The organism is Candidatus Hydrogenedentota bacterium, from assembly GCA_013359265.1.
Taxonomy (GTDB): domain Bacteria; phylum Hydrogenedentota; class Hydrogenedentia; order Hydrogenedentales; family SLHB01; genus JABWCD01.
This window is the reverse complement of the sequence record JABWCD010000007.1, coordinates 1-57,671: the sequence shown is the minus strand read 5'-3', so window position 1 is coordinate 57,671 and position 57,671 is coordinate 1. Positions and strand designations below refer to the sequence as shown.

The window sequence follows — 57,671 nt, the reverse complement described above, 5'->3', positions numbered from 1 at the left end:
TTTTGTGGATTAAGGGAATTTATTGACATTACCCACAATATATTGTGTGGGCTATGGACAATCGCTCCTACTTGTGGTATTGTGTGGACATGGCTACCGCATGACGGTAACCCGCCAAAGTTGACGACGCCCCCAACCACGAGTCGAAGGATTCGCCGCATAGACCGGATGCGTCATACCGCCCCAATTCCGAAACGGCATCGGCATCAGGGCGCCACTCCGCCACCCCCGGGCTGCTCGGAGACACTCGCTTGACCGCACCCAATCCTGGTGAAGCATTGACCCTTTCCGCTGAGATCGAAGCATCGATCCATGATTCGGAGCATCGCGCGCGACGCCGTCCGGCGTCGCGCGTTTCGTTTGAGGCTGAACCCCGTAAGGAGGAACCCCGCGGCGCCAGCAGTACGCCCCCCAGTCAATCGTGCCCCAATTCCGATCGCGACTCTTCCGGGAGCAGTACCATGAAAAAGAGTTACATTCTCGATACGAACGCGTTGCTCGAAGACCCGAACTGCATTCGCGTGCTGCGCAACGGCAAGGAAAACGCCGTTGGCATCCCGTTCCACGTCATTCTCGAACTGGACAAGCTGAAGAAGGAACCGCGCGTCAAACACCTCGTATCGAAAGCCATCGATTCGATTCGCGAGAACCTCGAGGTCGTTCACATCATCAAGGACGACGGATCGGCGCCGCTCATTCCGAGCGTGGATTTGCAGATACTGAAAGAGATCAAGAGCGCGGGGCTCGACGACCCGATTCTCGTCACGAACGATCGCATTCTGCAGCTCATGGCCGAATTCAGCGGCGTGCAGAGCCAGGAATACAAGCTGTCGAAGCCGTACGAATCCGAATCGCAGCAGTACACCGGGTTCGTTTCGGACGACGAAGAAAAGTCGATGAACTGCTTCTCGTGGCACGAGGGGCGCCCGATGTTTCACGGCGCGGACGGCGCGCGCGTGATCGAATACGAACACGAAGTATGGAAGGTGCGCCCGCGCAACGTGTACCAAAACCTCGCGTTCGAATTGCTGTTGCACGAACACATCGACCTGGTTTCGCTGCAGAGCGAGGCGGGATACGGCAAGACGTTTCTCGCGCTCGCCGCGGCGCTGTACATGACGCTCGAGCAGAAGCGCTTCGACAAAATCTACGTGTTGAAGCCGCTCATCGAGATCGGCACGAAGATGGGCTACCTGCCCGGCGACGTGAACGACAAGATGGAGCCGTACATTCGCTACCTGTACGGCCTCGTCACGAAACTTCACTCCTCGCGGCCGGCAAACAAAATATTCGACACGCCGAAGGAAGGACCGACGCGGTTCGATCCGTCCAAGTTCGAGATTCTGCCGCTTGCGTTCATCCGCGGCATGACGATCGAAGACGCGGTGGTCATCATCGACGAAACGCAAAACCTTTCGCGCACGGAGATTCGCGCATTGCTCACGCGCATGGGCGAAAACGTCAAGTGCATCTGTCTGGGCGACACGCGACAGGTGGACAACCCCTACCTGAACGAATCCAACAACGCGCTGAACTGGATCGTCCGCATGATGCGTGGCCTGCCGAACTACGCGCACCTCGTGCTGAAGGGCCACCGTTCCCGCGGACCGATCTGCGACGCGGTGATCAAGTCGGGGTTGTAGTTTCGGGTCACAGGTCGATCTTTTGCGCCGTGGCGCATCACGCACATTTATGCTAAAATGTGTTTATGCGAACTACAATTGATATTCGCGACGACCTGTATCGAAACCTCAAAGCGCGGGCAGCCTTGAGCGGTGTTTCCATGCGCGAACTCGTAGGCCAGATGATCGAGAATGGCTTGCGGACCGGAACGGCTGCATCTGCACTACAATCGAAACGTCGCTCACCACCGCCCGTCGTCATTCCGGCTGGCGGAGGATCAATCCCGGCCATATCACTTGCGAATCTTCGCCGCCTGGACGAAGAAGACGACGAGGCCAGACTTGCCCGATCTTCTTGACGCGAACGTGTGGATCGCGCTGAGCGTCGCGGACCATCTACATCACGCGACGGCCCGCCGGTATTGGACTGAACAGGCGGACAAGACGAGATAGCGTTTTGTCGCGTGACGGCCTTGGCGTTTTTACGGGTCCTGACGAACAAGCACATCTTCGGCGACGCGGCGTTGACGGCGGACGCAGCGTGGCAGGCATTGCGCAGGTGGTTGAAGCTTCCAGGGGTCCGGTTCGCCGAGGAGCCGGTTGGGCTCGACGATTGGCTTGCGAATTGGTCGCACGGAATCCGCATCGCCGGCGGCGAGTGGACGGGCGCGTATCTTGCCGCGTTTGCCGCCGCGGGCCAATTCCGGCTCGTGACCTTTGATGCGGATTTTTATCGATACGGTGGAGTTTCGCTCCTCCGTCTGCGCGCTTGCGATTGATTCGCATTGTGTAGCGTCCGATTCCGGTCGGTTTATCAGTTGACAGACGCGAACCGGCTTTGTTCCAATACCGGGGGCGCGGGCATCAGCAGGCCCGCGTCCTTGTTCTTCCAGACGCGCAAGGTTGCCGGGATTCGCGAGGGCGATTGCGCGGGAGTGGTGCGTTGGATTATCCGAAAGCGCGTTGGTCTTTTTGGACGCTGCCCACCTACGTGCTGTGGCTGGTGTTTTTTTTGATTGGGTTCGATCCCGAGTTGGCGTACGAATTCGCGCGAGAGATCGGGTTTGTGGTGTCGCAAAACGCGATGGTGAATTCGCCGCACGTGGTGACGCTCGCGCTGGCGGGCTACTTCGGTTTTTTCACGTACCAGCGGTGCATCGACGCGGGCCTGCCAAAGCCGGAATCGCAGACGCAGGGTCTTCAGTTCGGTATTCTCGGGCTGATCGCGTTCCTGGCATTTTCGCCGTTTCAGTTGGTGAGCTACGCGGAGATACCCGTTGCGAAGCTCCGCTTTATCGTACTGCTCGTTGGCGGGACGAAACTCTTTATGTGGTTTCTGTTGCTGGGTATCATTGCGCGATATTACTTGCTCGGCCATGTAAACGTGTTCGCGAGCACGGTGTCGGTGTTTCCCAGCGCGCACAGCGGGGAGGACAAGGAAAAGCTGGGTGAGGCGAGTTCAGTCGCGTGGATCGATTCGCGCCCAAAGGCCGAGCGGGCTTCGTCCCAGACCCGGCCCGAGGCGGGAAGCGAGTAGCCGGGCTGGGTCTGCAAGAATCAGTATTGGGGTGTAACGCGGGCGCGATCGGCGCGTACCATTAGCGGACAGGCAAAAGGAGAGGAACAACCATGACCAACTTGGACGAATGGCTGCTTCGTATCGCAAACGGCCCCCTGGGGCCGCTGCTGTACCCGTTGTATTTGCTTCTGGTGTTTATCACGACGTATTACATCGCGCTCGTCCCGTAAGGCCAAGCCGAAACGGTTGAGGCGATGGGGGCTCGGGAAGGGGCCTCGCCCTCGTCGAAGCGTAATCGTAGCGCCCGGTGTCTGTACCGGGCGCTATCCATGTCAGGGCTGCGGCACTAAGGTCAGTGACATCGTCACGTCGTCCGCCGGGAGGGCGCTCGCGTCGGCAACCATGCGCAAGGGGGCGTACTTGCCCGATGCCCAGAGCGGCATGAGGTCCGCGTAGTGGGGGCTGTCCTCGCTCTCGCTTTGCCCGCCGGGATATGTGCCCACGCTTGCCGTCGTGTCGGCAAAATCGACGATCATGCGCCAACTTGCGCCGCCGCCCACGGCGCCGCCGTCGCCGCCGGGATTGACGGTGAACGAGTCGCCGGGAACGGGGCCGCCCTCGCGCGCGAGATTGTCATCACCCATTAGCGCGCGTACGCGAAGGATATTGAAATTACGCCACGCGTACTTGGCGAGGTCTTCGCCGATGTCTTTCTTCAACCGCTCGACCGCCCCGGCAAACGCTTTGCGCACGATGTCGTCGCGGGTTTCGCGTTCGGGCGTTGCGCGGTCGTCGAACCAGACTGAATTCGGGTTCTCGCGGGTCATGAATTCGAGGACTTCGAGCATCGGCTCGCGCTCGTTGTCGCCGGAGAAACCCCAGGACCCGCCGCGCGGCTCGATGCCGCGCGCGGCCCATTCGTCGTTCCACGTCGCGTCTCGGTACTCTTCCATCCAGCGAAGCCAGATAATCGTGCCGATCGAGTCGGCATCGGCGGCGTAGTCCCACTGGCTGAGGGCCGCGAGCAACTTGGCCGCGAAGGGATCGGTCACATCGGTCTGCGTCATAACGCGGAGAAAGACGGGCAGAAACGTTTCCGCGAACTTGTCGTGCGCGTCGTTTTGAATTCTACCCATTGACTCGATGGTGAGATCGTTTGCGACGCTCAACATGTCCACGATGCGGCGGGAGCGGCAACTTGGGTCCCATTGAAACCCGAGATAGAAGGGATAGCCAATCGAAGCGGGGCGGCCGTTCGCGGACATAATGAATCCCTCGGGCGGATTGATTGCGAGCGGCATTTTGTCTTTCGGGATCATGCCGACCCAGTCGTTGTCGCCGGACGCGCCGTCCATCGGCACGCGGCCTTGGCCGTGCTGGCGGACGGGCAGGGAGCCGGCGCAGTAGAGCGCGATGTTGCCTTCGACGTCGGCATACATGAGATTGATGCACGGCGCGACAAGCTGGCGCGCGGCCGCGAGCCATTCATCGAAGTTTGTGGCGCGGTTCATGCCGAAGATGGCGAGGGCGTCGGTCGAGACGCCGAGATCGGTCCATTGCATCGAAATGACTTTGCCTTCGCGGCTGATGACGGGGCCATGGATGGTGTAGTCGATGTCGAGTTTGTGCGGCGCTTCGCCCATCAAGGGCACCTCTTCCGTGATGCGCTCCATCGCTTTCCATTCGCCGCGGTGCTTGTATTTGAGGGGATCGGTTTCATCGACGGTCTCAACGAAGTAGTCGACGGCATCCGTTTGAAGATTCGTGATACCCCAGCCGAGGCGGTCGTTGTGTCCAATCACGATTGACGGACTGCCGGCGAAGGTTACGCCGGCGATGTTGCGGCCTTCGGCGCTGAGATGGGCAGCGTACCAAATTGACGGCAGGCTGAAACCGAGGTGCGGGTCGCTGCACAGCATCGGTTTGCCGCTGCGCGTCTTGCTGCCGGAAACCGCCCAATTGTTCGAGCCGAAGGCGCCTTCGCGGCCGGGCCATTGATCGGGAAATTGGCGTAGCGCGGCCATGTACGCGGAGGACGCACCCGAAATGGACGCAAGGCCCGCCTTAGCTACCTTCGTCTCGTCCGCTTGGTGGGTCACGGCGGGCACTTCATATGGCCGGTCAAGCGGCCACAATTCCTCGAACGCTTGTGGCCCGAGCTTATCGAGCATCATGCCAAACCAGAGATCGTCGTTCGTTCCCGATTGGTCCCACGCCATGTACTTGCCGAATACGATGCAATCGACGGGGGTCCACGGCGCAAGATCCTGGTCGGCGCCAAGTTCTTTCATCTTGGCGTTGACGCCCTGGCAATACGCTTCAAGGTCATCGCGCAGGGCGTCGGGGTAGTTGCCTTCCCTCCAGAATTGTTCGCAGGTGCGGCGCAGGCCAAGCTGGCGCACGAGGATGTCTTCCGCGAGCGCGTCCTTCCCCACCACTTCGGCGAGCGTACCGGAAGCGCGGCGGCGCGTGACTTCCATCTGCATCATGCGGTCCGTCGCGTGGATGTATCCCAGCGCGCGCACCGCGTCGGTCCATTTGGTTGCGAAGATATGCGGGATGCCGTATTCGTCGAACTTGACCTCGACGTTGCCACTGAGACCTTCGAGTTTGGTTTGGGCGCTTGCAGCGAAGGCGAATGCGCACAGCGCCGCACATACGAGAATGTTCTTCATTGGTAGGCTCCCCTCGTGGCCGCAGATTCTCGGGAAGAGCATAGCAAAGATGCGTGGGTGGGGCGAGGCTCCTTGGGTGGGGCGAGGATCCTTGGGTGGGGCGAGGCTACTTGGGTGGGGCGAGGCTCCGTCCGAGCCGACTTGGACTTGTCGATAGACGCGGCTCGGGCGGAGCCTCGCCCCACCCCGAGTAGCCCCTTCCTCGCGCCCTACTTTCTCGCGCGCTGCAACAAATGCTTCTGCAAGCGCCGAAGATCGTCCGCATTGATGAGGTCTACGCCGGCATCGAGCAGCGCGTCCCAGAATTCCTCGCGATGGGGGATGGCCCAGAAGCGGACGACTGCACCGCCCGCGTGTGCTTTATTCACAACGGCTTTGACTTTGTCGCGGATGTCCTGCGGCATTTCGCCATCGCGGTTCCATTTGAACGTGCCGGCCCAACTGTCGCTGATGAGTGGCGTGAGACTGGGGTCGATCGGCGCATCGAGATCGCGGAGGCGCCCGTCGATAGCGGCGAGTCTGCGCGGTTCGGCTTTGAGTACGTCGCGCGGGGCATCGCCGGAAATGATGACGGTAACGGCGCGTTCTTCGATTTTGCCGTTTTCGAATACCGTTAACATTTGTTCGTATTTTTTGAGGACGTCTCGCAAAGCAGCGTAGGTTGTCGCGCCTTCGGATTTGAAGTCGATCAGCAACCGCAGAGATGGGCCATTTGGGAAGACGCGGCCGTTGTTGGCGACGACGCGGTCGCGCAACGGATCGAGGTACAGCGCCTGCAACGTGCGCTCGGGTTTCACATCGTCGCGGTCGTGCGCGACAAGTAGCGCGCCATCGACGAGATAGATGTCCGCTTCGACGCTGCAGAAGCCGTGATCGAGCGCATCGAGCAATGGACGCGCGTGCTCGTAGTCGTTGTGGGCGTGGGCGTTGGGAAGGGGCGTTTGCGCGGCGGCGACGCCGACCGAGAAGAGCGCTGCGATGAGGAAGCGGATAGTGGTGCTCATGCGTGGCGGCAAGGTCCTGGGTGGTTGGTTACGGGTCGATGGACGATATGGACAGGATGGACGCGGAAAGCATTGTGTGCGTTGTGGGCAGAATGGACATTGTGGACTCGGTGGACGTTTTGCACGCTGCCATCCCCCCACACTTTGAAACTCCCGCATTTTTACGCCCCAACTCTCTCGCTTCCCAACTACTCGCTACTCACTTCATCCTGGGCCATCCAGTGGTGCATGAGCGGGCCGTGGCCTGCGCCCAGGGGCAGGGCGTGGCGAATCGCTTTAGTGAGATACGCTTTCGCGCCTTCGACGGACGCGACTACATCGAAGCCCTTTGCGAGGAGGCCCGCGATCGCGGCGGAGAAGGTGCAGCCCGTACCGTGGGTATTCTTCGTGTCGAAGCGCGCGGAGGAGAACGTCTGGAATGTGTCGCCGTCGAACAGGAGGTCCACCGCCTCGGGACCTGCCAAGTGGCCGCCCTTAACGACGACGTAGCGCGGGCCCTTTCCATGCAGAACGCGCGCGGCCTCCTGCATGGATTCCGTGTCGGTGATGCGCAGTCCCGTGAGCACTTCGGCTTCGGGGACATTTGGCGTGAGTACATGTGCGATTGGCAGCATCTCGCGGACAAGCGCGTCGCGCGCGGCGTCCTGCAGCAATGTGTGTCCGCTCTTCGCGACCATAACGGGGTCTACAACGAGCTTATCGATGCGGTTGCGCTTTACCGCTTCAGCGACTGCATGGATGATGTCCGCGTTGGACAGCATGCCCGTTTTCGCCGCGTCGACACCGATATCCTGCGCGACCATGTCGATCTGTTTGGCGACGAACTCCGCGGGCACGTCGTGCACGCCATCCACGCCAACGGTGTTCTGCGCGGTGACGGACGTGATCGCGGACATGCCGTACACGCGCAGGGCCGCGAACGTTTTGAGATCGGCCTGAATGCCCGCGCCTCCGCCGGAATCGCTGCCGGCGATCGTCAGCGCCCGCGGGACCAATGCGTCATTCATAGAGAATCATCCCTGCAATGCATGCGGTCATGAGACTCGCGAGCGCGCCGCCGACGAACGCTTTCAGACTGAGCCGCGCGACGTCCGTACGGCGTTCGGGCGCTAGCGCGTCAAGCCCGGCAATCGTGATTCCTACGCTGCCGGGATTTGCGAAGCTGCACAATGCATACGTCGATATCATTATGCCGCGCGGGGTCATGGTGCCGTTCGCGATCGCATCTTTCAAATCGAGATAGCTCAAGAACTCGTTGAATACCGTTTTCTTGCCGAGCAGTTGCGCAACGGCGGAAACGTCCTGCGACGGAACGCCGAGCAGCCACGCAACCGGGCGAAACGCAACGCCGAGAATCTGTACGAAGGTAAACCCCGTGGCTTTTGTCAGGCACAAATCAACCAAGTACACGAGACCGAGAAAAACGATCAACGTGGCGCCGACGTGCAGCGCCATATTAAGTCCCTGGGCCGTGCCCTGCGCCGCGGCATCAATTACGTTGTGCGATTCGACGGGTACCGAAATACGTTCGTCGCCCGAGGTTTCGGGTTTCCCGGTCTCGGGCACGAGCATCTTCGACAACAGGATCGCCGCGGGCGCGGTCATGAACGACGCCGTGAGAAGATGGCCCGCTTCCGCGCCGAAGGTCGAGTACACAACCATGACGCTGCCCGCGATAGTGCCCATGTAGGTCGTCATGATCACGCAGAGTTCCGATCGTGTCATGTTCTTGATGTAGGTGCGGACCGCAGCGGCGGCCTCGATGCCAAGGAAGATTTGCAGCGCGGCGCAAAACGTCTCCGCGCCGGACGTCTTCAGGGTGCGCCGCATGACGCACGCAATCGCCCCGACGACAAGCTGGATCACGCGCAGATGGTGCAGCACCGCCGATAGCGCAGACACAAAAATGATGACAGGCAGCACCTGGAACGCGAAGATGGCGCCGATGTTCTGGTCTTCCGGCAATTTGCCGAATACAAACCGGGCGCCGGCCAGCGTGGCGGCGGTCAGTACGTTTACTCCGGCGGACGCGGCGGGAAATATCGAATCGCGGAGGCCGGTCTTGAGCACGAGAACCGCAATGACGAACTGCAAGCCGAGCCCCCACGCGACGAGCCGCCACGAAATGGCCTTACGATTCTCGGAGAGCGCATACGCAATCGCCAGCATGACCAGCAGACCGAGAGCGCTGATGAGACGAAGCTCCACGTTGTACCCCACCCACGTCCAAAAGGATTGGGTGACATCATACTGACTTCACCGCGGAGTGGAAAGTCCGGGCCCGGGCGGGCCCGTTCGCTACTTGCTCAGATGGACGTGGAACGCTTCCTTGCTCTCTTCTTCGCGGATGGCGCGGAGCACGTCCTCGGCCGTCCGTGCGGCGCGGATGGCTTCGCGTAACTTGGGATTGCTGAGCAGGTGGGCGATGCCGGCCATGGTTTGAATGTTGCCCTGAAAGCTGCGGCGCGGGAACAGAATGAGCACAACGATTCGGGCGGCGATGCCGTCGATGGAATCGAACGGAATGCCGGTATTGCAGACGCCGAGCGCGACGATAATGTCGTCAATGCGGTCCGAGAGGCCGTGGGGCGCGGCTACGCCGTATTCGAGGCCGGTGCTGGCTTCTTTCTCGCGTTCCTTGACGATTTCGAGCGCGTGCGCGCGCATGGACAGGGGGATTTCGTGCGCGTCGATGAGCGCGTCCACCAATTCCTCGATGACCGCCTGCTTGTCGCCGGCGACGAGATTGAGCTTGATGGTCTTTTCGTGGAGCAGATCGCCGAGGCGCATTAGGCCGCACCTCCCTCGGCTTCGGCGGCTTTCGCGTCGGCCTTCTTCTTCTTGATGCGCTTGAGGCGGAAGGTCTCCTCGCGCTCGCGCTCGTCGAGCACGCGCGCGATGGTGCGCATTTCGCCGCGCAGTTTCGGCAACAGGTATTCGTTCAGCGCGTTGATGCGGCGGCTGACCTTGCGGACTTCCTCGCCGATAATCAGCAGGTTCGATTCCTTCGGCGCACAGACGAGTAATTGCTCGACCATGCGCTCGGAGGAGTCCGACGCTTCCACGACTTGCGAGCTCACGTCCAGCAGGCCGGTGCCGCGCTGGCTTTGGGTCCGCACGATGTTGTGCCGGTCAATCGCGCCGAGGCTCAGGCCCCACACCTTTTCGGTGCGAACGTCGAGCTGAAGTTCGCGGCGCGCAGCGACGCCCGCGCTGCGCACGTCGGCCGTGCCGCGCACGGCGCGCGCGATGGCCAACGTCGCGACGGCGGAGCGGCCCATCTTGTGCAACTGATTGCGCAAATTGCGGAGTTCCTTCGCGCGCTCGATCAACTCCTTCAGCAGCGCTTCACGCTTGCCTTCGAGGAGTTGCACGCCGTCCGCGGCAAACTTGATCTGGGCCTTGTGGGCCAGAAGCTGCATGCGCGTCGGCGCTACGTTGTCCATGCTCATAGTGCTATGACGCTTTCACCGGTAGTAGCATCGGCCGCGTTTTCAAAATCGTGCGCGTGCTCCTGCTCGTCATCGTAATCGATCGCTCGAAATGGCTCGGACGGAGCCTCGCCCCACCCGATTATTCAACATCGTCTACTCCGTCCATTCCTTGTAATGCTTCTGCACTTGTTCGCGCGAGACGCGGGTGAGTTCCGCCGACGGCAGAATGCCGAGGAGGCGCCAACCCAGGTCGAGCGTTTCTTCGATGGTGCGCCGGACCGCCTGGCCGATCATCTGCTTTTCGAATTCGACGGCAAATTTGAGGTACTTCTTGTCCAGTTCACCCAACGCGTCTTCGCCGACAATGGCCATCAGCTTACGCACGTTGCGGCCGCGCGCGTACGAAGCGTAGAGCTGGTTCGCGACGGCGCGGTGATCGGCGCGCGTGCGGCCCTCGCCGATGCCGTTGTTCATCAGGCGCGACAGGCACGGCAGCAGGTCCACCGGCGGGAACACGCCCTGACGGTGCAGCGGACGCGACAACACGATCTGCCCTTCGGTGATGTAACCCGTCAAGTCCGGAATCGGGTGCGTAATGTCGTCGTCCGGCATCGTGAGCATCGGCACCTGGGTGACCGATCCCTTCTTGCCGTGGATGCGTCCCGCGCGCTCGTAAATTGTCGACAAGTCGGTGTACATGTAACCGGGATAGCCGCGTCGGCCGGGAATCTCTTCGCGCGCGGACGAAATCTGGCGCAGCGCCTCGCAGTAGCTCGTCATGTCCGTGAGGATGACGAGCACCTGGTAGTCGTGCTCGAATGCCAGGTACTCGGCGACGGTAAGCGCGCAGCGCGGCGTAAAAATACGCTCGATGGCGGGGTCGCCTGCTTTGTTGATGAAAGACACCACGCGCGACTTCTGGCCGCCTTCTTCGAACGACCGCATGAAGTACGCGGCTTCGCGCTCGGTGAGACCCATCGCGCCGAACACGACAACGAAATCTTCGGCCTCGCCCTTCACCTGGGCGTTCTGCACGATGAAGTTGGCGACTTCGTTCGCGGGGAGACCGGACCCGAAGAAGATCGGCAACTTCTGTCCGCGGACGAGCGTGTTGAAGCCGTCAATGGTCGAGAGGCCGGTTTCAATGAAATCGTTCGGCTTGTTGCGCGATACGGGGTTGATGGCCGTACCGATAATGTCGATTTCCTTGTCTGCCACGACAGGGGGCATGCCGTCGATGGGATCGCCGGTGCCGTTAAATGTGCGGCCGATCAGTTCCTTCGAGGCGCCGATGCGCGCGGCCTCTTTCTTCAGCGAGACCGACACACGCTTGATGTCCACGCCCTGCGTCCCCTGGAGCACCTGGACGATCGCGTACTTCTTGTTCGCTTCGAGCACCTGCCCCTGACGAACGAGGCCCGTCTCGGAGACGAGATCGAGGATCGCGCCCGTCGGGAAGCGGTCGCCGTTGCCGAGGAAGACCAGCGGCCCCGACACGTAGTTGAGGTCCCAATACTCCTTGTGGAGCAGGTTGGGTTCAGTCGATGTTGCCATGATGGTTTACCCTTTTCTCGATGAGAGATCGGCCAGAACGCGGCGCATCTCTTCGAGCACGACTTTCTGGCGTTCGGCAATGGTTGCGTTCGATTCTTCGCGCAGACGCGAAATGTTTTCGCGGACCGGCAGTTCCATGATGCGCACGAGTGTGACGCCCTGGTCGAGCACCTTCTTCGAGGTCTCGAAGAACTCGAGCACGGCATCGAGCAGCGCGCAGCCCTTCTCTAACGAGCAGTACGCGTCGTTGTCCGAGAAAGCGTTCTGCTGCAGGAACACTTCGCGGATCATGCGCGACACCTCGAGTATGAGGCGCTCCTGGTCCTGCAATGCGTCGGGACCGACGAGCTGCACGACTTCCTGCAATTCCGCGTCGCGCTGTAGCAGCGTCTGCATCGCCTGCCGGTTCTGCATCCAGGTCTTCGGCGCGTTTGCCTCGAACCAGGGATCGAGTTCCTTGAAGTAGAGTGTGTAGCTGCGGTTCCAGTTCAACGACGGATAGTGGCGGCTGTACGCGAGCGCCGCGTCGAGCGACCACAATGCGCCGGCGACGCGCTGCGAATTCTGCGTTACCGGTTCGGACATGTCTCCGCCGGGGGGCGACACCGCGCCGACGATCGTGAGCGAACCCGTGCGTTCCTTGTCCGTGCCCGCGTCGCTGCCCGCGCAGACCACGCGGCCGCTTCGCTCGTAGAACTCGGAAATACGGGACGCGAGGTAGGTCGGGTACCCTTCTTCGCCGGGCATTTCTTCGAGGCGTGACGAGATTTCGCGGAGCGCCTCGGCCCAACGACTGGTCGAGTCTGCCATGATGGCGACATCGTAGCCTTGATCGCGGTAGTACTCGGCGAGCGTGATGCCCGTGTAGACCGATGCGTCGCGCGCGGCCACGGGCATATTCGAGGTATTCACGACGAGCACGGTGCGGTTCATCAGCGAATCGCCCGTCTTCGGGTCTTTGAGGTGCGGGAATTCGTCGAGCACGTCCGCCATTTCGTTGCCGCGCTCGCCACAACCGACGTAGATGATGATGTCGGCATTGCAGTATTTTGACAGCGTCTGTTCCACGACCGTCTTACCCGTACCGAAACCGCCGGGCACGATGGCCGAACCGCCGAGCGCGATCGGGAACAGGCAATCGAGCACGCGCTGGCCCGTGAGGAACGGGCGATCCGAACGCAGCTTACGCGCGGTCGGACGCGGCTGCTTCACCGGCCAGTAGTGGGTCATGGTCAGTTTTTCGCCGTTGTCGAGGGTGGCGATGACTTCCGTGTTTGTGTATTCGCCCGAGCCGACAATGCTCGCAATCGCGCCGCCCTTGCCGGGGGGCACGAGGACCTTGTGCGTGATGCTCTTCGTTTCCGGCACGGTGCCGAGAATGTCGCCCGCGACCACTTTGTCGCCCACCTTTGCCGTCGGCGTGAACGACCACTTCTTCTCGCGTTGCAGCGCGTCGGCGGTGAGGCCGCGCCCGATGAAGTCTCCGGACTGCTGTTTCAACGTGATAAGCGGGCGCTGGATACCGTCGTAGGTCGACCCGAGGAGGCCCGGCCCGAGTTCCACCGCGAGGGGTTTGCCGAGCGGCACGACGGGTTCGCCGAGGTACATGCCCGAGGTGTCTTCAAACACCTGCGCGAATACCGTGTCGCCATCGATGCGGATGACTTCCCCCATCAGCCCGAGCTTGCCGACGCGCAGGATTTCGCCCATGGCGACGCCGAGCATGCCGCTGGCCGAGATCATCGGCCCGGAGATGCGGGTCAGTGTTCCGACTTGTTGGGTCGAGGACATTGTTGGTCACTCCAATCTGATTTCATAGCCGATTGCGGGCTTCAGCACCGCGGTAAGATACGCATCCACATTCGAGTCTTCTTCCTCGAACGCGGGACAATACACAATCAAGGGCAGCCCCTTGTGCCGCCGCACCCGTTCCACAAACCATTCCGAAAACTCCGTTCGATATTCTTCCTGAACGATAATCACGCGCGCTTCGCGCGTTTCGAGCAATTCCCCGAGGCGCTTTTCCGCCTCGTCGACGGTCTGCGTCTCTTCGACGAACACGCCCGCGAGCGAAAGCTGCAGCGACGTCTGGCCGCGCGTGAGCGCAATGACGTTAGGCATGCATCGTCTCCTCGCGCACCTTGCCGAGCGGCAGTTTCGCGGCCGCGCCCCGCGCAATGAGCCGCAGGTTGACGACTTCATTGTACTTGGCCCAGGCGAAGTGCATGACGACGGCAAAACTCATCGTGTGCACGTGCATTTCGTGGCGCAGGTGTTTGATGATCAATTTGTCGAAATGCCGGTCCATCGGCGAGAACCGCGCCGCCTGCACGAATGCAATCAGGTCCTCGGCCAACTCCTTATACGGCGTCGGCGCGAGGAACTCCATCGCGTGGATCGCGTCGCGCGCGCCGGCCATCTCCTTCAACAACTTTTCGTTCAGCCATCCCGAGGGGAGCAACCGCGCGGCGAGTTGATCGGCGCCGCCGTGGCCGTCGCGCAGTTGCAGGAGCATACGCAGGTTGATGCGGTCGATCTCCATGCGCAGCACTTTGCGGAGAACCCGGCTGTCGTCGTCTTCGCGCGAGCGTAGCGTGCCGACGTTGCGCACAAAGTAGCCGCGGTCGAGCGCGTCTTCGAGTATCGAGAGGTCGTTCTGTTGTTGCCGATAGTCGCCGATCGAAGCGGCAAGCGGGCCGCACAGATCGGGTTTCCACGCAACAAGCGCGGAAACGAGCTCTTCCATGGAAGACCGTTCCGCAAACGACTTCATCAGCGTTACGGTCAGGTTCGGGCCGGGCGACAAGATCGCCAATCCGGTCTGCGCATCGAGGCCGTGATGGCGCAACCGGAGCAGCGCCTTGACCGCGGCGAGGTCCCACCGCATGAGGAACCGGTCCGTCAGGTCCTGCAAGGGCCCCGCGGCCATGCGCGACAGGGCCTGTTGCGCATTGACGAGATTGCGGGAAACCGCCTCTTCGATCGCGTCCACGCCCTTGGCGCGGGTCAGCGCCTCGGCCATTTCCTGTTGGTACGGCGACTCGAGCAGGTCGTCCCCGATCTTTTCCACGTCGTAGAGGTTGATCAGGTCTTCCATGTGCTGCTTCGTGAACAGCTTGCTGCGCATACCGCCGATGCGGGCGTTTAGATATGGAGCGAATACTTCGGCGGTTTCCATTACTTCGCCCCTTCGCCGAACAGCGCGTGAAGGCAAACCTTGCGCGATTCGTTCTGCAATTTGCTCAAGCGGCTCGACAGCGAATTGGTCACGCGGTAGGTATGGGCCGCGTCCTGCATGGCGCAACCATCGCGCATCGCCGCCGACTCGACAACGGTGATACTTGCGAGACCTCGCTGTTGCAGGCGGGCCTTGGCCCGATCCGCGAACGACACCGGCACCGTCACAATTGCGTCCTTGGGCGCGTCCGCCGCCAACTCGTCGAGCAGCGCGTCGAAGATCGCCGGGAATTTCGGCGATTGTGCGGCCTTCTCGAGTTCGAAGCTGACGGAACGCAGGATTTCGTCGGCAATGGACTGCTCCATCGTCAACGACTCGTGCTCGGCCTCAACGGCGAGCAACTGCCGCGCACGTTCCGCCAACCGCCGGACGTCCCGCTCGGCGGCATCCACCGCCTCTTTCCGGCGATGGTCCGCGCGTTCGCGTGCCTCCTTCAGGATGGCGCCCGCTTCCGCGCGTGCCGCGTCGAGGACGGCCTGGCAGCGATCCGCCACCTGGCGCGCCATGGTGTCAAACAGGGCCTGCTGCATGGAGAACGGCTATATCGCGTTGACCAGCATGATCGCGATAACGAAACCGAACACGACGATCGTTTCCGGAATTGCGAAGAGAATCAGGACGTTACCGAACAACTCCGGCTTTTCGGCCAGTGCGCCCGTTCCGCCCGCGCCGACGCCCGCCTGTGCGCGGCCGGTACCGAGGCCCGCGCCCGCAATCGCGATGCCCGCGCCGATCGCCAGACCCATCGCGCGAAGACCACCGCCCGTGCTCGTCTCAGCTCCGGCGGCCGCTTCCGCGCCCTCGGCAGCAAACGCCAAAGGCGCAACTGCCAGCGCGCACACGAATACCGCGAGCGCCGCGACGATCAATTTACTGTACCTGCGAACGATTACCATGTTGCCTCCTTCTTGAACGGTTTATAGCTTCTGCCCTCGGGATGGTAGAACTTGGGCAGGAATTCCACGTAGTTGAGCCGCAACGAGTGGAGCGTCGGGCTGAATATGGATAGTCCAATGTTGAACGTGTGTACAAGCGCCGCCGCGGGGATTCCGATGTACCACGGCAGGGCCGCGCCAAGCGCGTTGGCAAGGTCGGCGATAATCACGCCGGCGAGACCGAGCGCCATGAGACGGCAGTAGGACAGGACGTTGCCGAACAGCGAGATGACTTCTAGGAACATCACGAGGCCCATCGCGCCGAGCGCGTAGATCAACATCACGAAACAGACGGCCAAGCCGGCGATGCCGAGCATCGAGACTATGGACGCTGCGAAGAAGCCCACCTTGAGGAAGTTGAGGGCGACGAGGCCGATACTCAGCAGCCCGATCAGTAAAGCGAGTTTTTCGATCGCGTGCGCCATGTGGTGGTGCTTGTAGTTGAACCAGAACCCGAGCGCGAGCGAAAGCGGCACGTGCACGCAACCGACGAGAATGGCGTACAGCATCAGCGTCGGTATGTCGTGGCTGCGGTGAATCCAGATCGGATGAATGTCGAACCACCGCTGCAGCAGGTCGCCGCCGAGTTCCATGTACAGGAAGCCGAAGAAGAAGCCGGAGTAGGCCATGTAGGTCCCGACCTTGCTCGCGGAACGCACCGCCTCGATGTGCCCAAACTTCTTCCCAAGCCAGCGCGCGAAGACAAATACCACAACGGCGTAGAGCATGTCGCCGAGAATGAATCCGTAAAAAAGCGTAAACGCCACGGCGACCAGAACGGTCGGATCGAAACTGCCGTATGTAGGCGGCTTGAACAGCGACAGCAGGACTTCGTAGTGCTTGAAGATGCCCTTGTTGCGCAGGAGCGTGGGCACCTGGTGGAGGTCGACATTGGCGACGCCGAGCTTCGTTACCGTAACGTTTCCGGCAAATTCGCGGCCCAGGCGCCCGGAGAGGGCGTCGGCCTGATCCGCGGGAATCCAGCCGTTGACCACGGCGACCATGCCGCTCTGCGCGAACTGGTTTACGATTTGGAACCGTTCGAGTTTGTCTTCGAGCACCAATGCCAGTGCGGTCACTTCCGCGCCGTATTGGCGGGCGAAGTTTGCCAGCCCGTTGTTGACGCTGGCGAGATGGCCCCGGTTGGATTCGATAGTCTCGCGAATCTTGTTGAGCACGTCGCTCGCGCCGGAGCCGACGATGCGGCTGTCGGGTGGATCGACCGCGGAAATGTGTTCTTCGAGCAGGATGCGGCCGGCATGGTCATTCAGCGCCGCCGGATAGGTCAGCACGGCGACGGCCTGATTGCGCGCAACTTTCTGGTGGACCAAGCGGCTTTCGGCGCCAAGTTCCGACTTGCGCCGCTCGTCGAGCCTGGCAAGCGCGGCCTCGATGTCTCCCTTGAGTACAATGGCGCGGGCCTCTTTGCCGAACGCGACATTGCGGCCCCCGAGCATCGGTACAACGTTCTCGATGACTTTGCGGAACTGCTCGAGAAGTTCGATGTTGTCCTGCGCGTTGAGCTTGCGCCGCGTCAGCGAACGCAACTCCCGCGCGCGCAGCGCCACGAGCCGTTCGAGTTCGTAGTCGGACTTCTTGCCCAACTCGGCGGCGGCGGCGTTGACCGCCGTCCAGTCCGGCTTCACGGTAAGCAGCGGGACAACCTCCGCCGCCATCCGGTGAAGGTCTTCCATGGCCTCCGCCTCGTCTCGCTGATCGCCATCGAGCGCAACACGCGCGAGATAGTCCGGCGCGTCCTCGACGGCGAGCGGGACTTCCTCGAGGTGGACGACGCCTTGCTCCTGCAGGTAGGCGGTCACCGTGGGAAGCAATTCCCGCAGGCAGACGATTTCCAGGCGCTCCATTGTGGCAATTGCCATTAGCGGACCCCCTTTGGAAGGACCAACGCGACGACCGCGTCTATGGCTGCGCCCGCACGGGTCTTCGCGTCGTCACGCATGGCGTTCAATTTGCGGTCGAATTCCATCCGGTACTTTTCTCGGTCGCGCTCGCGGGCCTCATCCCCTTCACGCCGGATCGCGGCCACTTCCGCAGCCGTAGCCCGGGCCGCTTCCTCGACCGTGGTGAATGCTTCGACGCGCGCGCGGTCGACAATGAGTTTGGCTTCGTGGCGGGCGGCTTGCTCCTGCTCGATCAGCGCCTTTTCGTGGCGCGCGATGGCCGGCAATGCCGACGCGGCCGACGCGGAAACGGCTTTTTTCGCAGTATTATCCACGGCTCTCCATCACGAGTTTTTAGAGGATCCGAGGCGACGCCCGGACAGTTCGCGCAGCACAGCCACCCCTACCATGATCGCCCGATTTCACCGGCCTAATGCGTGAATCTGCACGCGAGACGAAATCGTGACAAATCTCACGGGTGAAAGTCAAGCCGGTCAAGGCTACCAAACGGTAGGTACTGCATGGGAACCGGGTCAGAGGGAAGTCAACCGTCAGGCACGCGGGTTCTTTCGGGCGCGGCGGATTAATGCGTACGCGTCGTTTAGCGCCCGCATCACGTCGTCGTCGCCACCGTGATCGGGATGATGCAGCTTCGCCTTCGCGCGAAACGCCTTTTCGACATCCGGCCACGGCGCGGACGGGGACACGCCGAGCATCTTATACGCGAGATCGAGATCGCGCGCCGACACCGGCGCTTCGTCGTCCACACGTTCACCGCGCAACTGACGGATGCCGCGAATGATTTGCGGCCATATCCCGGCGTAACTCAGCACGCCGATGATGATCGCGATGATGATGAACTCTTTGATGCTTGGCAATATCACGGCCCAATTTCCAGGTACCTGCGAGGATACGCCGCCTGCCGCGGCGTCACATCCCAACTTCCTCGCTCTACTTTCGTTTCTTCTTCTCTTCGTCAAACTTAAAGATGTTGTCCACCGCTTCGCCGACCGCGTCCAGCGGTTCCTTCGATGCATCGACCTTTCTCGCCCGGCTTGCGAAACGTTCGAACCACTCGCGAAGTACCGGCACGAGTTTCATGTACGCAAACCCAAACGCCATTCCACCGGCGTGCGCGGCCCACGCGGTGCCGCCGGCCGACCGGTCGGACGTTAGACTCAAGACGAAAAACAGGACGGCGAGCGCCCACATGTAGAGCGGAAACGGAAGCGGAAACAGATACACCTCGCGCTTCGGGTACGCGACAGCACACGCGGCCAATACGCCCAGCGTCGCGCCGCTCGCGCCGATCGTCGGTGCATTACTTCCCTGCGCGATCGACAGTCCAAACTGACAGATCCCACCGACGATTCCGCATAGAAAATAGAACCGGAAGAATTGGCGCGTGCTGAGAATGCGCTCGACGTCCGGTCCGAAAAAGTACAAAGTGAGCATGTTGAAAAACAGATGCATCAAGCTGCCGTGCAGGAATATGTACGTTGCCAACTGCCACACGGCGCCGAACCGCAAGAGAGCTGGATTCAACCCCAGCCAATATTCGACCGTCAGCGGCAGAGCGCCAAACGCGGCCGCGGGGATGAAGACAATGAGTTGAATCGCGAATGCGATTGTAGTCGCGACGATTAACCGCTGCACGGCGAACGTAATCGGCCGCCCGCCCGCGGCGGAATACGAATACCGCCGCTCGTAGTACACGTTGCTCATCGGGGCGCCGTGTGCGCGCGGGCGCGGCGCGCGGCTTTCGCGATCGAATCCATTCGCATGGCAAATAGCGTGTCAGATTCGCCGCGCGAGGGCAACCTGGCGGCGTTGGCGTGGGCTTTACTCGCCATCGGAGTTGGTGAGCGGAAACGATGGAACCGGCCCGGTGCGTCCGAACGGCAGATACCGATACACAACCTTGCCGACAATCGAATCCACGGGCACCGTGCGCTTCCACCGTTTGCCTTCCACCATGTCGGTGTCCGCGTTGCTCGCGTCGATGGCTTCGCCCGTGTCGGGATCGATGAGCCAGCGGCTGGCATCATCGCTTTGGTTTCGGTTGTCGCCCAACACAAGGACCTCGCCGTCCGGCACCACGATGGGCTCGACGATGTACTCCATCGGTTCCACGATGTACGGCTCGGACGCATACTTTTCGTTCAGGCTCAGGTAACCCAGATTGATGTCCGCGTGGTCGCCCGCCACCGCCACGATGCGCTTCACGAGGAACCCGCCTTTCAAGAGTGGGTCCGCAAGCACGACGATGTCGCCGCGGCGATAGGCCGATTGCGGGAGCGCGACGAGGAAATCCCCGGGTTTGAGAATCGGTTCCATCGATTCGCTCGGCACGCGGAAAAAGCGCATGCCGAGCGCGACGTATCCGAAAAGGAATAACGCCGCGAACGCGAGGAACGCGACGTAAAACGCCGTGCGCACGCGCGACAGTCTGTGCTTTGGAGGGGCCGGGACCGCGGGACGTAGCATGCTTGCGCGTTATTCCGCGCTCGCTTCGCCGACGTTGCCGGAGCGCACCTTTTCGAGCAGGCGCGGCACCACTTCGCTGGACGGGTTCAGTCGTTGCGCTTCGAGCAGGCACGCTTCGGCTTTTTTAAGGTCCGGTTTATTGATCCATGCGCGTGCTTCGTTGAGCCACGTGAAAAAGAGCTGCGTATTCGAACGCGCCGATCCGCGCGCGCGCCGCCATGCCGCCGCGGCGTCCGCCCAGTCCGGCTGGATGTCAAATCGCTGCGCCGCGTAGAAATTCGTCGCGTAGTCTTCCTGTAACTTGTAATCGCTTGGCTTGAGTTCCGCCGCGGCCTTGCTCAACTCCATGCCCTTCCGGTAAACCTTCTTCTCATCCCATTTGAGTTCCTCGGCGACGGACGGCGAGTACGCGAGGTACGTTTGCGCGAGATTAAATTTGAAGTCCGGATTGTCCGGCTCGAGTTCAATCGCCTTGTTGTAGTTTTCCAAACCAAAAGCCAACTGGCCGACGTGCGAATAGTGAATACCCAGGTTGTTGTACGCCAGCGCCAACCGGGGATCGGCCGCGATCGCCTCCTTCCAATATCGCACCGCGTTCATCTGTTCGCCGCGATAGTCGTAAAGAAATTCGCCGTAGTAATTGAGCGATCGTGCGTTCTTGGGATAACGCGCGAGCAATACCTTGTATGCCTGCTCAACGCGATCCAATCGGTCTGCGGACGACTTCAGCCGCGCCTGTACTTCGTCGGCGCTCGCGGGGTCTTCGGAAAACTGCACCGCGATGTCGCGGTCCCATTCCGCGAGCGCGAATTGCAGCAGCGCATATTGCCGCACCGCGTCGACCACCTTCTCGGAATCGTCCGCGGGGACCTGGTTCAGAAAATCGGTTTCCGCCGGAAACGAAGGCAGCGTTGCCGCCAGGCACGGCGCGATCGTCACCATCAGGGCCAGCGCAGTTCTCATCGCTCACCTCGCTTCATCGAGTTGTTACGGCGTCACACCGCTATCGCCACCAGACATATGCGTTCACCGGCATTATCTTCCTGAATCCAAGCCGCTCATACAAGCGCCGCGCCGGATTGTCGTTCGTAACACCGAGAGCAACGCGGGAGAGTCCCGCGTCGCGGAAGCACTGCGCAATCTCCCGCATGAGTTGCGTTCCAATTCCTTGCCCTTGTGCCTCTGGCCGGACCACGACCTGAAGTACGAAACCGATCCCGGGCGCCGCCTCGCACCCGACAACTGCCGCCACCGGCGTACCCGATCGGCGCAGCAGCCGGATAAATCCGGGCCGCGTCATACCGTACGCCCCCTCGGCGGCCGTCCGCACGAAACTCTCCGCGCCCGCGGGTGTGCGCACTTCGGCATGCAGGTCGCGCCCGGGATGATCGCTATAGGCGTCGACAATGATATCGGCAACGCGCACGTAGTCACCGGAGTCCGCCGGCACACTCTGCGACAATAGCGGCCCCGACAGCGGCTTGGCGTTCAGCGGCGCGTCCATAAGCTGCCGCTCGATTCGCTGGAAACCGAGCGGTCCAAAAGCGCCGTCCAACTCCAAGGGACATAACGCGACGGGCTCGGCGGATATGCCCAGCACCCCGCAGGCGCGCAGTTCCGCCACGGCGGCGCGCGCCAACTCGCCTTCGATTCCCCGGCCAACGTACGGCTTGAGCACGTGCACGAAGGTAATATGGCCCACGCCATCCCGTTGCGCGGAAACGACCAGCGCGCGCGCCGACAACTCGTCGCCCGGCGCGTCGTCAAAGGCCGCCCAGGCCCGAACCGCAGGATGTGCCAACGACGTGGAAATCGCCGAGGGGGCCTTCTTTCGATAGTCCTCCGCCGCGGCAGGCCCGTACAGCGTGACCAGCCCCGCCGACACCTCGTCGACAAACGCGTCGAAATTCACCGGCGGCCGGCGAATGGCCTCAATACGCGGCATGGCCCAGGGAAACACCGTGTCGCGGGTTCAATAGTGGGAACAGCTTCATATGGCGTTCACGATTGTATAAAGAAGGCAGGCGCCATTTCGATACCGGCAACTCGCTCTGGAAATCGAGAAAACTTTCACGGTATACTTTCGTCGTGTGCCTCTAGCAAGGCTACCCTTGTTTTTCGGTATTGGTGACTTCCATGCGTCTGGATCAGTCTGCCCGCAAGCGTTCCACCTTCTCCGCCTATGTGGAGTTGACGAAGCCCCGCATCCTCACGATGGTGCTGGTGACGGCGGCCTTGGGCTTTTTCATGGGCGGCGCCGGGTTCCATGGGTTCGCGGCGTGGGACGGACTGCTCACCTTGCTCATCGGCGTCGCGATGACTTCCGCGGGGTCCGGCGCGCTGAACCACTACCTTGAACGCGAATCGGACGCGCGCATGGAGCGCACGCGCAATCGGCCATTGCCCGCGGGACAGGTGCACCCGATGCACGCACTGCTCCTGGGTGAGTACCTAATCCTCGGTGGAGTCATGTTATTGCTGTGGCGCGTGAATCTACTCACGGCTTTTCTCGCCCTCTTGACCGCGTTTCTGTACGTACTCGTGTACACACCCATGAAGAAGTGGACGTGGCTCAACACACTGATAGGCGCCGTCCCCGGCGCGCTGCCGCCGATGGGCGGCTGGACAGCGGCCACCGGCGAACTGGAAGCAGGCGCATGGGTGTTATTTGCAATCTTGTTTTTCTGGCAGCAACCGCACTTCTACTCGATTGCCTGGATTTTCCGCGATGACTACGCGCGCGGCGGGTTCAAGATGTTGCCGACGGAGGACCCGGATGGCCGCCGCACGTTCCGCCAGATGCTCGGGTTTTCGGCGCTGTTGATCCCGGTGTCACTGCTGCCCGCATGGTCGGGTCCCCATGAACTCGGCGTGGTATATTTTGTTGGTGCAAGTATTTTGGGCGCGCTGATGTTTGCGTCGTGTATACCCCTGGTGCGAACGGGATCAACGACCGACGCGCGGCGCGTGTTGCGCATGTCGATTCTGTACCTGCCGCTGCTGCTGGCGCTCATCGCGTTCGACATCAGCCTGTAACTGAGCGGTGAGGTCTGAGTACATAGGAGCAGTTCCGTGAAGTCCCGTCGTATTGGGCTTGTCGTCGTTCTCAGTGCAATCCTGATCGCGTTGAGCGTTGCGCCGTGGGTGTTCCGCTTCCCAGCGCCACAGCCTGTAATTCCCGTCGCCGCAGCGGCGTTGGAACCGCTCCCCGACCTGGGCCCCGTGCCGAACTTCGAACTCGTCGCCGAGAACGGCGAAAAGTGGTCGAGCACGTCGCTTGAAGGGAAAGTCTGGGTCGCGGACTTTTTCCTTACGTCATGTCAGGGCGCCTGCCCGGTGATGATGCGGCACATGTGGGGTGTCCACGAATACTTCAAGACGAACGACTGCGTGCAATTCGTGTCAATTTCGGTCGACCCCGACACGGACAAACCGGAGGTCATCGCGAATTACGCGAAGGAGTACAAGGCCGACACCGCGCGCTGGAAATTCCTGACCGGGCCCATCGAGGAAGTGCATCGCATGGCGAGCGAAGAAGGCTTCAAGGTCGGCGTCCCCGAAACCCCGATGCAGCACAGCCGCCGCTTTATCCTCGTCGATGCGCGCGGGCGTATCCGCGGGTACTACGAAGGGATGGACGAGATGTCCGTGCGGGAGTGCATCGCGGACATCGAGCGCTTGTTGGAAGAACAGGCGTAGTGGACCTGCCGCTCCTTCCGACCGTCAATGCCACGCTGAACGGTTGCGCCGCCGTGCTGCTGTTCCTCGGTTGGCGCGCCATCAAATCGGGCAAACGCGACACGCACCGCAACTTTATGATCGCCGCGCTCGCCGCGTCCGCGCTCTTCCTCGCGTGCTATCTCTACTACCACTACCAGGTCGGCTCGGTGCGGTATCAGGGACAGGGCGTTATGCGTTACCTGTATTTCGCCATCCTTATCACCCACACGCCGCTTGCCGGGATCATGACGCCGTTCATTCTCGCGGCGGTCTGGTTCGCATTCAAACGGCGCTTCGACGTCCACACGAAGATAACCCGCTGGCTTTGGCCCGTATGGATGTACGTTTCCGTCACCGGCGTCATTATCTATCTCATGCTGTATATCTTGCCGCAGCCCGCGTAGGTCAATCTCGCTATTGACCGGCACTCTTTCTTTTCACATACTGTTTGAGTAACGCAGCTTTCGGGGGAGTTTGCGGACCCATGCGGTGGATTGACGTAACGATTCCAATGATGCCGGGCATGACCGTGTGGCCCGGGGACCCTGCGTTCACGCTTGCGCCCGCCGCCCGAATCGCCGATGGCGCCAACTGCAACGTTTCCACGCTTACTCTCAGCACCCACACCGGCACGCATTGCGACGCGCCGTGGCATTTCGAGGACAGCGGCAAGAAACTCGACGAAATCGACACGAGCGTTTTCTTTGGCGACGCGCTCGTGATCGATCTCCCGAACGTGGACATGATTCGCGCGGACGACCTTCGTCCGGAAACGCTGCCGCCGCGCGTGCTGTTCAAAACGCGCAACTCCGGGTATCCCATCAACGCACCATTCAATAAGGATTACGTTGCGCTGGACCGATGCGCGGCGCAACGGTGCGTGGACGACGGTGTCCGGTTGGTCGGCGTGGACTATCTGTCCGTCGCGCCGTACAAGCAGCCCCAGCAGCCTACGCACCATATTCTCCTGCAAGCGAACGTATTCGTTGTCGAGGGACTCTCGCTGAACCAAATCGCGGCGGGCACGTACCCGTTCGTTGTGTTGCCGATGCACGTCGCCGGCGCGGACGGCGCGCCCTGCCGCGCATTTATTGGAATCGAGGAACACCGTGCCTGATTTTCACGACATGCGCGATGTGCTCGCCATTGTCCTCGCGGGAGGGCAGGGCGAGCGGCTGCACCCGCTCACAAAAGACCGCGCGAAACCCGCGGTGCAATTCGGCGGCCAATACCGCCTCGTCGATTTTACCCTGTCGAACTGCCTCAACTCGCAGTGCCGCCGCGTGCTCGTGCTGGTGCAGTACAAGTCATTGTCGCTGGTGCGCCACATCCGCGAAGGTTGGGGTATGTTGAGCCGCGATCTTGACGAATACGTCGAACCGCTCCCAGCGCAAAAGCGCGTCGGCGAAGATTGGTACCTTGGCACCGCCGACGCCATCTATCAGAACATGTACTCGATCGAACCGGCGGAGCCGTCCGAAGTGCTGATTCTGTCGGGCGATCACATTTACAAGATGAATTACGGCGAGATGGTCGCGTTTCACCGGCGCAACAAGGCGGACATGACTATTGCGACGCTGGAGATGCCGCTGGCGCAGGCAAATCGTTTCGGGGTGCTCGAGGTCGATTACACCGCGCAGGTCGTTGGGTTCCAGGAGAAGCCGGCCAACCCGACTCCGTTTCCGGACCGTCCGGATACCGCGCTGGCTTCGATGGGCGTATACGTGTTCAACCTCGACGTCTTGCGCGACGCCGTTTACGCGGACGCGAAGAAACAAACGTCGCACGATTTCGGCAAGGACATCATCCCGGAGTTGATCAAGTCGCACAAGGTCTTCGCATACATGTTTCGCGACGAGAACAAAAAGGACACTCCGTACTGGCGCGACGTCGGAACGATCGATTCGTACTGGGAAGCGAACATGGACCTGGTCAGTATCGATCCGATTTTCAATCTATACGACCAAGAATGGCCCATCCGCACGCACCTGCCCAACCTGCCGCCCGCGAAGTTCGTGTTCGGCGCGGAAGGCGTGCGCTTCGGCGCCGCGGTGGACTCGATCGTCAGCGCGGGGTGCATCGTCAGCGGCGGCTTGGTGAAGCGCAGCGTGTTGTCGCCCAATGTCCGCGTGAACAGCTACAGCCACGTCGAGGAAAGCATCCTGCTGCCCGGGTGCAACGTTGGGCGCAACTGCCGCATCCGCCGCGCAATCGTCGAGCGCAACGTGCAAATCCCGGAGAACACGGTCATCGGGTACGACGCGCACGAGGACGCGAAGCGCTATGTTATCTCTCCCGGAGGGATCGTCGTTGTGCCGCCGACCGAGTGGACACCCCTTGTGCCGAACGCCGAGCGCATGCCGTACCATGCAGGCTAGGGCGTTGCCTTCGTTCCCCCTTTCGTCCGAAACGACGCCCTGATCTGCGTGGTCATATTCGCATGGCCGTGAAGGCGGCCACCGGCAAGTTGAGCCGTCCCCGGTTCGATTGCTACGCTCTCGCGGGCCTGTTTGGTGCGACCCCTACATATCAAAGGTAGTTTTATGCGTCTTCAATTCGCGTCCGCGACGACCGGGCCCAATATCCGTTTTCGTGCGATCCTGTATTTCACGGTCCCGCTCATGCTATCCGTGAATGGATTCCAATGCCCTTTTAACGAACCGAAGCAGGCGCACGGCTATACGCAGATCAACCGCAACGGCTTTGGGTATATCGAGAACCTCGTGGATATGAACGACTACCCGTGGGGGCTTCAATACTTCCAGCCCGACGGTAGCGATACGGGACACATCTACTGCTCGACCGGCAACGGCATCGACGATCAGGTGCTGTATCAAATCGGCCAACTCCGGCTGCCGATACCGCCGCTGCGGCCCGGCGAGGTACGGCGATACCGGCCGGACATCGGGGACCGGGCATGGGAGAGTTCGCTCGATATCCGCGACTTCGAGAAGGGCCCGGCGTTCGAGACAACGGGCTTTCGCTCGCTGAAAGTGTACAAACCGGACGGCATGCCGACCTATTTGTACGCCGGTAGCCTGTCCGCCGACACGGCGTTGTGGCGCAGCGCAACGGGCGAACCGGGCGATTGGGAGAAGGTCTGGTCCTATGGCGATCGCGGATCGATTCGCGCCGTCGCGGTCCACAACGGTCTCCTCTACTTCGCCGTGCTGCCGGGCGGCGAGATCGGCAACGGGGCGCCGGGACAGGTCTGGGCACACGACGGCGTGGACACATGGCCGATTGTCGAGGACGGGTTTGGCGATCCAACGAATGGCGGCGTGTGGACCATGGCCCCTTTCAACGGCTACCTCTACGTTTCCCTGGCGAACATCGTGAAGGGATTCGAGGTCTGGAAAATGGAGGGCAAGGGCGACAAGGCCGGGCCGCCGGTGCGCGTACTCAACCACGGCGGTTCGTGGCGCGGCAATTACGCCGCTGCGACAACGTGCGTGTTCCAGGATCACATCTATTTCGGCACACAAATCCTCGGAGGGGTCAACACGTCGGGTGAGGGGCCGGTGCTGCGCGGCTGCGATCTCGTGCGGCTGGACAAGGACGACAACATGGAGATTGTGATTGGCCCCGATTCGATCTCTGGCATTCCCTCGGGCTTCGGTAAACCACAAAACGCGTACGTGTGGTCAATGGGGGTGTACAAGAACCAGTTGTACGTCGGGACATGGGACCAGACGTCGATTATCCAATACGCCGTTGACGAGTTCCCGCAATCGATTGAACAACTGCTCGCGTTTCTTTCGACCGACTTCGGAATTCCGGGCTTCGATGGGCAGAAGCGCGCGATCGGGAACTTCGCGGCGGGCGTGACCGGACCCAAGCGCGAACCGACCTATCTGAGCGAACAACTCGATATGGGCGGCGACGTGTATCGGACGCGCGACGGCGTCGCGTGGGACGCCGTGTTTACCGACGGACTCGGCAATCCGTACAATTACGGCGCCCGCATCATGCTCGCGCACGATGGCAATTTCTACATTGGCATGGCCAATTTGTACGAGGGCCTCGAAATCTGGAAGAAAGACGCCGCCACCGCGGACGACGCGATCGGCGAATGAAGGAGAACTGACCGATGGCCGTTAACCTCATGTCTACCCTGCGCGGATCGCTTCTGGAAAACTTCTTTCCGCAAGGATGGGACCTCGGCAAACTCGACTCGCTCTGCGCGCGCGCGCCGGAAACGATTACGCAACGCGAACGGTGGTGGAACAAAAACTTCGAGCCCATTCCCTGCGAGTCGCTGCCGGATTTCGACACGATGATGGGGCACGAAATCGCGATCGAAATCCTTAACGCCAAGATGAAGAAGAAACCGATTGCATTCATCCTGCCGGTGGGACCGATGGGCATGTACAAGTGGGCGGTTTATTTTCTCAAGGAGTGGAACGTGGACTGCAAACACGTCCACGGGTTCAACATGGACGAATGGAGCGATCCGAACGGGAAGACATTACCTTCCGCCGATTCGGGCGCGTTTCAATATGCGATGGAGCAGGCGTTCTACGGCCCGCTGGGGAAACTGACCGTGCCGAAGGCGCAGCGCCATTTCGCCACGAAGGACAGCCTGCCGAAGTATCCCGAACAGATTCGCGCGCTCAAGAAGAAGGGCGCCCGGCTCGTTACGGTGTTTGGCATCGGGCGCGTGTGCCACATCGCGTTTTGGGAGCCGCACTTCGCCGCCGAGTACAAATCTGTCGAGGCATGGAAGAAGGCCGAATTCCGGCTCGGCGCAAAACTGCATCCACTCACGATCGAGCAGAACGCCATCACGAGCTTCAAAAGCCGCACCACCCTCGTGCCGACAACGGCGAATACCATCGGCCCCGGCCTGTTTCTCAAGTCCGACCGTATCATCGGTGGCGCGGACGGTTCGCTGGGCCGCGGCATGATGTGGCAGGGCATGTCGCTCTGGGCAACGCTTCACCACGAACCCACGCCGTGGATTCCGAGCACGTTCATGCCGACTTTATCCGGTAGGTTGTTCTTCCTCAAGGAGATCGCGGGGCCTCTGGTAGCGGAGTGCAACTGATCTGACGCTCGCGAATAGGTACTCGGTTCCCTTTCCGCCGTCGGGAAGTTGACTTCCCGCGCCAACGGACGGAATACTATCCCGAATATGGGCGGCACGTCTTTCGTCTATGTCTACGTGGACAGGCCCTCTGTCCCCAGGTTTTAACGAATACACAGGAGGAGATCATGGTGCGTTTTGCATGGTTGCGCCGGGCCGCGACGGTGGCCACGGTTGCATTGTTGGGCGCGGGCCTCGTCGCGGGCGCCGCGGAAGAGAAAAAGGGGCTCGACCCGTCCAAAGTCAAGGCCGCGGCCCCTGCAGCCGCGGCGAGCGGCGAGATGGAAGAGATCAAGTTCGAGTTGCCGCCGCCGTTTTTTGGCGGTACGCCGTTGACCTATTTCAATGAACACCTCGAGGAAGCGGTCACGGGGCCGCGCGATCCGTTCCTGGCGCCCAAGGGCGCGGTAAACCTGTCTAAAGGAAAGACGGTCACGAGCAGCGATCCCGATCCGACCTTCGGCAAGCTGTCGATGATCACCGACGGCGAGAAAGGCTACCAGCAGGAATACTTGACCGAACTGGCGCCGGGCACGCAGTGGGTGCAGATTGACCTCGGCCAACAGAGCGAGATTTTCGCCGTGCTGTGCTGGCACTTCCACACGGCCGAGCGTGTCTATTTCGACGTGGTCGTCCGCACCGCCGACGACGCGGACTTCACCAAAAACGTCCAGACGCTGTACAACAACGACTACGACAACTCGTCCGGCCTTGGCATCGGCAAGGACAAGGAGTACATCGAGAACAATGAAGGCCGGCTGTTCAGCGCATTGAAGGACGGCAAAGGCGTCTCGGGCCGCTACGTCCGCCTGTACGCCAAGGGCAACACCACGGACGAAACGAGCCACTACGTCGAAGTGGAAGTCTGGGGCACGCCTGCGAAGTAATGACATGGCGGGGGATTCGCCCCGCATCGAACGATCAAACGTGCTGGAGCACACGGCCGGAAAGGCCGTGTGCTTCTCTATTTTTACTATGGCGCAATGCGTCGCGCCCTGATTTCACACGTCTCGAGTTTCGGAATGCAGTTCTGGAATCTCGGATTTGAGATTTGAACTCTGGCCATCAGGCGCTCCTACCTTCGTAAGCGGTTTTGAATTTCCAGGGGCCATGCTGCAGCATAGTGTCATTGGAGAATTAGTCATGCGACACGCGATTCTGGCGAAGCTTGTTGTTGGGTTTGCGGTTGTAGGACTTGCTGCGCTTGCCGCGGAGATGGCGCCCATCGACATCAAACTCCCGCAAGCCTATTTCGGGGGAACGCCGCTAAATTATCCAGGCGAACACTTGGAGGAGAGCACCGGATTGCCGCGCGAGCCATTCTCCGCGCCGAAGGGCGCCGCGGTCCTTTCGCAAGGAAAACCGGTCACTAGCAGTTCCGCCAATCCGACGTTCGGCAAGCTGTCGATGATTACCGACGGCGAGAAAGGCTATCAGCAGGAGTTTCTCACCGAACTTGCCCCAGGCACGCAATGGGTCCAAATCGATCTGGGGGAACCGTGCGAGATTTACGCCATCGTCGTATGGCATTTCCACCAGGGCGAACGCGTCTACTACGACTTCGTCGTCCGAACGGCAGACGACGCGGACTTCAAGACGAACGTACAAAAGCTCTATAACAACGACTTCGACAACAGCTCCGGATTGGGTGTAGGCAACGACAAGGAGTACATCGAGAGTAACGAAGGGCGTCTCGTATCCGCGCTCAGGGATGGAAAAGGCACACTGGGCCGCTACGTCCGGCTTTATTCCAAAGGCAACACGACGGACGATGCGAACCACTACGTCGAAGTGGAAGTCTGGGGCAAGCCGCGACCGAAAAAGTGACGCGCGCACGCGGTTGTTCTGACAATTCGCAAGTCGCCCGGTCGGCGTGTCCCTTTGCGATCCATTCTATCCTTTGCGCCGCTTGCGAACGCCTTGGCTCCTCGAATCCGCTAGAATACTTCCCTGATGACCAACACCACCGTGCAAGAATCTTCGCGCGCCGGCCTTGCGCTCGTCCTGATTGCGCTTGCCGTCGCGCTCGCGTTTCGCGTGCCGGACCTCAAGCTGAAGCCGTTCCACGGCGATGAAGCGAATCAGGCCTATAAGGCCGGCAAGATTCTCCTCGAAACCGGCGTCTACACGTACGACCCCATCGAGCACCATGGCCCTACGATCTACTATCTCGCGCTCCCGGCCGCATGGCTGACGACCGACGGCACCTTTGCGGGCACCGTCGAAGCGACATATCGCATTGTGCCGGTGCTCTTCGGCGCGGTGATCGTACTGTTGTTATTGCCATTGCGCACGGCGCTCGGAAATCGCGCAACCTTTATCGCGGCCCTGCTCACGGCGACTTCGCCCGCGATGGTCTACTACAGCCGCTACTACATTCAGGAAATGCTGCTGGTCTTCTTCGCGTTTGGCGCGATTGCCGCGGGATGGCGGTACACTCAGCGTCCATCATTGTCCGCCGCGATCGCAGGCGGGCTATGCATCGGGCTCGCGCACGCAAGCAAGGAAACGTGTGTACTTGCGTTCGCGTCGTATGTCGGCGCGGGCATGTGTACGGTGGGCTGGTCGCGGCTGCGCGACGGCAAGGGCGATACGCGTGCGGACCTCAACTGCATTCGCGCAAGGCACGCCGCACTTTGTGCGATTGCGGCCGCGAGCGTATCCGTCCTGTTCTTCTCGTCGTTCTTCACGCACTGGCGCGGCGTCCTCGATTCGGTGTTGACCTACGCGAACTACACGAACAAAGCGGGCAGCCCGCATATACATGACAAGCCGTGGCACTACTACCTGCAGATGTTGCTTTTCACGAGGAACGCGCCGTACCCGTGGTTCAGCGAGGCGCTCATACTTGCTCTCGGCGCGCTCGGCATTCGCGTGGCCTTGTCCGCAAAGCGGTCACACACGCCGCATGCAAACCTGTTGCGCTTTCTCGCGTTCTACACGCTGGGCATGACGGCCGTATACTCGATTATTCCCTACAAGACGCCGTGGTGCGCGTTGAACTTTCTGCAGCCGCTAATCGTCATGGCGGGTGTCGGCGCGGACGCGCTTATCCGAGGGCTTCGATTGCGCGCGTGGCGCGTCGGCGTTTCGACGTTGCTCGCGCTTCTGGCGGGCCAACTCGCGTGGCAGGCGTACCTCGCGTGCTACGTCTATCACTCCGACGTGCGCAATCCGTACGTCTACGGCCACACGTCCAGCGCGATCAAACGTCTCGAAGAACGCCTCGATCAGATCGCCGCGGTGTCGCCCGAGGGCTACGATACGCTCGCCGGCGTTCTCAGCCCGACCCGCGACTATTGGCCGCTGCCGTGGTACTTGCGCAAGTTCGACCGCGTCGGCTTCTGGGACACGCTGCCGCCGGAAGCGGGCGCGCCGATCTACTCCGCGCCGATTGTCATAGCCTCATCGAGTATTGCACGAGAGCTCAACGCGAAACTGCCCGGCGACTACCATTCCGAAATGCATGCATTGCGCCCCGGCGTGCTGCTGACGGTATTCATTCGCACAGATCTTTGGGAGGCCTTTATGGCCACGCGAGTACGTTAAATTGCCGGTAGGAGTAGAATCCATTACGAATAGTCCCCACGGTTGGCTATAATAATGGCGCTTGCGCAACCTTTCATAGGTGTGCAGCGGTGGATTACCTGGACTCTCGGGCAAAGGAGTAACAGACAGTGCCGACCATGACATTAGAAATGTCAAGCGAAGTATTGGCCGCTTTGCGGTGTACTCCCGCGGATTTTCCTCAAGAAATCCGCTTTGCCGCCGCGACCACGTGGTATTTGGACGGGAAAATATCTCAGGAGATTGCCGCACAAATCGCTGGAATGAACCGAACGGATTTTCTGCTGGCCCTTGCTCGCGCTGGAAAGGAATCGTTTCAGGTCGACTTAGCGGACTTGGATCGGGAACTCCGGCATGGGTGAGACCTTCGTGGTCGATGCGTCTCCGCTCATTTTTCTAAGCCGCGCAGACCAACTCGTGCTCCTGCGAAAGCTTGCGTCCAGAGTTCTCGTGCCTGTACCGGTTTTGCGGGAAATCCAGCGAAAAGGCCCAGATGACCCGACGGTTCGCGCGCTCGCCTCAAACTCGTGGTTAGAACAGGTTACCGCTTCGGTTGTGCCCGCCGAAATCACCGGATGGGGACTCGGAGAGGGCGAGTCCGCTGTGCTTGCGCACGCCTACAAACAGTCTGGCAGCGCCGCTGAAACTCGAATAAGCGCGCGCGCCGCGTGGAATGCGGTTTTCCATTCGCGGCCTTTGTCGGTCGTTGTCGGGACGCCGGTCGACCAGTCGGTTTCCTGATACCAGTCGCCGCACTCATGATCGATTTGATGACTCCAAGTCCACTCAAACGTCTTGATGAACGCGTCAGCGTATTTTTCGTCGAGGGTCCATCGGTAAGCTTCAACAAGCGCATTCATCAACTCGGCCTGCGCCCACCATGTTTTCAGCAGGCGATTTTCGTCGAGGTGCCTCGCCTCGAGGACGTGGCCGGACATCGGGCCGTATGCGGCGAGCCCGCCCTGCGCGTTATCGAAGCCGAATGCCAGCGCATGGTCGATCAATCCGAGGACAACCGGCCGGTATCGTTCGTGCGGCTCGTTAAGCAGGTCGACGGCTTCGAGCATAAGCCACGCAAGCTCGACATTGAGGCCGTACGAAGTCGTCATGTTACCGTGGCCGTCGGGAACGGGATTCCAATCGCGATCGAAGGCGGTGATCGTGCAACGATTCGCGGGGTCTATGCCGCGGGCCGCGATGAGTCGAAGAATATCGCGCAGCGGATCCAAATGCTGCTTCGCGCCCGTGACTCGCGACAGGTACAGCAGTCCTTCGAGCACATTTGTGTGCATGTCGACGGTCTTGATGCCTTGTTGTCCACCGAGATTCATTTGCTCGTCGTTAAGAACGGGCCACGGGGCGCCGTCGAAATCCTCGATGTAGCCACGGTCTCCGTCTTTCGCCTTCGCTGACAGCACGTCGAAAACACGTTCCGCCAGTTCTCGCGCCTCCGCGCGCTTCGACGCGCGGAAGTATTCGCATAAGCCGATCAGCGCGTAACCGTGAAAGTCAGTATTCTTTCGTCGCGATATGGGCACGCCGTCCCTCGTGACGGAGAAATAGAAGCCGCCATTCGCTTCATCCCACATGTGGCGTGCAACGAAGTCGAAACCCTGCGTCGCAAGTTCGAGGTACCGGCCATCGCCGAGACCGTGCATGTGCGCCATAGACAGTGCGGCGATCATGCGCACCTGCATGATTAGGATTTTTTCGCAGTCGTCGAGCCGATTGCCGTAGCGGTCGAGGCGCGTCAGGAACCCGCCGAATTCCTTGTCCACGGCGTGCGTCGCCCAAAACGGCATAAGATTGCCGGCAAGAGTCGATTCAGCCTTGCCGGCAATGATGGTCAGTTCTTCACCTATGTCATCCCGAGGCAACCGGCTCCGCCTCCGCTTTTTTCGCCGATCCGTTGCCGCGCGCTTCCTGGGCGCGTTCACAGCGCGCGGCCATGTCGATCAGCCGCGCGGCGAGTGCGGTCCACCCGGTCTGATGGCTTGCGCCGACGCCGCGGCCGGTGTCTCCGTGGAAATACTCGTAGAAGAGGACCAATTCCTTCCAATGCGGATCGTTCGCGTACTGCACCGCGTCGCCGTGGCACGGCCGCCTGCCGCCTGCATCCGGTATGAACAGCGACGTAAGCCGCCGCGCGAGTTCGTTTGCGACTTCCTGCAAGTTCATCAAGTTGCCCGAACCTGCCGGGCATTCGACCTTGAGCGAGTCGCCGTAAAAATGGTGGTAGCGTTCCAGCGACTCGATCAGCAGGTAGTTCAACGGAAACCAGATGGGCCCGCGCCAATTCGAGTTTCCGCCAAACAATCCGGTGTCGGACTCACCCGGCGTGTACGTCACCCGGTATTCCTCATCGCCGACGTTGAAGACGTACGGCCTATCGAGGTGAACGCGAGACAATGCGCGAATGCCGTATGGCGCGAGAAATTCGCTTTCATCGAGGACATAGCGCAGCACGCGTTCGAGCCGGTCACGCGAGGGTATCGCGAGCAGGCGGTGTTCGTGGTGGACCTCGCCGTACACATCTTCCTCCATGTAGGAAATGTGGCGCGCAAGGTCTTTGCGGTTCGCCATAAACCATTCCATTCGCTTCTTGAAGCCCGGCAACTTGTCGATGACGCACTGCTCGAGATTTTCCACCGCGAACAATGGAATTACGCCTACAAGCGAGCGCACCTTCAGCGGAATCGACCCGCCGTTCAGGCGCAATTGGTCGTAATAAAAACCGTCCTGCTCGTCCCACAACCCGTTTCCACCAAGCGTATTCATCGCATCGGTAATGTGCACAAAGTGCTCGAAGAACTTCGAGGCCATGTCTTCGTATGACGGATCGGTTTGCGCCAGTTCGAGGGCCATGGACAGCATGGTCGCGCAATAGAACGCCATCCACGCCGTGCCGTCCGCTTGTTCGAGCGTCCCGCCCGTGGGCAGCGGGCGCGATCGATCGAACACGCCTATATTGTCGAGGCCAAGAAATCCGCCGGAAAAAATGTTGCGTCCATCCGGGTCTTTGCGGTTCACCCACCACGTGAAGTTCATCAGCAGCTTCTGAAACGTCCGCGCGAGGAATTGTGTGTCGCGCTGGCCGCGCGGTCCGGTCATCTTGTACACGCGCCAGCACGCCCATGCGTGCACCGGCGGGTTCACGTCGCCGAACGCGAATTCGTACGCGGGTATCTGGCCGTTCGGGTGCATGTACCACTCGCGGAGAAAGAGCGTGAGCTGCGCCTTCGCGAATTCCGGGTCCACCTGCGCCATCGGCACCATGTGAAACGCCAGGTCCCACGCCGCGAACCACGGATACTCCCACTTGTCCGGCATCGAGATGATATCGCGGCTGTAGAAGTGCGGCCACTCGATATTGCGCCCCAGCTTGCGCGACGACGGTGGCATCGGCTGCTCCGGATCGCCATCGAGCCAGTCGCGAATGATGTAGTGGTAGAACTGTTTTGTCCACAACAGCCCCGCGTACGCCTGCCGCGCTACGTTGCGTTCCTCGGCGTTCGCGATGTGCGCCATGCGCGACGCGTAGAACCCATCCGCGTCCTTGATGCGCTCCGCGAAAATCGCCTCGAATTCCGGCCCCAGCGGCGGGACCTTCGGCGAGTCCGCCTCGGAACACAGCCGCATCTTCAGCGTCACGCTTTCACCGGCGGGTATGTCCAGTACATAAAGCCGCGCGGCTTTCGTGCCTTGCAGTTTCGGGTTGACGGCGTCTGTCTTGCCGTGAACGACGTACTCGTGAAACGCGTCGCGCACGTACGGACTCATGTTCGTCGCGCCGAACAGACGCTCGGAGTTCGTTTCGTTTTCGGTAAAGAGCCACTGCGCGGGCGTCGCGCCGGGCCCCGCGTCCGCGCAGAAAAAATAGCGGCCGAACGTAACGTGTCGCGACACCACGACACCCTCTTCGAGTTTCATGCCGGGCTTAATCCAGCAACCTTCGTGCAGGCATCCCCACGACCACGTGTTGCGAAACCACAACTGCGGCAGCACGTGGATGCGCGCCGCTTCCGGTCCCCGGTTCGCCACCGTGACGCGGATCAAGATATCGTCCGGCGCGCCCTTGGCATACTCCGCGGTCACGTCGAAGTAACGATTGTCGTTGAACACGCCCGTATCGATTAATTCGAATTCCGGCGCGCCTTTTCCGCGGCGGCGGTTTTCCTCCGCCAGTTGCGCGTACGGATACTCCGCCTGCGGATACTTGTACTGCGCCTTCATGTACGAATGCGTCGGCGTCGAATCGAGGTAATAGTAAAGTTCCTTGACATCCTCGCCGTGGTTACCCTCCGGCCCAGTCAATCCGAACAGCCGTTCCTTCAGAATCGGATCCTTGCCGTTCCACAGCGCAAGCGCGAAGCACAACCGGCACTCGCGGTCGGTGATGCCCAACAATCCGTCTTCGCCCCACCGGTACGCGCGGCTGCGGGCGTGGTCGTGCGGGAAGTAGTCCCAACACTCGCCATAAGGCGAGTAGTCCTCGCGAACGGTTCCCCACTGTCGTTCGCTGAGGTACGGCCCCCAGCGCTGCCAGTTTTTCGTGCGGTCGTTCGATTCCACCAATCGCTGTTCTTCAGCCGTCATCGATTGCTTTCCCTTGGGCATGATGAGTTACCTCTGCACGATTCGTATCGCGTGACCGTCCGGGTCGCGCACCAGTATACCTTGAGAGAAATCCAGACTGTTCTTCGGAATTTCGATAACACCAGGCGATACCCACGCGTGGCCCGTCGTACGCACCGCCTGCGCCGCGGCCCTTGCATCGGTCGCGGTCACCGTCGTTTGCCACTGCCAGAGGTCGGGCGCGCGCGAGTCCGCGGGATAGGGGCGACCGTCGCGCGGAGTGAGGTATTCGAGGAATTCGATAGACGGGCCTGACATGGAACGCAGGCTGGTGATACGCAGCCGCGCCCCGAAAACGTTGTTCAGGTGCTCCTGCTCGACGCCGTAATTCTCGCTCTCCCCCGCCACTTTCATACCGAGCACGTCCCGATAGAAGCGCAGGCTGGCCTCCGTGTCGTTTACGACGATTGCGGTATGGTCGATGCCGAGAAACAACTTGTCCGTGGGCACGTGCCACTTTCCATCGCCTTTGCCTTCGGGAAAGTTCAGCACCTCGAGCACGTGCCCATCCGGGTCCTTGAAGTAGAAGGCGCTGATCCCGCCCGCGTTCTTGTTCCAGCCGGGCAACGTCTGCGGCCCGCTCGACGCGTGCGCGACCTTGAACCCGCGCAGCCGCGCGTAGGCTTTGTCCATGTCGCTCACAATTATGGCGATATGCTGAAACCAGCGATCGTTGCTGCGCGAATCTATTGGAATGGGGCGCCCCTGCGGCGCCAGGTACTGCGTCAGTTCGATCTGCTCCGAGCCCAATTGCATCCGCGCGATGCGCATTCGCAATCCGAATACGCCCGACAAGCGCTCGTACGCCTCGCCCGCCACTTCGGTCTCGGACACTTTCTCGAATGTCAATACGCGGCTGTACCAATCGACCGCACTGTCCAGGTCCGAGACGACCATACCAATTGTCGCAACCGAATCGACTCCCGGCACTGCAAGCGCCGATCCCGCCGCAAGCGCCAGCACTACATAGGAAAGGACCGCGCGCAACGCCATGTACTGTGCAGTGACCGCGGCGCTCTTCTTGGCGCAACTCGTCATGACAAGCGCGCCTTAAGGTGATCGCCCACGCGTAGCGCGTTCGCGATGATTGTCAGTGCGGGGTTCACTGCGCCGCACGAAGGGAAAAAGCTTCCGTCCACCGCGTACAAGTTGTCGATCTCATGCGCCTTGCAGTTTATGTCGAGCACACTTGTCGCTGCGTCCTTACCGAACCGCAAGGTGCCGTTCTGGTGCGCCACACCGGCCAGCGGAATGCGCCCCGGCACGTAAGCCTGGAGCGGAATCAGATGCTCGTCGAATTCGATGTGTTTCAACAGGCCTTTCAGCTTGTCGAGCAACCGTTTGTGCGACGTTTCATTGTTCGGCGCATAGTCGAGCGTGATGCGTCCGTCTTTCGACAGGACCACGCGGTTGTTCGGGTCCGGCAGGTCCTCCGTCGTACACCAGAACGGGACCGCATGCTCCGCCATGACTTCGAGCGGTTTTGTCGGCGTGAACCTCGGCGCTCCCGCGCGCAGAATGTTCGCGTCGATAGCGCTGATAAGCGAGATGTGACCCATCGGGAAATGGAAGTCGTCCGCGCCAAAGTAGAAATCGTTCAGCCCAAGCGTCTTGTTGAACTTCGTGTCGTTGCGGTGTTGCGACAGGGCGAGGTACATCGAGTTCACGTGGCACATGTAGTTGCGCCCGACCTGATCCGAGCCGTTCGCCAATCCCTTTGGGTGCTGGTCGTTTGCGGAACGCAACAACAGCGCGGCCGAATTGATCGCGCCGCACGAACTCACCACGATCTCCGCGGACAGCGTCTCGATGCTCCCATTTCGTTTCACAATCACTTTGGAGATAGACCTGCCCGAAGGGTCTGTTTCTAGCCGCTCGACGTACGCCCCCGTCATAATACTCACGTTCGGGTGCTGTAACGCCGGCTCGACGCACACAACTTCCGCGTCGGCCTTCGCGTGTACCAGGCATGGGAACCCGTCGCAGGTGTTGCACCGAATGCACTTGCTCTTGCGTTCGTTCTTCTCGTCGCGCATGATGCCGACCGGCATGGGAAACGGATTGCATCCTTGCATCTTGAGGCCGTCGTAGATTTGGCGAATTCGCGGTTCGTGGCTCAGCGCGGGGTAATCGTACGGCGCGCTCGCACGCGGTTCCGTCGGGTCTGCGCCGCGCTCGCCGTGGACGAAGTAGAGCTTTTCCGCCTCGGTGTAATACGGCTCGAGTGTGTCGTAGCCGATCGGCCATGCGGGCGAAATTCCGTCGTGATGTCTCAACTCGCCAAAGTCCTGCTCGCGCAAGCGAATCAACGCCGCGCCATAAAACTTCGTGTTCCCGCCCACGTAGTAGTGCGTGCCCGCGTGAAACTCGTGGCCCTTTTTGTCGAGCCATGCCTCGTTAATGTGGTACCGGTTCTCGACCACCACCGCGTGGCTGTCCCAGTTCTCCTTCTCGCGGGGCACGAACTCGCCGCGTTCGAGAATCAGAACCTTCTTTCCTGTCGGGGCGAGCCGGTACGCCAGCGTCCCGCCGCCCGCGCCCGATCCGATAATGATGACGTCGTAGCGCTCCATGCTCAGTTTCCTCCCCGCGGCACGCACGCCGGCGCCGCCAGCTCCGGATGTTGGTACTCGCAAAAAATGCAGCGATGATGGTTTCGATGATGTAGCTTTGCGCAATTCACACGCGCGGCGCCCAGAGTGCGCAGGTACCACTCGCTCGCGGCGAGCATCCCCAGCAACGGCGCGGCTGCATAAATCCAAAATGCCGTCCACTGGCGCGCGACGAGGGCAGACCCAAACGTCCGGGCCGGATTTATGCTCATCCCCGACAACGGCGCCTCGAACGTGATGTAAACGACGAGCAGCGCGCCGGCAAAGAGGCCCGTGTACGGCGCGAACCGCTCGCGGTTCGTCGTGGCAAGCACCATCGCCATCATCCCGAACGAGATCGCCGCCTCGGCGGCAAACGCCGCCCACACGCCCCATTTCCCAGGGACGGTCACCACATAGTTCACATTCGGATCGGATACGGCGCCGCGGACCATCGCATACACGATGAACACGCCAAGCGCGCCGCCGGAAAACTGGAACAGGACATAAAACGCCGCGTCCATCGGCGCCACCTTGCCCAACCGCAAGAAGGTCAGCGTCACAGCAGGGTTCATGTGCGCGCCGGAACGCTTTCCCCATGGCGAGTAGATCAGCGCGATCGCCGTGAGGCCCATCGCAACGCCCATGAGGAACCGCCGCGCCAGTTCGTTGTCGATCGCCCGCGCAACGCCCGAACCGGGGAAATAGAACAACGCACCGAACCCGCACGCCGATGCCATGAAAGCTCCCAACAGTCCCGCCTCCATGATGTACTCGGGCCAATGTTTTCGCAGCGCGTCAACCATGACAGTTCCCAACGTTCTCCGGCTATGCATTCGCGACACCGGGGTTCCAATGTCGGAACAAATGCCGCAGTCTGGGCGGCCTCGAGGATATCGGCGCTACCGGGCAGCACCAGTGAATCTGCGTAAGCGCCAATTCGGTGAGGCATCGGGATTCCTGGGAATGCCGTGATTCGGGGGTGCGGCAGTAGCGTTTGTTTCGGGCGGGGCCGCCGCTTCGGTTTCCGGCGGGGCAGTGTCTTCGGCTAAATCACCGTGTTTTGTTCCCATGCAATGCGTTGTGCGAATCAAAGCGAGAACGGGTGACGCGATTGCTACGGCGAGAAGTCGGACGCGCCGCGCGTGCACGCATTGAATATGGGCGTCCGGGAGTCCAAAATCAGGGCGTCGGAATTTGGCCGCGGAATTGGCACGCATGTGGATTCGCGCTGCGCCAGTGACGGCACGCTAGTGCCGCGAGGGAGCGTCCAATGCTTATTCTACTCTGGGCATTTGTCTACTACTTGATTCTATACGGAATCATCATCCCGATACTTTGAGAGCGTGCGAGCGTTCTGATTGCGTCCGCTCCGCCCAGGCTTTGTGGACGTTCGGCAGTCCGTTCGTCTCGAGGGCGGCGTAAGCGCCGGGCCATGCGCGGCGACGCAGCTTCGGATCGCGTGGCCCCGAGCATCATTTCCGCGAGAGTACACGCCTCAACGACGGTTCGATTGCGTCCGCCATCCGCAGGAATCCAATGTCGTTCGGATGGACACCGTCCACGGTGGCGTCGTGATCATCGCCAAAGAATTCGTCGCACGGAATGTAATAGAGCCGTCGAACTCCCCCGTTTCGAAGTCTCGTGTATGCCGCGTGAAGCGCCTCGTTTTTCTTGACGTAGGAATCTTTGCTTGCGTCGAGGAACCACCCTTTCTCATAAGGGACGTTCTCCACCAGCACAATCGGCGTATCCGGCCGCGCGGCGCGCAAGGTCTTCACCAGCGGTTCGGTTCGCTCCGTGATCAGGGCCGGGTCCATATTCGGGCAGCAATCGATGACGTAGACGGACACGTCGAGTCTTGAAATCAGTTCGACGATGGGCGGGTCCATTCGTCCGTTCCCCGAGAAACCGAGATTAATGACCGGCCGCTCCATCCGCCGCCCGATAATCGACGGATACGCCATGCCCGGGCGCGACGCACACGCGCCGTGGAGAATCGAAGACCCCCAGAACAGCATCGGCTTTTCGTAACGCGCGCCGTACCCCGGGTTTGTCGTAATTGTCGAGCCTTGCGCTATTCCGATCTCCAGCTTCTCTGTTCCGTTATAGAGCGGGAAATACATCCGGTATTCGTGCATGCCTGCGGGCAGGCCGGACGCAAGCACGGCTTCGTTGCCTTCCTTCTTCTCCGGAAAGCCGGTCCCGATCCATCCCCAGCGGCCTTCGTGCTTCACATACAGGTCGACGCCGCTCACGCCCGTTGCGGGCATGTGCGGCATCGCGATCCGGTCCTCGCGCAATGACCAGCGCACGGAAACGCTCGGCGAATCGGTCATGAAGCGCACATTGATTCCCGCGGAATGGTGCGACAGATTCCACACCGGGTCAGGAATCTTCCCCTCTGCCTCCGCCGGGAAACGATCATAGGAATGCTTCAGCCCCTCGCTCCAGCCGCGCCCTTCGACGCCGATATCGAGCGCGTCGTACCACGTCGTCTTCCCGTCGGCGCTTGCCATTCCCCGCGCGGCATCCACGCGCGGCGCTTGCGCCACAGGTCCCGGTCTGGAAAACGTCTGGCACCCGACGAATGGCGTCGTCATCGCGATGAGTACAATTGCCCGTAGCGCAACCGATCCCATGATTCCCCCCCACCTTGGTTTCGACGAGACAAACGCGACGGGGACCTGTATCCCGCTACCGATCTTCGCTTGTCTTGTCCGATTCCTGTTCTTGCCGTTCCCTGTGCTTCCGCTCGAATTCCTTATAGGCTTCGCAGGCGGTGACGTCGAAAGCGAGCGGAACGTCGAGATCGCTCAACCTAACCTTGTTGGCAGGATTGATCGCGACGTCCACGTACAACGCTTGACCTTCGAAGCGTTCAAGGTCCGGCCTATCTGCAATACGTTCGGCGACATGCAAGATCCAGTCTGCAACAACAATCCGATCCGTTCCGTCGAATTCCTTCATCTTGATCGCGAAGTCGCGTTTCGGAATGGTCGCGTGGATCGTCGTGCCCTTCAATCCGCCCAGTTTGTCCAGGAACGCGTTGAGAACGTTGGTATCGCCTGCGTAGTAGGCGTGCGAGTCCGCAATCGGTCCGATGCTTCCCGCAAACCGGCCCTTGTCGTTCATCAGGTCGCGCAGATCCTCAGGCCAACTTGAAACGGCGGGCATGGGCTGCGAGCCAAACAGCTCGAGAAGGGCGAAGGACGGCGCCGCGATTGCAGTTGCCAACGAGAAGAAAAGCGCGGTCCGATACCTGCTGCCCCACGTTGTATTGCCCATGGCGTTAGGCGCTCCTTCTCTTCTTGTCGAAGCACTTCGTTCGCGACACCGACTATAATGCCGCACGTGAAGGACCCTATTCGAGTACTGCACCTTGCCGAAAGCCCGTACTTCGGCGGCATCAACGCGCACATTTGCAGCGTCGTGCGCGCCTTTCGCGACCGCCCCGGCGTGACAATCTCGGTCGCCACGCTGCCCGGCGTCCACGCGGACCGGTGGCTGTTCGACGTGCTGGGCGAGAAGTACGTTTACGAGCTTCCGATGGCCTCGCGGTTCGACTTCAGCGTAACCAAACGGCTGCGAGAGTACGTGGCGCGCGAAGAAATCGACGTCGTCCACACGCACAACTACCGCGCCACGCTTGTCGCCTCCCGCGCGAAACTTCCGATTCCCGTCGTCAATACCTCGCACGGGATGGTCATCGACGGCGGCCTGAAGGTCCGCGCGTACCAATGGCTCGAACTTCACGCCATGCGAAACCTCCGCGCGACGGTCGCTGTTTCCGGCTTCGTGAACCGCTGGCTTGTGTCACGGGGCGTTCCGCGGGAGAAGTTGCGCACGATTCACAACGGCTATGAACCTGAGCCGAACAGCCGGGACCTGGATCGCCGCACGCTCGGCATCGCAAACGATGCAACGGTCTATCTGTTTGTCGGACGGCTCGCGCACGGCAAGGGAATCCGCGAGTTCATCGATGCGTTGCGCGGCATTGATGGCGCGCACGCGGTGATCGTGGGCGACGGCCCCTTGCGCGGAGACAGCGAAGCCGTCGCGCATGCGGCACGAGTTGCCGCGCATTTCGCGGGCATCCAGCGCGACGTGACACCGTACTACCGTTTCGCAGACGTCGTCGTGTTGCCCTCGCGTATGGAAGCGCTACCGATGACGCTCATCGAAGCGGCGGCCCACGGAAAACCGGTCGTCGCGTCGAACGTCGGCGGAATTCCCGAGGTGGTGGCCGATAGCGAAACCGGACTGTTGGTCAAAACGCGCGACCGCGCGCAACTGCATGACGCGTTAAGAAAACTCACGAACGCCGATCTGCGCGCGCGCCTCGGCGCGGCGGCATACGCGCGCTGGCGCGAACGGTTTACGCTCAATGACATGGCGGACGCGCTGCATTCCCTCTACCGTGAAGCCGTTGGTTAACGGCCCTATCGAAACGCTGCGACAGCGGATCCAAGGAAGCGAATGGCTGCTGTCCCATTGCTTCCATTCCTCTCCCTCACACCACGGGCTTCCCGCGCAGATACCGCACATACGCCAACAACCTCGCCTCGGCAAACACATACTCCATGTGTACCGCCAACGCATAAAGCTCAATCGGATACCGAAACGGAATCCAAAAGGGCGACAAAACGCATCGGATCAGCGAGTACGCGGTGTACAAAAACGCGCCGCGATGGTGCTTCAGCCAAATGTAGACGCCGGCCGCGCCTGCATCGCGCATGCGGTGTGCAGCGGGAATCAATTCGCGTTGGTAGGCGTGCAGCACTTCCACGCCGGGATCGTAGTGGATGACAAAGCCCGCCGCGCGCAGCCTTCTGCAAAACTCCCAATCTTCCGCCGCGCGCAACGGCGTGTCGAGGAACCCGCCTATCGCCTGAAACGCCTCGCGCGTCACCATGAAGTTCATCATGGGCGCGGCGTGAATTGCGCCCGCCGCGCGACCCATCGCGCCTGCCACACGGCAGTGCAGATAGCGTTCGACGTCTGTTTCCATCGACACCGGCGCGACGCCCCCGCAGACCGCGGGCCTTCCCGCCGCCTCGTAAAGCGCGAGCATCCGCGCCACCCAGTCGTCGGGTACCGTAACATCGTCGTCCGTGAAGAGCAGCAGACCCCCGCGCGCGATTGCGGCCCCCGCGTTGCGCGCCGGGCCCGGCGCGCCGGCGTGCACGTGGACCACGCGCAACCGCCCGGGAAAGCGCGCCGCATACTCGTCGAGAATCCGCGCCGTGTCATCGGTCGAGGAATCGTTCACGTAGACCGCTTCATAATCCGCGGCAGTCTGGTGTAGCACACGGTCGACGTGGGCGGGGAGCGACGCCGCGCGATTGTGCGTCGGCACAATAACGCTCACACGACACATGGCTTTCCTCCTTCCCAACGTCCTATAGTATCGCGAGGACGGGACAGTCCCCAATTTCCGATTGCCGCACGCGCGCAGAGACCTATGACGGATACACATGAACGGCCCCCGCTTGTTTCGATCGTCATCGCCACATACGCGGGCGATTCGCTCGATCATCTTGGCGAGGCGGTCGAGAGCGCGTTGCTGCAAACGCACCGCAACATCGAGGTTCTCGTCGCCGCCGATGGCCCGCTTTCGATCGAGGCGCAGGCCTACCTGAGCGAGCGCGCCCAACAGGACCCGCGCATCGTTCTGCTGTCGTTGCCGGAAAACCGCGGCCCGGGCGCGGCCCGCAACCTGGCCATCGCGCGCGCCCGCGGCGCGTATATCGCCATTCTCGATGCCGACGATCGCGCAAAGCCATACCGCGTTGAACGTCAACTCGCCTTCATTCAAGAATCGGGCGCGGACCTTGTCGGCAGCGCCTACACCATCATCGACGACTTCGGCGGCGCCGTCGGCGAGAAGCGCTTCCCGCTCGAGCCGGACGCCATTCGCGCCGCGATGTATCTCTACAATCCGATCGCGAATTCGACCGCCTTCGCGCGCGCTACCGTCTTGAAGAAACACGCCTACCCCGAGGCGTTTCGTTACGGCGAAGATTACGCATTATGGATTGCGCTCGCGCGCGCGGGCTGCGTGTTGCGTAACCAACCCGATCCGCTGGTCGAGTTCCGTTGCGACACATCCATCCTGGCGCGGCGGCGTGGACTGCATTGCGCTATTACCGAGCTGACGAATAAACTCCACGCGCTCCCGCTCTATCCCGCCTACAAGTGGCCGCTCGTCGCCGCCGCCGCTGTTGCTATTTCGCTCGTTCGATTACTGCCTGCGCCGCTGTTGAATCCCTTCTATCGCATCCGGAAGGAATTGCATCGAGAGCGCACATGAACGCGACCTCTTTCGACATCATCGTCATCGGCTCGGGAGTCGCGGGACTCAGCGTCGCGATGGAATTCGCCAGGCGCGGCAAACGCGCCCTCGTGATCGAGCGTGGCCCGCTCGCGTCCGGCGCCACGAGCCGCGCCGCGGGTCTCATCGGCCAGATGCGGTCTACCCCCGACGGGATTCGCCTTTTAATGGACAGTATCCGCATCATCCGCGAAGTGGAAGCCCAAACCGGCATGCGGGTGCTTGAACAAACAGGCTCGGTCCGCGTGGCGCAAACCCACGATCGCGTCGTGGAACTCCAACGCGACATGGACATAGCGCGCGGCGCCGGCCTTCACGTTGAACGCGTCACCGCATCGGAACTGGAAAAGCTCATCCCGTGCATGCGCGCCGACGATGTGCTCGACGCGTGCTTCTGCCCGAGTGATTGCTATCTGGAAGCGCCGGCACTTGCGCTGGCCTACATCGCGGCGGGACGCCAACTGGACGTCACCTATATCGAGCATACACGGGTCGAATCGCTTCGCACGTCGAACGGCAACGCCATCGGCGTTCGCGCCGCGGACGTCGATTACGACGCGCCGATCGTCATCAACGCAGCGGGCCCGTGGGCGCATCTCGTCGCCGACTATGCACAACAATTCCTCCCAACGGCGGGTATCGCGCACTACTACTTCACGACAAAGCCCGAAGCGAATATCGCCATCAATGCCGCCAGTCCATCCTTCCGGGACCGCGAGAATCGAATCTACGGCCGCCCCTGCAATGGCGGCATCCGTGTGGGCATATACGAGGCGTTGCCCGAGCACGTCGACATGGCGGCGCTTTCGCCCAATTTCCAGATGAGCACCGTCTCCGCCGACGCTTCGAAGTCCGTGATTCGCTCGTTGCTCGACGCCGCATCGCTGCGGTTTCCGTCAATCACCGCGTCAACACCAATGGAAATCCGCGGCGGCATCATGGCGTTCTCGCCCGACGGCGGACCACTGCTCGGCGAATTGGAAGGGGTGAGCGGCTTCTATCACTGCGCAGGGTTCTGCGGGCACGGCGTCTCACAAAGCGCCGCCATCGGCCCGGTCGTCGCCGACCTCATCATGAACGGTACGTGCGAGTACGACCTCGGCCAACTCCGCGCCGACCGCTTCTCCGATTGGCCCTCGCTCCACAACCGCGACGCCGTCGTCCGAAGCTGCCTCGATGTCTACGCAAACTACTACGGCAAGCCGATAATCTAGCGGAAAGCGCGCCCTATGAACTGCGTTGCCGATTCCGGACTACTCACCACGCAAGCTGTTTCGGGAAAAATTCCGCGATGAGGTCTTCGTAGTACGGCCGCAACGCGTTTACGTCCGGGGGTGTCGGGCTCTTCGAATACAGATCGTAGGGATTGAACGCCTTCACCCATTTGAACATCTCTTTGTCGTGGTCCGTCATGAGATGCCCATACTCGCCTTCGCGGTGCGCGGCATAAAACGAGTGGTAGCGGATCATGTAGAGCGCGGGCTCGGGCAAGTAGTCTTTTGCTACGTAATACATGTACTCGTCGTGCCCCCACGACATCGCCACCTTGTCCAACCCGCAACCCGGTTCATACGCTCCATTCTCTGTGCCGTAGACGGCGTGCGCCGCATCGGGGTTATCGGAGAAGAATTGCGGAAACACGATCTTATCCGAAAACTTGCAGCCGACGGGAAACGTGTCGCCCACGACCGCCCACTGCGGTTCGCCATAGAGACAAAGTATCTTCCCAAGATCGTGCACCAGCCCGGTCAGAATGAACCAGCGCGGATGGCCGTCCGCGCGGATCGCCTCGGATGTCTGCATCAGGTGTTGAATCTGCGACAGGTCCGTGTCCGGATCGCTGTCATCGACCAGCGTATTGAGATACTCCATTGCCTCCCAAACGCCCATCTTTCGCCGATTGAGCGCACCGAACTCGTTCTGTTTCGCGCGGACAAAGTCGTACGTTTGGAGCTTGTGGTTGATCCGGTAAAACTCGCGAACTGTCGGGCGCGTCGTGTTTTCGTAGTCGCGGAACTCGGACTTGTCCTTGTGCGGCGCGAACGGCTTCTCCGGCTCCGGGTAACGCGCTTGCACATCGTCTTCCCACTCGCCCAAGGATTGAAGCGGGGCGTCGGTATCTGGAGCGGCCATGTCGCGATCTCCCAAATTGATGTATCGAAAGTATATCTCGTCCGGGTCAACCTGGAAAAGTGATGCGTTGCGACGTCCCCGTTGTGCGGCGTATTGGGCAAGGCGAAGCTCCGTCTGTGCCGGATGGCGTTACGGTTTCGTCGCGGTAAAGAGGCCGTAGCGCAGGCTGCCCGTGTTGTACGCAATCGCCATGCGCAGCACCGTCAGCCCGAAGACGGTGTTCGGTCCTTTGAACAGAAACCGCCAGGCCTCCTTGTCCCACAGGAGCCGCATGGCCATTCGGCGAATGATGATCGGCCAGGTGCGCTTCACGTTGCGCGTGAAGTCCTGGTATTGAACGTTCACGAATCCGGCGTCGGCGAACCAGCGGCGGTAATCGTGTTCGTCGCCCATGCTGGGCAGGCGGCCTTCGCGACAGATGGGTTCGAGCAGGTAATTTACTTCCCACGGCCGCGGGGACGACCGTGCGATCCACGCGCAAATCGCGAATCGACCGCCGGGCCTGAGTACGCGCGCCACTTCGGCGAAGAAGCGCGGCTTGTCTTCCATGTGCTCGGAACTTTCGATCGAGATCGCGACGTCGGACGACGCGTCGGGCAAGTTGTTCTCGAACCAGTCGCACAACCGAATATCGGGATTGGCCGGGTGCTCGGCGCGCTCGACCGCATACGCGTGTTGCGCTTTCGACAGCGTATACCCAACGACGCGCGCACCGTAGCCCTTCGCCAACAGCCGCGCCGTCGCGCCGTAGCCGCAACCGATATCGACGACGTTTGTCCCGTCGCGGATGCCCGTCTCCCGCGCAACGCGCTGCGTCAGTTGCATCACCGCAAGCTCGACGCTCTCCGCGCCCGACTCCCAAAACCCGTGGTGAACGTGTTCGCCCCAGATTTGCAGGTACCAATGACTGAGGTCGTCGTAGTGGTCCGCAACATCGCGGTGCTTCTGATCGGCGCGGGGAGTAATCACGGTGTTACCTGTATGGGACCGAATTCAAACGGCCATCCTGGTGAACGCCGACTTCCGCGGCAAGATCGAGTATCGTGAACCGATTGCGAATGAAGCGTGCTCGGACAAGCGCTTTCCGGTATTCCTCGACGGGCGCATTCATGCCTTCGGGTTCCGCCGGGCCGCCACTTTCGCGAATGGCCTTGGCGACGGTGGACGACGGCAACAAATCTTTGCTGACCGCGCCGCGAATCTCGGGCAGACGGTCGCGGAATTGCGCGATCTCCGAACGCAATGCATCGCGGGGGCGCGACTTCTGTCGCCACTGCGCCAGCACTTCGGCGGCGACCGCTTCGCCCCAGTCCTCCATCGCCCAACGCGCGACGTCTTCGTCCGCCGGCTGCGCCTTCGCCAGCGCGTCGGGATCGATGTCTTTCGGATCGAGCGCCAACACGCGCTCCCACAGTTTCAGGCAGTGCACGGTTCCCACGCCGACCTGCACACCATGCAGATCGTTCGGCGTCCCGTACAGCGCCTGCTTCATGTCGATGTAATGCGAGATGAGGTGCTCGCCGCCGGATGCAGGCGCGGACGAACCCGCCACCAGCATCGAAAGGCCGGAAAGCAACAACGCTTCAAGCGCGATCGCAACCGCCTCGGGTTCGCCCGCACCGACGCGCGCGGTCGTTTCGAGCACGCGTTCGAGCGCGCCTTCGTAGAATCGCAGCGCATTCTCGTCGTAATACTCGCCGCGCAACAAGTTCGCGACTCGCCAGTCCGCCCCCGCGGAACATTTCGACAGATAGTCCGCAACGCCCGCGGCGGCCATGCGCGGCGGCGCCGCGGCAACTACACAGGGATCGGCAAAGACCGCCAGCACGGGCGTGCAGGGTACCGTCCGTTTGAGCCCGCGCACCTTGACTGCGGTGATGCCCGACGTGTAACCGTTCATCGACGCGGCCGTCGCATAGACAAGCACCGGCCGCTTCAGTTTCGTCCCCGCATGCTTTGCAAGATCGCAAAGCGTGCCGGAACCAATCGCCACAAAGAAGTCCGATTTCGCGCCCAGTTCCGCTACGCGGTCGCCGAGTTCTTCCGTCGCGTCAAGGTGGAGTTCGTCGAATACGTGTTCGGCGAGAGTCTTCCCCGCACCGCGAAGCGCATCAATCGCCGGTTTGCCGACCGCATGCGTATTGGCATCTGAAATGACGAGGCACGACGCGCCGCAGCGCCCCGCAGCATATGCGCCGAGCTGCTGCGCCGCGTCACCGCCTATGTGGCAACATTCAATAGGAAGGCCCTTGGTCTGCGCGTACGCGCGCTCGAGCAGCGCGCCCGTGCGATAGGAAGTACTCATGACACCCCGCATTAGTCGATTTGCGATTCACCCGCGACCGCTTCGAGAAAGACATCCTCGAGCCGTTGGCGCACGGGAATGACGTCCCGGACCTGAAAGCCCCACGCGCGCGAGAGACGAAATATATCCGATGGGTTCTGGCCTGCCGGCAACTGCACAAGCACTTTCCCGTCGGCCGCGATCTCGGCTTCATGGCCCGCCGCAATCATCCGCTCCTGGAACGCGGCGGCGCCTTCCTTCACGCGCACGGCGTATCGTTGCGTGTGAATCTGCGTGAACTCCGCAATGGCGCCCTGCCGGACTACGCGCCCGTGATTCATGAGAATAACGCTCTTGCACACGTGCTCGACATCCGGCAACAAGTGCGACGACAGAATGATTGCGACCCCGCGTTGCCGCGCCACATCGAGAATGAGATCGAGCATCGCTACGCGGCCAACCGGGTCGAGCCCGTTGGTCGGCTCGTCCAGAAAGAGCACGTGGGGATCGTGAACGAGCGCCTGCGCCAGTTTCGCGCGTTGGCGCATGCCCGTCGAGTACGTTTCCATCGCGCGGTACCGCTCTTCGCCAAACCCGGCGTAGTTCAGAACCTCGTGCGTCCGCTGAAGCGCGTCGCGGTACGGCATGCCCGCCAACGTGCCGCAGTACGAGACAAACGAAACGGCGCTGAGCTTCGGAGACGAAACATCGCGCTCGGGCATATAGCCGACGCGGCGGCGAATCTCACGCCCTCCATGGCGCGCGTCCATCCCGAAAAGCTTTGCGCTTCCGGAGCTCGGCCTGCAGAAACCGAGCAGCGTCTTGAGCATTGTGCTCTTGCCTGCGCCGTTGGGGCCGAGCAGGCCAACAACGCCTTCGCCGATCTCGAGTGTCACGTCGCTCAAGGCCACGCGCGTGCCATATCGTACGGTAAGGCGGTCAAGTACGACCATAGGCGCCATCGCGGGAGAAGCTGAATCCGTGTTAACCATTCCGGTCGATGTTACCGGCCGTGGACCGCATCGTGCGGTTCGATATGGATCAAGACGTCGCGAATGTGCGGGTTCGCCGCCCGGATGGCGTCCTTCACGCGATGGGCCGCCTCGTGTCCGTCTCGCACTTTCATATCGCCGTTCACCATAACATGCAGGTCCACGAAGTAGTCGAATCCCATCTTGCGCACGGCGCAAATGTCCAGCCCCGTCACGCCCTCCACGCCGAGTGCGACGTTCCGCACCTGCTCCTCGATGGCCGAATCGGGCGCGACGTCCATCACCTCGTTGATCGCCGGCAGCAGCAGGCGAACGCCATTGTAGCCAATAATCAGGCACGCAAACAGCGCCGCCCAGTCGTCTGCGGACTCCCATCCGCGCCCTCCCGCGAGAGCGACCGAAATGCCGATAAACGCCGCAAGCGAGGTGAGCGCATCGCTTCGGTGGTGCCACGCGTCCGCCCGAATAGCCGTGCTCTTCGTAGAGCGGCCAACGCGGCTCATCACGCGGAACATCGTTTCCTTCGCAAGCACAACCAGTACGAGCACTGCCAGCGTAAACGGTTCCGGTGCATGGTGCGGCGACAGGATTTCGCGAACGCTCTCCACCGCGATAAGGACCGCGCCCGCAAGCAGCCCCATCGATACGACGATAGCGGCGAGCGGTTCCGCCTTGCCGTGACCGTAGGGGTGGTTTCGGTCGGGTGGGGCCGCGGCAATAACGAGACCCCCCATGACAATCAGGGACTGGAATACGTCGAGCCCGGATTCGATCGCGTCCGCGATCAGCGCATAGGAATTGCCCAGCACACCGGCAATTCCCTTTGTCGCGGACAACGCAGCGTTGACCACAACTCCCGCAAGAACGAACCGCACCCCGACCAGCGCCGGGTGCGGTGACGTCGCGGCGCTCATGCCGGCGGATTCGGACCGCCGCCAACGGGCGCATTCAAGCCGCGCACACCGGACCGAAACAGACGCAGACCGAACATGAGCGGCGTGCAGCCGAGCAGGACTAACGCGAACCCTAGATTGACGTACAGTCTGCTATCCGTGCTCGAATCCAAGAACGCATGGACACACGAAAACAGCACCGCCCCGCCAAACACCGATAATACAATGCCCGCAACCAGTTTCAGTACCGATGTCGAGGTCGTCTGAATCGGCTGGCGCGTCAGTACCACCGCACGGACCTCCGGCGGCGACGCAATCGACGCGGGGTGTGGAACAGGTAATGGCGGCGGCGCCGCCACGGGCGGGCACGGTAGCGGCGGCGGCACCGGGTGTTCGAGTTGGTGCCTGCGAGCTTTGCCCCAGAGCGTGCGCGCAATGGCGGCCGAGACGACAAGAGCGGCGATACCCAGCAACATGCACACGCCGGCCAGTGTGGAAAGGTCCTCGGGGATTTCGCCGAACTGCATCACAATCGCGTTGATCACCATCAGCGGCGTGTCATATATTCCATGAACAAGCGTCGCGGCCAGATATCCCGTTACGATGAGCGCGGTCCGGCGTTCGGGTTCGAACCGCGCACGACCGACGAAGTACCCCATGATAATGCCCATGCACGCGTGGGCGGGCACGGCGGTAAACGCGCGCGCGACTGCTATCGAAACGCCGCCGGCAAACGAATACATCACGTTCTCCAGCGCGGCGAACCCTTGCGACGCTACGGCGCCGTAGACGAGACCGTCCATAGGTTCATCGAAATCGCGCCGACGCAGGCTGTATCCCAGCAGCACCATGAGTTTGAAAAACTCTTCCGGTATCGCCGCATAGAGAAACGCGAACTGAAACGCAAACCCGACGTGGCTTTCCGGCTGCGGCAGCAGCTTCATCATCGGAAACACAAAAAGCAGCACCGGGATCACGGTCAACGCGCCGAGCGCGAAAGTTGTCCAAATCACGCGGGGCGGTTCGGGATAGTAGTCGCGGTCGTGAAAATAGCGCACCAGCAGCCAGGAAGGCACCAGAGCGAGGGCAAGCGTTATTGCGGGAGTAATCACGCGATAAACCACGCTGCAGTCACGGTATCACACCTCCAAGCTTTGGACGCGTTTCAACCCACTTAACGCAATTGTCGCTACAATCTAAGCGGTGCATGATCGGCGCGAACGATTCGCAGTCGTCACGCCGCTTATCCGAACCACGGAGCACACGCCCCGCACTGACCAAGTCACTTCGCCAGTTCGATGATTTTCTGTAGAATGTCGTTCGGCGAAAGTCCCTGGTGGGGCACCTGTTCCTCGATGCCGCCGCCGCCGTCCTTGTGCACGCCCATGCGCGCGTACCGCGGATTAAGATCGCGCTCGATCAACCACGTGCCAAAACGGACGCCGAGACCCGTATTTACGTTCTGCCCCTCGACCACCAGCACAAAATGCTCCGGCCCGATCTGCTGCAGCGCCTCTTCATCGACGACGTTCAGCGTGGGCTTGTTGATAAGGCCCACGTCAATCCCCAACCCACGCGCCTGCTCGACCGCATCGAGCGCGCGATACAGCATCTCCCCGTACGAAACGACGTAGCCGCGCGCACCCTTTCGGATGAACTCGTCCTTGCCCGGCACAAAAACGTATCCGTTCGCGGGATCGAAATACTTTTCGCCGCGCGTGCGCAGAATGTACGGAACTTTGGACCGCGTAGTAAATACAAAGCGGATGCCGGGGTCGTCCCATATGCGCTCGACCATTGCCTTGAGTTGAAGCGCGTCCGCGGCAAAATACAGGCGATTCGTGTCCTTCTCGCCAAATCCGTTGTTCGCGAAGAAAATATTCACGCCGAAGTGGCACGTGTTGTCCGCGATCTCGTCGCACCCCGCATGCGAAAAGTGGCAGATGACGTTCGCCTCGTTGAGCCGCGCCATCGTCGCTTCGGAAACTATCATTTCGAGGAACGCCGAAAACGTGCTAAAGATGCCCTGCTTTCCTTTGGTAAATCCAAATCCCGCGGCAGCGGAAAAGTTGCCGCGTTCCTGCACACCGCCGTTGATGCACACTTCGGGGTGCGCCTTGCGGATCGCGTTGAGACCTGTCGACCCTTCAAGGTCGCTATCCACTACGAGTACCTTCGCCTTGCGATCGGCTTCGCTCATTTTGTCCAGAATGCCGTTGACGATCGCACCAAATTCCGTGCGGTTGCTCGCCGTCTCCGGCGATGACCCGCTGTAGGTCACCTTCGGCTTCTCGACCTTGACTCCGTTCAAGTACTCGATTGCGGCGGTTAGCCCGCGCGCCGTTAGGTACTGAATAGCGAAATCCTTCTTGATCACGTCGTGCCCCGCGTGATTGCCTTCGATACCGGGAACGCCGGGCGCCATCTTGCGGCGGTTCACCATGGCGACGGGGCCGGCCGTCGTAACCGCCTTCTGCATGCGCCCGTAGAGTTCCTCGACGTTTTCGCCGTCGCCTACGCTTACCGTCAATCCATGGCCCTCGAGCGTCTTCGCCACGTCGTAGCCGGGCAGGTAATCCTTCGGATGACCGCTAATCGTCACGTTGTTGTCGTCCACCACAACCTTGATGTTGAGCTTCTGCGCGACTGCGAGTCGCGCGGCCTCGGCGTCGTTGCCTTCTTGCTGCGAACCGTCGCTGCCAAAGAGAACGACAACCTTGTCCGGGTGCGCCTTGGCAACGCCGTTCACGAAAGGCCACATGTGGCCCAGGCGGCCCGACGAAAACTTCACCCCCAATCTGGGATCGAGTTCGGGATGACCAAACAACCCATGGCCGAATTCGCGATAGTGGTACAGTTTCTCGAACGGCATCTCCCCGTTAAACGCGGACATCGCGTACTGAATCGCGACCCGGTGCCCCGCTTCGTCGAAGTACGCCGGGTAAACATTCCCGCCGCGCATGAAGGCGTCCGCGATGAGAACCTCGGGAACAATGCTGTACGCGCCGCCCGTGTGCCCCGCAAGACCCTTGATTCCCGCGATCGCGGTATAGAACACGATGGTGTCGCGGACAAGTTGGATATTGGACTTAAGCTGCGCCAACTGGTCCGCGGAAAGTGATTTCGTCGCGGGATCGATGGGCAGCGGTTTATAGGCAGACACGTCGATCGGAAACGTCATGGTCGGATTCCCCTTCCCTCATTCTTCCGGCAAGATCTCGTTGCACCGGGGCAGCCAATGCCCCAAAAGAGGCCAAAGTATAGCATTCGGCGGGAACGGCGCGCCATTTTGGGAAGCGAAGGGGCGACGATGACAGGCAGTGATGAAGCGAGGCATTGAGGAAGCGGCGGCCGAGGAAATTGCCACCGGCCGTCCGCGCGGCCGTTGCCCTGTCTCAACCTCCTGACCGCAACCCCTGACCACGCCTATCCAACTGTTCAATACTCAAAATGGCTGCCCGGCGGTCTTGGGTTCTTCCCGTCCTTTCGGTCCTTCGCATACTTTCGACCATTGTGGCCAACGGAATTCACGGGTCCCTCCGCGGATGCATCGCCATCGCATGCAGGTCGAGCCGGCGCAGCTTGGGTGCGGCGATTCCGGTGGCGATGACCGACGCAATTGAAATGGTCCCGCCGATAGCGACGGACGGGACGAGTCCGAGGAGTTTCGCGGCAAGGCCCGATTCGAACGCGCCCAGTTCGTTCGACGTGCCCACAAATATGTTGTTGACCGCGCTCACCCGCCCACGCATGTGGTCCGGCATCATGAGTTGAAGTATGGTCGAACGAATCACCACGCTCACACTGTCGAACGCCCCGCTGAGGAAGAGCAGCAGGAGGCTCAGTCCCATATGCGTAGAACGCGCGAAAAGGATCATGCACGCGCCAAACCCGGCCACGCTTACGAGCAGCATCCATCCCGCGCGCCTCATCGGCGGGCGAACGGTGAGCAGAATCCCCATCAGGATGGACCCGTAGAACGGCGCGGACCGCAGGTCTCCGAGTCCGCTCGGGCCGGTGTGGAGTACATCGGCGGCGAACACCGGAAGTACCGCGACAACGCCCCCGAAAAGCACCGCGATCATGTCTAGAAACAGCGCGCCGAAGATCACCTGGTTCTTGACGACAAACGACACACCTTGTGCGATGGACTGAAAGATGGATTCGTGCGTCTCGCCGACAACCAGTGGAACGGACTTGACCATCCAAATCGACACGACCGAGAACGCGGAAACGGCAATGAGCGAGACGTAGGCATTCACGACGCCAAACTCGCCGTAAATGCGGCCGCCGACCGCGGGCCCGGCCACCGCGGCAATGTGCCAGAGGTTTGAATTCCACGCGCTGGCATTGAGGTAAAGCTCGCGCGGCACAATCTGGCCGAACAGCGCCGATACCGCGGGCGACAAGAACCCGCGCGCGATTCCCGTCGCGAAGATTACTGCATAGAAAAGGTACTCGACGTGCGGCCAGTCCATGTCCACAAACACCGTAATCGCGAGCAAAGCGGCGCTGCTCAACGTGAACAGGGTCGCACAGAACATCACGATCCGGCGGCGATTGAAATGATCGGCGACGTAGCCGCCAAACAGCGCTGTGCCAATGTACGGAACGACCTCCGCAAGCCCAATGAGCCCCAACGTGAGCGGGTCGTTGGTAATCGCATAGACTTGCCAGCCGACAATAACCGCTTGCATTTGCGTAGCGAAGGTCAGGCACAGACGAAACGTAAGGAAGTAGCGGTATTGACTGAGCCGAAGCGAGGCGAATGCGTTGTGGGACATCCCGGAGAGTATACCAGTTGGGGAAATCGGGTCTAGGGTTCGGCGTCTAGCGCCTAGCGTCTAGCGTCTAGCGTCTAGCGTCTATAGCAATCACATTGATTACATAGCCGGCACGACCGATCTACTCTGCAAGCAAACGCGTGCCGCAGCGTTTCTCGTGCCCCTACTCCTACTCCTACTCCTACTCGTGCTCGTGCTCGTGCTTCCATGAGAAGGTAAATCAACCTTGACCGGCGTGGCGGTCTTCCTTGTTGGGTCCGTATCCGTTTCGCCTTGCTTCCAT

At 61.1% G+C, this 57,671-nt stretch carries 52 protein-coding genes and 1 pseudogene (1 of these 53 running past the window's edge); 18 read left to right on the top strand and 35 right to left on the bottom strand.

Going from position 1 to position 57,671, the window contains the following annotated elements; translation table 11 throughout:
• From HUU46_08650 to HUU46_08635, 4 genes and pseudogenes are all read left to right on the top strand, one after another.
• Positions 1-13: the final stretch of a TetR/AcrR family transcriptional regulator gene (locus tag HUU46_08650; protein ID NUM53698.1), read on the top strand. Its footprint begins 656 nt before the window's first position; the window shows 13 of its 669 coding nt (coding positions 657-669); its start codon lies beyond the left edge, outside the window; the stop codon is at positions 11-13.
• Between the two features lie 448 nt (positions 14-461).
• A complete protein-coding gene (locus HUU46_08645) occupies positions 462-1,643 on the top strand; it encodes a PhoH family protein (protein NUM53697.1) in 1,182 nt (393 codons plus the stop codon).
• A gap of 171 nt (positions 1,644-1,814) precedes the next feature.
• Positions 1,815-2,401, top strand: a pseudogene (locus HUU46_08640) (PIN domain-containing protein).
• Between the two features lie 164 nt (positions 2,402-2,565).
• Complete coding sequence (locus HUU46_08635; GenBank protein NUM53696.1) at positions 2,566-3,159, top strand: hypothetical protein; 594 nt, start codon at positions 2,566-2,568, stop codon at positions 3,157-3,159.
• Positions 3,160-3,473: 314 nt separating this feature from the next.
• Here the strand turns inward: HUU46_08635 and HUU46_08630 are convergent, their stop codons facing one another.
• From HUU46_08630 to HUU46_08540, 19 genes are all read right to left on the bottom strand, one after another.
• Complete coding sequence (locus HUU46_08630) at positions 3,474-5,816, bottom strand: penicillin acylase family protein (GenBank protein NUM53695.1); 2,343 nt, start codon at positions 5,814-5,816, stop codon at positions 3,474-3,476.
• Between the two features lie 209 nt (positions 5,817-6,025).
• Positions 6,026-6,820, bottom strand: a complete 795-nt coding sequence (locus tag HUU46_08625; protein ID NUM53694.1) for a hypothetical protein — start codon at positions 6,818-6,820, stop codon at positions 6,026-6,028.
• 188 nt (positions 6,821-7,008) lie between these two features.
• Positions 7,009-7,815, bottom strand: a complete 807-nt coding sequence (thiD, locus tag HUU46_08620; GenBank protein NUM53693.1) for a bifunctional hydroxymethylpyrimidine kinase/phosphomethylpyrimidine kinase — start codon at positions 7,813-7,815, stop codon at positions 7,009-7,011.
• A 4-nt stretch (positions 7,816-7,819) separates the two neighbouring features.
• Positions 7,820-9,028 carry a NupC/NupG family nucleoside CNT transporter gene (locus HUU46_08615; GenBank protein ID NUM53692.1) on the bottom strand — a complete coding sequence of 403 codons (1,209 nt, stop codon included), beginning with the start codon at positions 9,026-9,028 and terminating at the stop codon, positions 7,820-7,822.
• A gap of 90 nt (positions 9,029-9,118) precedes the next feature.
• The gene (locus HUU46_08610) at positions 9,119-9,610 is read right to left on the bottom strand and encodes a PTS sugar transporter subunit IIA (protein ID NUM53691.1); all 492 of its coding nucleotides are present in this window, start codon (positions 9,608-9,610) and stop codon (positions 9,119-9,121) included.
• Positions 9,610-10,266: a V-type ATP synthase subunit D gene (locus HUU46_08605; GenBank protein NUM53690.1), complete on the bottom strand. Its 657-nt coding sequence runs from the start codon at positions 10,264-10,266 to the stop codon at positions 9,610-9,612. Before HUU46_08605 ends, HUU46_08610 begins: the two co-directional genes overlap by 1 nt.
• A 141-nt stretch (positions 10,267-10,407) precedes the next feature.
• Positions 10,408-11,808, bottom strand: a complete 1,401-nt coding sequence (locus HUU46_08600) for a V-type ATP synthase subunit B (GenBank protein ID NUM53689.1) — start codon at positions 11,806-11,808, stop codon at positions 10,408-10,410.
• A gap of 6 nt (positions 11,809-11,814) precedes the next feature.
• Entirely contained in the window at positions 11,815-13,599 is a 1,785-nt protein-coding gene (locus HUU46_08595; GenBank protein ID NUM53688.1) for a V-type ATP synthase subunit A, read from the bottom strand.
• Between the two features lie 6 nt (positions 13,600-13,605).
• Positions 13,606-13,929: a hypothetical protein gene (locus HUU46_08590; GenBank protein NUM53687.1), complete on the bottom strand. Its 324-nt coding sequence runs from the start codon at positions 13,927-13,929 to the stop codon at positions 13,606-13,608.
• Complete coding sequence (locus HUU46_08585; GenBank protein ID NUM53686.1) at positions 13,922-14,986, bottom strand: V-type ATPase subunit; 1,065 nt, start codon at positions 14,984-14,986, stop codon at positions 13,922-13,924. The genes HUU46_08590 and HUU46_08585 overlap by 8 nt, the downstream gene beginning before the upstream one ends.
• Positions 14,986-15,576 carry a hypothetical protein gene (locus HUU46_08580; protein ID NUM53685.1) on the bottom strand — a complete coding sequence of 197 codons (591 nt, stop codon included), beginning with the start codon at positions 15,574-15,576 and terminating at the stop codon, positions 14,986-14,988. Before HUU46_08580 ends, HUU46_08585 begins: the two co-directional genes overlap by 1 nt.
• Before the next feature lie 9 nt (positions 15,577-15,585).
• Entirely contained in the window at positions 15,586-15,942 is a 357-nt protein-coding gene (locus HUU46_08575; GenBank protein ID NUM53684.1) for a F0F1 ATP synthase subunit C, read from the bottom strand.
• On the bottom strand, positions 15,936-17,861 hold the full coding sequence (locus HUU46_08570) for a hypothetical protein (protein ID NUM53683.1): 1,926 nt from the start codon (positions 17,859-17,861) through the stop codon (positions 15,936-15,938). Before HUU46_08570 ends, HUU46_08575 begins: the two co-directional genes overlap by 7 nt.
• Entirely contained in the window at positions 17,861-18,217 is a 357-nt protein-coding gene (locus tag HUU46_08565) for a hypothetical protein (protein ID NUM53682.1), read from the bottom strand. Before HUU46_08565 ends, HUU46_08570 begins: the two co-directional genes overlap by 1 nt.
• A gap of 216 nt (positions 18,218-18,433) precedes the next feature.
• Positions 18,434-18,766: a DnaJ domain-containing protein gene (locus HUU46_08560; protein ID NUM53681.1), complete on the bottom strand. Its 333-nt coding sequence runs from the start codon at positions 18,764-18,766 to the stop codon at positions 18,434-18,436.
• Positions 18,767-18,833: 67 nt separating this feature from the next.
• Positions 18,834-19,607, bottom strand: a complete 774-nt coding sequence (locus tag HUU46_08555; protein ID NUM53680.1) for a rhomboid family intramembrane serine protease — start codon at positions 19,605-19,607, stop codon at positions 18,834-18,836.
• A gap of 117 nt (positions 19,608-19,724) precedes the next feature.
• Positions 19,725-20,369, bottom strand: coding sequence for a signal peptidase I (gene lepB / locus HUU46_08550; GenBank protein NUM53679.1), 645 nt, complete (start codon positions 20,367-20,369; stop codon positions 19,725-19,727).
• A gap of 9 nt (positions 20,370-20,378) precedes the next feature.
• A complete protein-coding gene (locus tag HUU46_08545) occupies positions 20,379-21,332 on the bottom strand; it encodes a tetratricopeptide repeat protein (GenBank protein NUM53678.1) in 954 nt (317 codons plus the stop codon).
• Between the two features lie 40 nt (positions 21,333-21,372).
• On the bottom strand, positions 21,373-22,314 hold the full coding sequence (locus HUU46_08540; GenBank protein NUM53677.1) for a GNAT family N-acetyltransferase: 942 nt from the start codon (positions 22,312-22,314) through the stop codon (positions 21,373-21,375).
• Between the two features lie 191 nt (positions 22,315-22,505).
• Between HUU46_08540 and cyoE the strand changes: the two genes are divergently transcribed.
• The 11 genes from cyoE (at position 22,506) to HUU46_08485 (ending at position 33,104) form a co-directional block, all read left to right on the top strand.
• Positions 22,506-23,405, top strand: coding sequence for a protoheme IX farnesyltransferase (gene cyoE, locus HUU46_08535; GenBank protein ID NUM53676.1), 900 nt, complete (start codon positions 22,506-22,508; stop codon positions 23,403-23,405).
• Between the two features lie 36 nt (positions 23,406-23,441).
• Positions 23,442-24,068 (top strand): SCO family protein, encoded by a 627-nt coding sequence (locus tag HUU46_08530; protein NUM53675.1) that lies wholly within the window; start codon positions 23,442-23,444, stop codon positions 24,066-24,068.
• On the top strand, positions 24,068-24,493 hold the full coding sequence (locus HUU46_08525; GenBank protein ID NUM53674.1) for a DUF420 domain-containing protein: 426 nt from the start codon (positions 24,068-24,070) through the stop codon (positions 24,491-24,493). Before HUU46_08530 ends, HUU46_08525 begins: the two co-directional genes overlap by 1 nt.
• Before the next feature lie 80 nt (positions 24,494-24,573).
• Entirely contained in the window at positions 24,574-25,206 is a 633-nt protein-coding gene (locus tag HUU46_08520; GenBank protein NUM53673.1) for a cyclase family protein, read from the top strand.
• A gap of 10 nt (positions 25,207-25,216) precedes the next feature.
• Positions 25,217-26,467 carry a glucose-1-phosphate adenylyltransferase gene (glgC, locus tag HUU46_08515; protein NUM53672.1) on the top strand — a complete coding sequence of 417 codons (1,251 nt, stop codon included), beginning with the start codon at positions 25,217-25,219 and terminating at the stop codon, positions 26,465-26,467.
• Positions 26,468-26,632: 165 nt separating this feature from the next.
• Positions 26,633-28,165, top strand: coding sequence for a hypothetical protein (locus HUU46_08510; GenBank protein NUM53671.1), 1,533 nt, complete (start codon positions 26,633-26,635; stop codon positions 28,163-28,165).
• A gap of 14 nt (positions 28,166-28,179) precedes the next feature.
• Positions 28,180-29,136, top strand: a complete 957-nt coding sequence (locus HUU46_08505; GenBank protein NUM53670.1) for a glucosamine-6-phosphate isomerase — start codon at positions 28,180-28,182, stop codon at positions 29,134-29,136.
• 167 nt (positions 29,137-29,303) lie between these two features.
• Entirely contained in the window at positions 29,304-30,062 is a 759-nt protein-coding gene (locus HUU46_08500) for a hypothetical protein (GenBank protein NUM53669.1), read from the top strand.
• A 256-nt stretch (positions 30,063-30,318) separates the two neighbouring features.
• Complete coding sequence (locus HUU46_08495; protein NUM53668.1) at positions 30,319-31,002, top strand: hypothetical protein; 684 nt, start codon at positions 30,319-30,321, stop codon at positions 31,000-31,002.
• A gap of 126 nt (positions 31,003-31,128) precedes the next feature.
• Positions 31,129-32,724 carry a TIGR03663 family protein gene (locus HUU46_08490; protein NUM53667.1) on the top strand — a complete coding sequence of 532 codons (1,596 nt, stop codon included), beginning with the start codon at positions 31,129-31,131 and terminating at the stop codon, positions 32,722-32,724.
• A gap of 128 nt (positions 32,725-32,852) precedes the next feature.
• A complete protein-coding gene (locus HUU46_08485) occupies positions 32,853-33,104 on the top strand; it encodes a UPF0175 family protein (protein ID NUM53666.1) in 252 nt (83 codons plus the stop codon).
• Positions 33,105-33,359: 255 nt separating this feature from the next.
• Here HUU46_08485 and HUU46_08480 read toward each other — a convergent pair whose 3' ends face one another.
• The 7 genes from HUU46_08480 to HUU46_08450 all read right to left on the bottom strand — a co-directional run bounded on the left by HUU46_08480 (position 33,360) and on the right by HUU46_08450 (position 43,256).
• The gene (locus HUU46_08480; protein NUM53665.1) at positions 33,360-34,619 is read right to left on the bottom strand and encodes an AGE family epimerase/isomerase; all 1,260 of its coding nucleotides are present in this window, start codon (positions 34,617-34,619) and stop codon (positions 33,360-33,362) included.
• Complete coding sequence (locus tag HUU46_08475; protein NUM53664.1) at positions 34,606-37,338, bottom strand: glucosidase; 2,733 nt, start codon at positions 37,336-37,338, stop codon at positions 34,606-34,608. The genes HUU46_08480 and HUU46_08475 overlap by 14 nt, the downstream gene beginning before the upstream one ends.
• A 27-nt stretch (positions 37,339-37,365) precedes the next feature.
• Complete coding sequence (locus HUU46_08470; protein ID NUM53663.1) at positions 37,366-38,370, bottom strand: VOC family protein; 1,005 nt, start codon at positions 38,368-38,370, stop codon at positions 37,366-37,368.
• Positions 38,371-38,411: 41 nt separating this feature from the next.
• The gene (locus HUU46_08465; protein NUM53662.1) at positions 38,412-39,950 is read right to left on the bottom strand and encodes a GMC family oxidoreductase; all 1,539 of its coding nucleotides are present in this window, start codon (positions 39,948-39,950) and stop codon (positions 38,412-38,414) included.
• 2 nt (positions 39,951-39,952) lie between these two features.
• Entirely contained in the window at positions 39,953-40,774 is an 822-nt protein-coding gene (locus HUU46_08460) for an aquaporin (protein NUM53661.1), read from the bottom strand.
• A gap of 669 nt (positions 40,775-41,443) precedes the next feature.
• Positions 41,444-42,610, bottom strand: a complete 1,167-nt coding sequence (locus HUU46_08455; GenBank protein ID NUM53660.1) for an SGNH/GDSL hydrolase family protein — start codon at positions 42,608-42,610, stop codon at positions 41,444-41,446.
• A gap of 55 nt (positions 42,611-42,665) precedes the next feature.
• Positions 42,666-43,256: a hypothetical protein gene (locus HUU46_08450; GenBank protein NUM53659.1), complete on the bottom strand. Its 591-nt coding sequence runs from the start codon at positions 43,254-43,256 to the stop codon at positions 42,666-42,668.
• 57 nt (positions 43,257-43,313) lie between these two features.
• Between HUU46_08450 and HUU46_08445 the strand changes: the two genes are divergently transcribed.
• A complete protein-coding gene (locus HUU46_08445) occupies positions 43,314-44,405 on the top strand; it encodes a glycosyltransferase family 4 protein (protein ID NUM53658.1) in 1,092 nt (363 codons plus the stop codon).
• 76 nt (positions 44,406-44,481) lie between these two features.
• Here HUU46_08445 and HUU46_08440 read toward each other — a convergent pair whose 3' ends face one another.
• Complete coding sequence (locus HUU46_08440; protein NUM53657.1) at positions 44,482-45,348, bottom strand: glycosyltransferase family 2 protein; 867 nt, start codon at positions 45,346-45,348, stop codon at positions 44,482-44,484.
• Positions 45,349-45,432: 84 nt separating this feature from the next.
• Here HUU46_08440 and HUU46_08435 point away from each other — a divergent pair, with 84 nt between their 5' ends.
• Positions 45,433-46,281 (top strand): glycosyltransferase, encoded by an 849-nt coding sequence (locus HUU46_08435; protein ID NUM53656.1) that lies wholly within the window; start codon positions 45,433-45,435, stop codon positions 46,279-46,281.
• Entirely contained in the window at positions 46,278-47,516 is a 1,239-nt protein-coding gene (locus HUU46_08430; protein NUM53655.1) for an FAD-binding oxidoreductase, read from the top strand. The genes HUU46_08435 and HUU46_08430 overlap by 4 nt, the downstream gene beginning before the upstream one ends.
• Before the next feature lie 43 nt (positions 47,517-47,559).
• Here HUU46_08430 and HUU46_08425 read toward each other — a convergent pair whose 3' ends face one another.
• From HUU46_08425 to HUU46_08390, 8 genes are all read right to left on the bottom strand, one after another.
• Positions 47,560-48,435, bottom strand: coding sequence for an inositol oxygenase (locus HUU46_08425; GenBank protein NUM53654.1), 876 nt, complete (start codon positions 48,433-48,435; stop codon positions 47,560-47,562).
• Positions 48,436-48,564: 129 nt separating this feature from the next.
• The gene (locus tag HUU46_08420; GenBank protein ID NUM53653.1) at positions 48,565-49,404 is read right to left on the bottom strand and encodes a class I SAM-dependent methyltransferase; all 840 of its coding nucleotides are present in this window, start codon (positions 49,402-49,404) and stop codon (positions 48,565-48,567) included.
• A 4-nt stretch (positions 49,405-49,408) separates the two neighbouring features.
• The gene (locus tag HUU46_08415; protein NUM53652.1) at positions 49,409-50,740 is read right to left on the bottom strand and encodes an iron-containing alcohol dehydrogenase; all 1,332 of its coding nucleotides are present in this window, start codon (positions 50,738-50,740) and stop codon (positions 49,409-49,411) included.
• Positions 50,741-50,751: 11 nt separating this feature from the next.
• A complete protein-coding gene (locus HUU46_08410) occupies positions 50,752-51,672 on the bottom strand; it encodes an ABC transporter ATP-binding protein (GenBank protein NUM53651.1) in 921 nt (306 codons plus the stop codon).
• 50 nt (positions 51,673-51,722) lie between these two features.
• The gene (locus tag HUU46_08405) at positions 51,723-52,625 is read right to left on the bottom strand and encodes a cation transporter (protein NUM53650.1); all 903 of its coding nucleotides are present in this window, start codon (positions 52,623-52,625) and stop codon (positions 51,723-51,725) included.
• Complete coding sequence (locus tag HUU46_08400) at positions 52,622-53,716, bottom strand: PrsW family intramembrane metalloprotease (protein NUM53649.1); 1,095 nt, start codon at positions 53,714-53,716, stop codon at positions 52,622-52,624. The genes HUU46_08405 and HUU46_08400 overlap by 4 nt, the downstream gene beginning before the upstream one ends.
• Positions 53,717-53,886: 170 nt before the next feature.
• Positions 53,887-55,785 (bottom strand): transketolase, encoded by a 1,899-nt coding sequence (locus tag HUU46_08395; GenBank protein ID NUM53648.1) that lies wholly within the window; start codon positions 55,783-55,785, stop codon positions 53,887-53,889.
• Positions 55,786-56,131: 346 nt separating this feature from the next.
• Positions 56,132-57,388, bottom strand: coding sequence for an MFS transporter (locus HUU46_08390; GenBank protein NUM53647.1), 1,257 nt, complete (start codon positions 57,386-57,388; stop codon positions 56,132-56,134).
• Between the last annotated feature and the right edge of the window lie 283 nt (positions 57,389-57,671).

Bases quoted from the DNA above. Each gene is read 5' to 3' on its own strand.
- HUU46_08645 (NUM53697.1), top strand. From the start codon at position 462: ATGAAAAAGAGTTACATTCTCGATACGAACGCGTTGCTCGAAGACCCG.
- HUU46_08630 (NUM53695.1), bottom strand. From the start codon at position 5,816: ATGAAGAACATTCTCGTATGTGCGGCGCTGTGCGCATTCGCCTTCGCT.
- HUU46_08625 (NUM53694.1), bottom strand. From the start codon at position 6,820: ATGAGCACCACTATCCGCTTCCTCATCGCAGCGCTCTTCTCGGTCGGC.
- HUU46_08610 (NUM53691.1), bottom strand. From the start codon at position 9,610: ATGCGCCTCGGCGATCTGCTCCACGAAAAGACCATCAAGCTCAATCTC.
- HUU46_08605 (NUM53690.1), bottom strand. From the start codon at position 10,266: ATGGACAACGTAGCGCCGACGCGCATGCAGCTTCTGGCCCACAAGGCC.
- HUU46_08600 (NUM53689.1), bottom strand. From the start codon at position 11,808: ATGGCAACATCGACTGAACCCAACCTGCTCCACAAGGAGTATTGGGAC.
- HUU46_08595 (NUM53688.1), bottom strand. From the start codon at position 13,599: ATGTCCTCGACCCAACAAGTCGGAACACTGACCCGCATCTCCGGGCCG.
- HUU46_08590 (NUM53687.1), bottom strand. From the start codon at position 13,929: ATGCCTAACGTCATTGCGCTCACGCGCGGCCAGACGTCGCTGCAGCTT.
- HUU46_08585 (NUM53686.1), bottom strand. From the start codon at position 14,986: ATGGAAACCGCCGAAGTATTCGCTCCATATCTAAACGCCCGCATCGGC.
- HUU46_08580 (NUM53685.1), bottom strand. From the start codon at position 15,576: ATGCAGCAGGCCCTGTTTGACACCATGGCGCGCCAGGTGGCGGATCGC.
- HUU46_08575 (NUM53684.1), bottom strand. From the start codon at position 15,942: ATGGTAATCGTTCGCAGGTACAGTAAATTGATCGTCGCGGCGCTCGCG.
- HUU46_08570 (NUM53683.1), bottom strand. From the start codon at position 17,861: ATGGCAATTGCCACAATGGAGCGCCTGGAAATCGTCTGCCTGCGGGAA.
- HUU46_08555 (NUM53680.1), bottom strand. From the start codon at position 19,607: ATGAGCAACGTGTACTACGAGCGGCGGTATTCGTATTCCGCCGCGGGC.
- lepB (NUM53679.1), bottom strand. From the start codon at position 20,369: ATGCTACGTCCCGCGGTCCCGGCCCCTCCAAAGCACAGACTGTCGCGC.
- HUU46_08545 (NUM53678.1), bottom strand. From the start codon at position 21,332: ATGAGAACTGCGCTGGCCCTGATGGTGACGATCGCGCCGTGCCTGGCG.
- HUU46_08540 (NUM53677.1), bottom strand. From the start codon at position 22,314: ATGCCGCGTATTGAGGCCATTCGCCGGCCGCCGGTGAATTTCGACGCG.
- cyoE (NUM53676.1), top strand. From the start codon at position 22,506: ATGCGTCTGGATCAGTCTGCCCGCAAGCGTTCCACCTTCTCCGCCTAT.
- HUU46_08520 (NUM53673.1), top strand. From the start codon at position 24,574: ATGCGGTGGATTGACGTAACGATTCCAATGATGCCGGGCATGACCGTG.
- glgC (NUM53672.1), top strand. From the start codon at position 25,217: ATGCGCGATGTGCTCGCCATTGTCCTCGCGGGAGGGCAGGGCGAGCGG.
- HUU46_08510 (NUM53671.1), top strand. From the start codon at position 26,633: ATGCGTCTTCAATTCGCGTCCGCGACGACCGGGCCCAATATCCGTTTT.
- HUU46_08505 (NUM53670.1), top strand. From the start codon at position 28,180: ATGGCCGTTAACCTCATGTCTACCCTGCGCGGATCGCTTCTGGAAAAC.
- HUU46_08500 (NUM53669.1), top strand. From the start codon at position 29,304: ATGGTGCGTTTTGCATGGTTGCGCCGGGCCGCGACGGTGGCCACGGTT.
- HUU46_08495 (NUM53668.1), top strand. From the start codon at position 30,319: ATGCGACACGCGATTCTGGCGAAGCTTGTTGTTGGGTTTGCGGTTGTA.
- HUU46_08490 (NUM53667.1), top strand. From the start codon at position 31,129: ATGACCAACACCACCGTGCAAGAATCTTCGCGCGCCGGCCTTGCGCTC.
- HUU46_08475 (NUM53664.1), bottom strand. From the start codon at position 37,338: ATGACGGCTGAAGAACAGCGATTGGTGGAATCGAACGACCGCACGAAA.
- HUU46_08470 (NUM53663.1), bottom strand. From the start codon at position 38,370: ATGGCGTTGCGCGCGGTCCTTTCCTATGTAGTGCTGGCGCTTGCGGCG.
- HUU46_08465 (NUM53662.1), bottom strand. From the start codon at position 39,950: ATGGAGCGCTACGACGTCATCATTATCGGATCGGGCGCGGGCGGCGGG.
- HUU46_08460 (NUM53661.1), bottom strand. From the start codon at position 40,774: ATGGTTGACGCGCTGCGAAAACATTGGCCCGAGTACATCATGGAGGCG.
- HUU46_08455 (NUM53660.1), bottom strand. From the start codon at position 42,610: ATGGGATCGGTTGCGCTACGGGCAATTGTACTCATCGCGATGACGACG.
- HUU46_08450 (NUM53659.1), bottom strand. From the start codon at position 43,256: ATGGGCAATACAACGTGGGGCAGCAGGTATCGGACCGCGCTTTTCTTC.
- HUU46_08445 (NUM53658.1), top strand. From the start codon at position 43,314: ATGCCGCACGTGAAGGACCCTATTCGAGTACTGCACCTTGCCGAAAGC.
- HUU46_08440 (NUM53657.1), bottom strand. From the start codon at position 45,348: ATGTGTCGTGTGAGCGTTATTGTGCCGACGCACAATCGCGCGGCGTCG.
- HUU46_08435 (NUM53656.1), top strand. From the start codon at position 45,433: ATGACGGATACACATGAACGGCCCCCGCTTGTTTCGATCGTCATCGCC.
- HUU46_08430 (NUM53655.1), top strand. From the start codon at position 46,278: ATGAACGCGACCTCTTTCGACATCATCGTCATCGGCTCGGGAGTCGCG.
- HUU46_08425 (NUM53654.1), bottom strand. From the start codon at position 48,435: ATGGCCGCTCCAGATACCGACGCCCCGCTTCAATCCTTGGGCGAGTGG.
- HUU46_08415 (NUM53652.1), bottom strand. From the start codon at position 50,740: ATGAGTACTTCCTATCGCACGGGCGCGCTGCTCGAGCGCGCGTACGCG.
- HUU46_08410 (NUM53651.1), bottom strand. From the start codon at position 51,672: ATGGTCGTACTTGACCGCCTTACCGTACGATATGGCACGCGCGTGGCC.
- HUU46_08405 (NUM53650.1), bottom strand. From the start codon at position 52,625: ATGAGCGCCGCGACGTCACCGCACCCGGCGCTGGTCGGGGTGCGGTTC.
- HUU46_08395 (NUM53648.1), bottom strand. From the start codon at position 55,785: ATGACGTTTCCGATCGACGTGTCTGCCTATAAACCGCTGCCCATCGAT.
- HUU46_08390 (NUM53647.1), bottom strand. From the start codon at position 57,388: ATGTCCCACAACGCATTCGCCTCGCTTCGGCTCAGTCAATACCGCTAC.